At 65.1% G+C, this 43,772-nt stretch carries 32 protein-coding genes and 1 other RNA gene; 18 read left to right on the top strand and 15 right to left on the bottom strand.

Features of this window, described 5'->3' with window-relative positions; translation table 11 throughout:
• Positions 1-254: 254 nt before the first annotated feature.
• Both glyS and glyQ read right to left on the bottom strand, forming a co-directional pair.
• Entirely contained in the window at positions 255-2,321 is a 2,067-nt protein-coding gene (gene glyS / locus ACGTN6_RS03560; RefSeq protein ID WP_394589880.1) for a glycine--tRNA ligase subunit beta, read from the bottom strand.
• Between the two features lies 1 nt (position 2,322).
• Entirely contained in the window at positions 2,323-3,267 is a 945-nt protein-coding gene (gene glyQ / locus ACGTN6_RS03555) for a glycine--tRNA ligase subunit alpha (RefSeq protein ID WP_394589879.1), read from the bottom strand.
• A 355-nt stretch (positions 3,268-3,622) separates the two neighbouring features.
• On the opposite strand from glyQ, the gene rfaD reads away from it, so the two are divergent.
• Positions 3,623-4,579 (top strand): ADP-glyceromanno-heptose 6-epimerase, encoded by a 957-nt coding sequence (gene rfaD, locus ACGTN6_RS03550; RefSeq protein ID WP_394589878.1) that lies wholly within the window; start codon positions 3,623-3,625, stop codon positions 4,577-4,579.
• Positions 4,572-5,585: a lipopolysaccharide heptosyltransferase II gene (gene waaF, locus ACGTN6_RS03545; protein WP_394589877.1), complete on the top strand. Its 1,014-nt coding sequence runs from the start codon at positions 4,572-4,574 to the stop codon at positions 5,583-5,585. Before rfaD ends, waaF begins: the two co-directional genes overlap by 8 nt.
• Here waaF and ACGTN6_RS03540 read toward each other — a convergent pair.
• From ACGTN6_RS03540 to ACGTN6_RS03530, 3 genes are read right to left on the bottom strand one after another with little or no spacing between them, the layout of a single operon-like run.
• Positions 5,575-7,221: a sulfatase-like hydrolase/transferase gene (locus ACGTN6_RS03540; RefSeq protein WP_394589876.1), complete on the bottom strand. Its 1,647-nt coding sequence runs from the start codon at positions 7,219-7,221 to the stop codon at positions 5,575-5,577. The two genes, waaF and ACGTN6_RS03540, sit on opposite strands and share 11 nt — an antisense overlap.
• The gene (locus ACGTN6_RS03535; RefSeq protein ID WP_394589875.1) at positions 7,211-7,981 is read right to left on the bottom strand and encodes a glycosyltransferase family 2 protein; all 771 of its coding nucleotides are present in this window, start codon (positions 7,979-7,981) and stop codon (positions 7,211-7,213) included. Before ACGTN6_RS03535 ends, ACGTN6_RS03540 begins: the two co-directional genes overlap by 11 nt.
• Positions 7,978-9,066, bottom strand: a complete 1,089-nt coding sequence (locus tag ACGTN6_RS03530; protein ID WP_394589874.1) for a glycosyltransferase family 9 protein — start codon at positions 9,064-9,066, stop codon at positions 7,978-7,980. The genes ACGTN6_RS03535 and ACGTN6_RS03530 overlap by 4 nt, the downstream gene beginning before the upstream one ends.
• Before the next feature lie 36 nt (positions 9,067-9,102).
• On the opposite strand from ACGTN6_RS03530, the gene ACGTN6_RS03525 reads away from it, so the two are divergent.
• Positions 9,103-10,260, top strand: a complete 1,158-nt coding sequence (locus ACGTN6_RS03525) for a glycosyltransferase family 4 protein (protein ID WP_394589873.1) — start codon at positions 9,103-9,105, stop codon at positions 10,258-10,260.
• Here the strand turns inward: ACGTN6_RS03525 and ACGTN6_RS03520 are convergent.
• Positions 10,233-10,946 carry a 3-deoxy-D-manno-octulosonic acid kinase gene (locus tag ACGTN6_RS03520; RefSeq protein WP_394589872.1) on the bottom strand — a complete coding sequence of 238 codons (714 nt, stop codon included), beginning with the start codon at positions 10,944-10,946 and terminating at the stop codon, positions 10,233-10,235. The genes ACGTN6_RS03525 and ACGTN6_RS03520 overlap by 28 nt on opposite strands.
• On the opposite strand from ACGTN6_RS03520, the gene ACGTN6_RS03515 reads away from it, so the two are divergent.
• Genes ACGTN6_RS03515 through waaA form a run of 3 tightly spaced genes read left to right on the top strand, consistent with a single transcriptional unit; the run spans position 10,945 to position 14,760 of the window.
• Positions 10,945-12,042: a glycosyltransferase family 9 protein gene (locus ACGTN6_RS03515; RefSeq protein ID WP_394589870.1), complete on the top strand. Its 1,098-nt coding sequence runs from the start codon at positions 10,945-10,947 to the stop codon at positions 12,040-12,042. The genes ACGTN6_RS03520 and ACGTN6_RS03515 overlap by 2 nt on opposite strands.
• Positions 12,032-13,462, top strand: coding sequence for a bifunctional D-glycero-beta-D-manno-heptose-7-phosphate kinase/D-glycero-beta-D-manno-heptose 1-phosphate adenylyltransferase HldE (hldE, locus tag ACGTN6_RS03510; RefSeq protein WP_394589869.1), 1,431 nt, complete (start codon positions 12,032-12,034; stop codon positions 13,460-13,462). The genes ACGTN6_RS03515 and hldE overlap by 11 nt, the downstream gene beginning before the upstream one ends.
• Positions 13,462-14,760, top strand: a complete 1,299-nt coding sequence (gene waaA, locus ACGTN6_RS03505) for a lipid IV(A) 3-deoxy-D-manno-octulosonic acid transferase (protein WP_394589868.1) — start codon at positions 13,462-13,464, stop codon at positions 14,758-14,760. Before hldE ends, waaA begins: the two co-directional genes overlap by 1 nt.
• Before the next feature lie 13 nt (positions 14,761-14,773).
• On the opposite strand, the gene rpiA is transcribed toward waaA, so the two are convergent.
• Positions 14,774-15,451 (bottom strand): ribose-5-phosphate isomerase RpiA, encoded by a 678-nt coding sequence (gene rpiA / locus ACGTN6_RS03500; RefSeq protein ID WP_394589867.1) that lies wholly within the window; start codon positions 15,449-15,451, stop codon positions 14,774-14,776.
• A gap of 49 nt (positions 15,452-15,500) precedes the next feature.
• On the opposite strand from rpiA, the gene ilvA reads away from it, so the two are divergent.
• The gene (gene ilvA, locus ACGTN6_RS03495) at positions 15,501-17,120 is read left to right on the top strand and encodes a threonine ammonia-lyase, biosynthetic (protein WP_394589865.1); all 1,620 of its coding nucleotides are present in this window, start codon (positions 15,501-15,503) and stop codon (positions 17,118-17,120) included.
• Between the two features lie 370 nt (positions 17,121-17,490).
• Here ilvA and ACGTN6_RS03490 read toward each other — a convergent pair whose 3' ends face one another.
• The 3 genes from ACGTN6_RS03490 to ACGTN6_RS03480 all read right to left on the bottom strand — a co-directional run bounded on the left by ACGTN6_RS03490 (position 17,491) and on the right by ACGTN6_RS03480 (position 18,662).
• Positions 17,491-18,123: a 5-formyltetrahydrofolate cyclo-ligase gene (locus tag ACGTN6_RS03490; RefSeq protein ID WP_394589863.1), complete on the bottom strand. Its 633-nt coding sequence runs from the start codon at positions 18,121-18,123 to the stop codon at positions 17,491-17,493.
• A gap of 8 nt (positions 18,124-18,131) precedes the next feature.
• Positions 18,132-18,317, bottom strand: a non-coding RNA gene (ssrS, locus tag ACGTN6_RS03485) — 6S RNA.
• Between the two features lie 45 nt (positions 18,318-18,362).
• Complete coding sequence (locus ACGTN6_RS03480) at positions 18,363-18,662, bottom strand: cell division protein ZapA (protein ID WP_183389398.1); 300 nt, start codon at positions 18,660-18,662, stop codon at positions 18,363-18,365.
• A gap of 153 nt (positions 18,663-18,815) precedes the next feature.
• On the opposite strand from ACGTN6_RS03480, the gene ACGTN6_RS03475 reads away from it, so the two are divergent.
• The 4 genes from ACGTN6_RS03475 to ACGTN6_RS03460 all read left to right on the top strand — a co-directional run bounded on the left by ACGTN6_RS03475 (position 18,816) and on the right by ACGTN6_RS03460 (position 23,419).
• The gene (locus ACGTN6_RS03475) at positions 18,816-19,403 is read left to right on the top strand and encodes a UPF0149 family protein (RefSeq protein ID WP_394589861.1); all 588 of its coding nucleotides are present in this window, start codon (positions 18,816-18,818) and stop codon (positions 19,401-19,403) included.
• A gap of 87 nt (positions 19,404-19,490) precedes the next feature.
• A complete protein-coding gene (locus ACGTN6_RS03470; protein ID WP_394589860.1) occupies positions 19,491-20,828 on the top strand; it encodes an aminopeptidase P N-terminal domain-containing protein in 1,338 nt (445 codons plus the stop codon).
• A 63-nt stretch (positions 20,829-20,891) separates the two neighbouring features.
• The gene (ubiH, locus tag ACGTN6_RS03465) at positions 20,892-22,115 is read left to right on the top strand and encodes a 2-octaprenyl-6-methoxyphenyl hydroxylase (protein WP_394589859.1); all 1,224 of its coding nucleotides are present in this window, start codon (positions 20,892-20,894) and stop codon (positions 22,113-22,115) included.
• Between the two features lie 65 nt (positions 22,116-22,180).
• Positions 22,181-23,419, top strand: a complete 1,239-nt coding sequence (locus ACGTN6_RS03460) for a UbiH/UbiF/VisC/COQ6 family ubiquinone biosynthesis hydroxylase (protein ID WP_394589858.1) — start codon at positions 22,181-22,183, stop codon at positions 23,417-23,419.
• 104 nt (positions 23,420-23,523) lie between these two features.
• On the opposite strand, the gene ACGTN6_RS03455 is transcribed toward ACGTN6_RS03460, so the two are convergent.
• The 3 genes from ACGTN6_RS03455 to gpmI all read right to left on the bottom strand — a co-directional run bounded on the left by ACGTN6_RS03455 (position 23,524) and on the right by gpmI (position 27,657).
• Entirely contained in the window at positions 23,524-24,858 is a 1,335-nt protein-coding gene (locus ACGTN6_RS03455) for a S41 family peptidase (protein ID WP_394589857.1), read from the bottom strand.
• Positions 24,859-24,928: 70 nt separating this feature from the next.
• A complete protein-coding gene (locus tag ACGTN6_RS03450) occupies positions 24,929-26,053 on the bottom strand; it encodes a murein hydrolase activator EnvC family protein (protein ID WP_394589856.1) in 1,125 nt (374 codons plus the stop codon).
• Positions 26,054-26,085: 32 nt separating this feature from the next.
• Positions 26,086-27,657, bottom strand: a complete 1,572-nt coding sequence (gene gpmI / locus ACGTN6_RS03445; RefSeq protein WP_394589855.1) for a 2,3-bisphosphoglycerate-independent phosphoglycerate mutase — start codon at positions 27,655-27,657, stop codon at positions 26,086-26,088.
• 213 nt (positions 27,658-27,870) lie between these two features.
• Between gpmI and ACGTN6_RS03440 the strand changes: the two genes are divergently transcribed.
• From ACGTN6_RS03440 to ACGTN6_RS03415, 6 genes are all read left to right on the top strand, one after another.
• Positions 27,871-28,293, top strand: coding sequence for a rhodanese-like domain-containing protein (locus tag ACGTN6_RS03440; protein WP_394589853.1), 423 nt, complete (start codon positions 27,871-27,873; stop codon positions 28,291-28,293).
• Between the two features lie 40 nt (positions 28,294-28,333).
• Positions 28,334-28,849, top strand: a complete 516-nt coding sequence (gene secB, locus ACGTN6_RS03435; RefSeq protein ID WP_394589852.1) for a protein-export chaperone SecB — start codon at positions 28,334-28,336, stop codon at positions 28,847-28,849.
• 10 nt (positions 28,850-28,859) lie between these two features.
• Positions 28,860-29,585, top strand: a complete 726-nt coding sequence (locus tag ACGTN6_RS03430; protein WP_394589851.1) for a 16S rRNA (uracil(1498)-N(3))-methyltransferase — start codon at positions 28,860-28,862, stop codon at positions 29,583-29,585.
• A 455-nt stretch (positions 29,586-30,040) separates the two neighbouring features.
• Positions 30,041-30,805, top strand: a complete 765-nt coding sequence (locus ACGTN6_RS03425; RefSeq protein WP_394589849.1) for an outer membrane protein assembly factor BamE — start codon at positions 30,041-30,043, stop codon at positions 30,803-30,805.
• A 287-nt stretch (positions 30,806-31,092) separates the two neighbouring features.
• A complete protein-coding gene (locus tag ACGTN6_RS03420) occupies positions 31,093-31,497 on the top strand; it encodes a hypothetical protein (protein ID WP_394589848.1) in 405 nt (134 codons plus the stop codon).
• 94 nt (positions 31,498-31,591) lie between these two features.
• A complete protein-coding gene (locus ACGTN6_RS03415) occupies positions 31,592-32,497 on the top strand; it encodes an SH3 domain-containing protein (protein ID WP_394589847.1) in 906 nt (301 codons plus the stop codon).
• A gap of 169 nt (positions 32,498-32,666) precedes the next feature.
• Here the strand turns inward: ACGTN6_RS03415 and ACGTN6_RS03410 are convergent, their stop codons facing one another.
• A complete protein-coding gene (locus ACGTN6_RS03410; protein ID WP_394589846.1) occupies positions 32,667-34,958 on the bottom strand; it encodes a CHASE2 domain-containing protein in 2,292 nt (763 codons plus the stop codon).
• Entirely contained in the window at positions 34,945-36,126 is a 1,182-nt protein-coding gene (locus ACGTN6_RS03405; protein ID WP_394589845.1) for a FecR family protein, read from the bottom strand. Before ACGTN6_RS03405 ends, ACGTN6_RS03410 begins: the two co-directional genes overlap by 14 nt.
• A gap of 728 nt (positions 36,127-36,854) precedes the next feature.
• On the opposite strand from ACGTN6_RS03405, the gene ACGTN6_RS03400 reads away from it, so the two are divergent.
• Positions 36,855-43,772 (top strand): ESPR-type extended signal peptide-containing protein (locus tag ACGTN6_RS03400; RefSeq protein ID WP_394589844.1); only part of this gene is annotated, 6,918 nt, incomplete at its 3' end.

Genomic DNA, 43,772 nt, shown 5'->3' with positions numbered 1-43,772 from the left:
GCAGCCCGCAGCCCGCAGCCCGCAGCCCGCAGCCCGCAGCCCGAAGCCCGCAGCCCGCAGCCCGCAGCCCGCAGCCCGAAGCCCGAAGCCCGAAGCCCGAAGCCCGAAGCCCGAAGCCCGAAGCCCGAAGCCCGAAGCCCGAAGCCCGAAGCCCGAAGCCCGAAGCCCGAAGCGGTATGTTCCACGTGAAACATCGGCCAAAAAAAGGGCCGGCGAGTCGCCTCGCCGGCCCTTTGTCGTCGGTTCCGCTTCGCTTAGTGCTGAAGCTCGGCGATGTCCGCCACCTCGAGGAACAACGCCTGCAGGCTGGCCAAAAGGGCGAGTCTGTTGCGCTTCACGTCCTCGTCCTCGGCCATGACCATCACGTCATCGAAGAAGCGGTCGACCGGCTCGCGCAGGGTCGCCAGCACGTCGAGGGCATCGCTGTAGCGCGCCTCGGCGAACAGCGGAGCGACTTTCTCGTGGCAGCCGCTCAGGGCTTCGGCCAGGGCTTTCTCGGCGTCTTCCTTGAGCAGGGTAGTGTCGACCGTGGCGGATACGTCGCCGTCCTGCTTGGTGAGGATGTTGGAGACCCGCTTGTTGGCCGCGGCCAGGGCGGCGGCCTCTTCACGGCGCGCGAAGGCATTCACCGCCTGCAGGCGACGGGCGAAGTCCAGCGGCTTGGTGACCGGGCGGGAACGCACGGCCAGGTAGACCTCGGCGCCGATGCCTTCGTCCTGAGCCCAGGCGCGGAAGCGGTCGAGCATATAGGCCAGCACCTCGTCGACCAGGCCATCGGCGTAGGGCAGTTCCTGATGCTGGGCGGCGGCCAGTTCCAGCAGTTCGCGCAGATCCAGATCCAGCTTGCCCTGAATCAGGATGTTGAGCACGCCGATGGCGGCACGACGCAGGGCGAAAGGGTCCTTGGTGCCGGTGGGCCGCTGGCCGATGCCGAAGATGCCGGTCAGGGTGTCGAGGCGATCGGCCAGGGCCAGGGCCTGGCCGGTGCGGGTCTGCGGGATGGCATCGCCGGCGAAACGCGGTAGGTACTGCTCCTCGAGCGCCCTGGCGACTTCCGCATCCTCGCCGTCATGAGTGGCGTAGTAGCGGCCCATGACCCCCTGCAGCTCCGGGAACTCCAGTACCATTTCGGTCACCAGGTCGCACTTGGCCAGTTCGGCGGCGCGGCGGGCGTGGGCGACTTCGCCGTCAATGCGGCCGGCGATGAAAGCGGATACCGCAGCGTTGCGATGGGCCTTGTCGGCCAGCGTGCCGAGCTTCTGCTGGAAGACCACACTGGAGAGATCGGCGATGCGCTTGGCCAGCGGATGCTGACGGTCGGTCTCGTAGAAGAAGGCCGCGTCGGCCAGGCGAGGGCGGATAACCTTCTCGTTGCCTTGGATCACCAGCTCCGGTGAGGGGCTGTCGATGTTCGAGACGGTAATGAAGCGCGGCTTGAGGTTGCCCTCGGAGTCCAACAGGTGGAAATACTTCTGGTTGGCCTTCATCGAGGAGATCAGGCACTCGGCCGGGACCTCGAGGAAGCGCTCGTCGAAGCCGCCTGCCAGGGCGACTGGCCATTCCACCAGGCCGCTGACCTCGATCAGAAGGTCCTCGTCGATCACCGCCTGTGCTTCCTGTACCTCGGCTTCGGCTAGCACCTGCTCGCGGATGCGCTCGCGGCGCTTGTCGCGATCGGCCAGCACCCAGGCCTGCTCCAGCGTCTCGAGGTAGTCATCGGCGTGGGCGAGCTCGATCGGCTCGGGAGCATGGAAGCGATGGCCGCGGGTGGTGCGGCCGGAGGTCAGACCCAGGGCGCTGGCTTCGACGACGTCGCTGCCATAGAGCATTACCAGCCAGTGAGCCGGGCGGGAAAACTCGATCCGAGAGGCTCCCCAGCGCATGTTCTTGGGCACCGGTAGGCCGGCGATCGCCTTTTCAACGATGGCGGGCAGCAGTGCGGTGGTAGCTTCGCCCAGCTGCTGCTCGCGGTAGCCGAGCCAGGTGCCCTTGTCGGTTTCCAGGTGGATCAACTGATCCACCTCGACGCCGCAGGAGCGGGCGAAGCCCTGAGCGGCCTTGGTCGGCTCGCCGTCCTTGAAGGCGGCGGCCAGGGCCGGACCGCGGCGCTCGACCTCGCGGTCCGGCTGCTTGTCGGCCAGCCCGGGGACCCGCACGGCCAGTCGGCGTGGAGAGCCGTAGGCCTTCACCTCGTCGTGGGCGATATCAGCGTCGGCCAGGCCCCGGGTGATGCCGTTGGCGAGGGCGTCGGAAAGTTTGTCGATCGCGCCCGGCGGCAGTTCTTCGACGCCCAGTTCGACCAGAAAGCTATCGGCTGCCATCTCAAGCGTCTCCTTCGGCAAGTAGTTCGCGGCGCAGGGCTTCGGGGGCCAGCGGGAAGCCGGCGGCCTTGCGCGATTCGTAGTAGGCGTGGGCCACGTCTCGGGCCATGGTACGGACGCGCAGGATGTAGCGCTGGCGTTCGGTCACCGAGATGGCATGGCGAGCGTCGAGCAGGTTGAAGGTGTGCGAGGCCTTGAGCACTTGCTCGTAAGCAGGCAGTGGGAGGCCGGCCTCGATCAGCTTGGCGCACTCGCCTTCCTGGTGGTCGAAGGCGGCGAAAAGCGCTGGCACGTCGGCGTGCTCGAAGTTGTAGGTCGACTGCTCGCGCTCGTTCTGCAGGAAGACGTCGCCGTAGGTGACCTTGCTGCCGTCGGGGGCAACGGTCCACACCAGGTCGTAGACGCTGTCGACGTCCTGGACGTACATGGCGATGCGCTCGATGCCGTAGGTCAGCTCGCCGGTGACCGGGAAGCACTCCAGGCCGCCGGCCTGCTGGAAGTAGGTGAACTGCGTCACCTCCATGCCGTTGAGCCAGACCTCCCAGCCCAGGCCCCAGGCGCCGAGGGTGGGGGATTCCCAGTTGTCCTCGACGAAGCGGATGTCATGAACCAGCGGGTCGATGCCGAGACGCTTGAGCGAACCCAGGTAGAGCTCCTGAAGGTCGGCTGGGGACGGCTTCATCACTACCTGGAACTGGTAGTAATGCTGCAGGCGGTTGGGGTTTTCCCCGTAGCGGCCGTCGGTAGGGCGACGGGAAGGCTGCACGTAGGCGGCATTCCAGGTCTCGGGACCGATGGAACGCAGGAAGGTGGCCGGGTGAAAGGTCCCGGCGCCGACCTCCATATCCAGAGGCTGGAGGACCACGCAGCCCTGTTCGGCCCAGTACTGCTGCAGGGCCAGGATCAGGCCCTGGAAGGTTGTCACGTCTGGCGTCGACTGTGTCATTGGCGGGTCACCGTTGGCCATGAATTCACGAGCCGTCAAGTATACAATCACGGGCAGATCGGTTATAGGCGCAGCCCGGAATACCTGGGTTATAGGGCTGCGGGAAATCGCGAGGGGCGCCGGGGACAGCTCGTTGAGGAGGTCCTACGCTAGGGGTGAGGAGGATTCCTCCGAACGGGCTGGCCATGGATGGCCAGCACCGGCCCTGCAAGTGGCGCAGGATGCAAGAGCGCCGCAGGGCGTCGGTAGCGCCCAAGGAAGGGTTCACACCGCCTCCTTGGAGAGCTGTCGCCGAATCAGCCCCGTTCGGAGGCACCCGGTTTGCCCGCCAGTGCCCGCATAGAGAGGAATCCCCATGATCGTAGTGACAGGCGGAGCCGGCTTCATCGGCTCGAATCTGGTCAAGGCACTCAACGAGCGCGGCCGCGACGACGTGCTGGTGGTCGACGACCTCCGCGACGGCACCAAGTTCGCCAACCTCGCCGACTGCACCCTCGGCGACTATCTGGACAAGGACGACTTCCTGGCCCGGGTCAAGGCCGCCCTCAACGGCGAGAACCCGCACCTGCCGCCCATTGAGGCGATCTTCCATGAGGGTGCCTGCTCCGACACCACGGAGTGGGACGGTCGCTTCATGCTCGAGAACAACTTCGAGTACTCCAAGGAACTGCTGCACTTCTGCCAGCTCAAGGGCATCCCCTTCATCTACGCCTCCTCGGCGGCGACCTACGGCGGCAGCGAGGTGTTCCGCGAGGAGCCCGAGCACGAGAAGCCGCTCAACGTCTACGGCTATTCCAAGCTGCTGTTCGACCAGTATGTGCGGGCCCGCCACGACGAGTTCGAGAGCCAGGTGGTGGGCTTCCGCTACTTCAACGTCTATGGCCCCCGCGAGCAGCACAAGGGCAAGATGGCCAGCGTCGCCTACCACCACCATACCCAGATCAGCGGCGGCCAGGACCTCAAGCTGTTCGGTGCCTGGGACGGCTATGAGGCCGGCATGCAGAGCCGCGACTTCATCTACGTGGGCGACGTGGTGGACGTGAACCTGTGGTTCCTCGACCACCCCGAGGCCTCCGGCATCTTCAACCTGGGCACCGGCCGCGCCGAGCCGTTCAAGGCGATCGGCGAGGCGGTCACCGACTACTACGGCAAGGGCAGGATCGAGTACATCGACTTCCCCGACGAGCTCAAGGGCCGCTACCAGAGCTACACCCGCGCCGATATCCAGCGGCTGCGCGAGGCCGGCTACGACCGCGAGTTCCACACCGTCGCCGAGGGCGTGAAGGCCTATCTGGAGTGGCTGAATGCCTGAGCCGGGCGAGCGCATCCTGGTCGTCGGCCCGTCCTGGGTCGGCGACATGGTCATGGCCCAGAGCCTGTTCAAGACGCTCAAGGTCCGGGACCCCGCGGCGCGCATCGGCGTGGTGGCGCCGGCCTGGTCGCGGCCCATCCTCGAGCGGATGGAAGAGGTCGACGAAGTCGCCGCCCTGGAAGTGGCCCACGGCGAGTTCGGCTGGGCTGCGCGGCGCAAGCTGGCGGCATCGCTTCGCGGGCGCTTCGAGCGCGCCATCGTGCTGCCGCGCTCCTGGAAGTCGGCGCTGGTGCCCTTCCTGGCGCGCATTCCACGGCGTGTCGGCTTCCACGGCGAGCAGCGCTTTGGGCTGCTCAACGAGCGCCGCCGTCTGGAAAAGGCGGTGCTCGACCAGACCGTGAAGCGCTTCGTGTCGCTGGGACTGCCGGCGGAGGAGGCGGCGAGCGGCGACTTCCCGATCCCGCGCCCGGCACTGCGGCGCGACGACGCCAACCTGGCGTCGTTGCACGCATCGCTCGGTATCGGGAGTCGCCCTGCCATCGCCATGATGCCTGGCGCCGAGTACGGCCCTGCCAAGCAATGGCCGCTCGCGTATTTCCGCAGCCTGGCCGAGGCGCTGATCGCCGAGGGCTTCGAGGTGCGGGTGATGGGCGGGCCCAAGGACCAACCCGCCGGCGAGACCATCGCCGGCGGGCTCGATCATGCCCATAACCTGTGTGGCAAGACGCGGTTGGCCGACGCCGTGGACCTGCTTGCCGACTGCCGCCAGGCGGTGACCAATGATTCGGGGCTGATGCACGTGGCCGCCGCCGCGGGCACCCGCATCCAGGCGATCTACGGCTCCTCCTCGCCGGCCTATACGCCGCCGCTCACCGAGAACGCCGAGATCCACTATCTGGCGCTGGACTGCTCGCCCTGCTTCGAGCGGACCTGCCCACTGGGACACACCAACTGCCTCAAGCAGCAGTCGCCCGAGCGGCTGTTGCGCGCCATCCTCAGCGACTAGCTGCGCCGCTATCGGGCTGGTCCGGCGTCGCCGAGGCCGGCTCCGGGCGAGGCAGGTCCAGCCCCTCCCAGAGCCGACGCTGCAGTGCGGTTTCCTCCTTGAGCCGGGCGTTGAGCGGCTCGAGCCCATAGCGCTCGACCAGGGTCGGCTCGTTGGCAAGCAGCGAGACCCCAAGCCCCGCCCGGTGATGGTCGAGGCGGAAGCCCATCGCCTCGAGCACCGTGGGCAGCACGTCCATGGTCGTGGCTTCGCGGCGCAGGCGGCGAGGTACCAGATCGTTGTGGAGCAGCATCAGGGTATTGGCCCGAGGCCCTGCGATCAGATCCTCCCAGGCCGAGACGCGCATGGTCAGGTGGTCGCTGGCGATCACCACCAGGGTGTTGGCCAGCAACCCTTCGGCCTCGAGCCGCTCGACCAGTTGCTTGACCAGCCAGGCCGAGCACTCCACCGAATAAAGGATATCCACGCCGTCGTGCTCGCCCTGGTGGCGGCGGCAGGCCTGGGCCGGATAGCCGGCGGGAGGGTGGGTGCCGAGGCTCAGGGCGAGCACGCCCCAGGGGCCGCCTTCGGCCTCGCGGCGGCGGATCTCTTCCAGGGTGAAGTCGTAGAGGCTGTCGTCGTACAAGCCCCAGCTGTTGAGATAGTCGGGGTCCTCGAGGCGCGGGGCCAGGGTCTCTCGACCGCGAACCCGGTCGAAGCCGTGGCCGGTGTAGAAGCGTCCCTTGCCGGCGAAGCGAGTGCTGGCGCCGCCCAGATACGTGAGGTGATAGCCTTGGGCGGCGAGCAGGTCGCCCAGGCAGTTCACTCCGGGGACCACCCGCTCCAGGGGCTCGAACTGGCTGTCGTGGAGCAGCCCGGCCGGCATCAGCGGCGTACCACACTGACTGGCGATCATTCCGGCCATGGTCCAGCCGGTATTGTCGAGCTGACGTACGCCCTCGAAGACCACCCCGCGCTGGCCCAGCTCGGCGAGCGGCGCGTAGGCGTCGCCAAAGCGCTCGCGATCCGCGTAGGTGCGTTCCAGGCTCTCCAGGTACAGCACTAGCAGGTTAGGGGGCTTGGCCGGTGTTTCCCGTATCACCGGTGGCACGTAGCGGCGATCCAGCCAGGCACCATCCTCGGTGACCAGTGCTGCGCCGCGCTGGCCGAGGCCGAGCAGCAGGGGGTTGCCGATCAGCAGCAGCACGGCCAGCAGTCGCTCCCGACGGGCCCAGCGGGCATCGGTGCGTACCAGCCAGGTGAAAGCCGCCAGAATCGGCAGCATGGCCAGCGTATAGAGCACGGCGGCGGCCAGGCGCTCGCCACCGCCGTGCTCGCCGATCCCCGCCTGGAGATGGAAGAACACCGCCCCCAGATCGACCTTGCCGAAGCTGTCGGCCAGGTAGACGTAGATGCCCCACAGGGTCAGCGGCAACAGCGACCAGGGCCAGCGAAGGCCTGGCAGCGAGTCGCCCGAAGCGGTTCCCCAGCGGCGCGCATGGGCCAGCCACAGCCAGCCGGCGGCGATCGGCCACATCGCCAGGGTCGGTAGCCGGGTCGTGATGACGGCAGTGAACCCCAAGGCCAGGCCCAGGGTCAGCAGGGCCCACCAGCGGGGCCGCCGGAGGCGGGGGAGCAGGATACGGTCAGGCATCATCGGCGTCGGCGGCGCGCTCGTTCTCGTACAGCTCGTTCAGCTTGGCATACTTCATGTAAGCGTGAAATGCCGTGGTCATGGCCACGGTGAAACCGTCAACCCCCTGGAAGAGGCCGCCCTTGAGGATCAGCTTGCGAAAGGTCGCGGTGGCCGCATGCAGCGCCGGATTGATGGCGGAGGGGGGCTTGCCGCGCTCCTTCATGGCCCAGGCATCGCGGCTCGAGAGGGCATCGATGCGGCTGATCCAGTGCGAGAGGTCGCGATAGGTAAAGTGGCGGATGTGGGCGCTCAGGTCCACCACCGAGGGCGCCTGCACCGAAGAGTGTGCCTTCTTGGGCAGGTAGCCCGAGGTGGTGCGGTTGTAGAGTCGGGTGACCGGATCGGGGTAGAAGCCGGCGGCACGGATCCAGTGGCGTCCGGCGAAGTTGCGGCGCCGAAACCGGAAGGCCTGCTGCGGGTCGTCCAGTGTCAGGCCGTGGATCGCCTCGACGGCGTCGTCGTCGAGGCGCTCGTCGGCGTCCAGCGCCAGGATCCAGTCGTGGCGCGCTTGGGGCACGGCGAAAGCCTTCTGGGGGCCATCGCCGAGATAGGGCTGGTGGATCACCCGAGCGCCGGCGGCCTCGGCGAGGGCCACCGTGTCGTCCTGGCTGCCGGAGTCGACGACGATCACCTCGTCGCAGACCCGCTGCAAGGAGGCGATGCAGTCGGTGACGTTGTCGGCCTCGTTGAGCGTGATGATGATGCCGGAGATGGGCGTCATGGGCGGGGCTCGCTGATCGGGGAGGTTGGCAGTCGTTCGGCGATGGCCGCGGCGGCGGACGCGAGGTCGATGGCCGCCATGTCCGCCTCGTGGGCGCCGTCGGGCGGGCAGAAGGCCAGGCGCCGGTCCTCGGCGTTGCAGGTCTGCCAGCGTAGCGGGGTCGCCGAACGACGGGAAGGGTAGAAACCCGCAGTGGGCCGGTTCAGGCTGGCGGCAATGTGCAGCGGCCCGGTGGAGCCGGCAATGAACAGGTCGGCCGCCGCCAGGCTGCGGGCGAAGGCCTCGAGTCCGGGGCTCGGCGGCAGGCGTCTGGCCTCGAGTCCGGCGTTGACGAGCGTGTCGCACAGCGCATCGGCGTTGTCGGTCTCGCCGGGCCCGGCGGTGATCACCCAGGCGGGGGAGGTGCCCCTGGCGCGCAGTCGGCCGTCGACGTCGACGGCCAGCCGGGCGTAGGCCTCGGGCGCGAGGTTGACCGCAGAACCGCCGCTGCCAGGGTGCAGGAACAGCCAGGGTCGGCCGTCGGCGAGCCCAGTGGCCTCGGCCACGGCTTCGCGCTGGCGGGTGCGCTCGTCGGCGCCCTGCGGCCAGTAGGGCGGCACCGGCCGCGGCGGTATCGTGATTCCCAACGCTTCGAGCAGCGCCTCGGCGAGCTCCAGGTTGTAGACGTACTCGGGCTTCTCCGAACGCGACCTGCGCTGGGTGATGCGACGGTTGTAGAATAGCTGTGCCCACTTGGTGGCCGGCGCCAGGCGCAGTGGGATGCCGGCCCGCCAGCCCAGCCAGCCGATGCGCGGCGTGGAGAACAGCGTCAGCAGGGCATCGAAGCGATCGGCCTTCAGGCGAGCCACCAGCTCGCGTTGGCCCTCGCGGCCGGCGTCCTCGCCGGGGTCGATGATCACCTCATCCACCCAGGGGCAGGCATGGGCCATGGGGGCGGTATAGTCCGGGACCAGCACGCTGACATGGGGGCGCGGCGTGGCGGCCTTGAGAGCCGCCAGGGCCGGCCAGGCCAGCATGAAGTCGCCGAGCTTGTCGTTGCGGACCGCCAGCAGGCGCGGCGGCCGTTGGTCGGAGAAACTCGTCATGGGGCTCCCGAGCCCCGCCATCGAATGGAGGATGCCTTGCGACCCAAGGTCATGCAGCTCTGCCTCTCGAACGGCTGGGGCGGACTGGAAATGTATCCTGCCCGGATTATACCCGAGCTGGCTCGCCAGGGGTGGGAGGCCCACGGCCTGGCGCTTGCCGGCTCCCGGGTGGCAGCGAGCCTCGAGGACGCTGGCGTTGCGCCGTTGACGGTGGCGTCCCGCGGCCAGGCGCTGTGGCGAATCGGCAGCATCCTCGCTTACCTCAAGGCCCAGCGGATCGACGTCGTGCACTGTCACAAGTCCAGCGATCTTCGCCTGGGCGCGCTGCTGGCCACGCTGCGCCCGGGACTCAAGCTGTTCTTCACCGATCACATGGGCGTCACACGACCCAAGCGCGATCTCTACCACCGCTGGGCCTATGGCCGCGTGCGTCGGCTGTTCTCGATCAGCGAGGCGACCCGCAAGCGCAACCTGGCGGCCTTCCCGCTGCCCGCCGAGCGCATTCGACGGCTCTACCTCGGCATCGATCCGACTCCCTACGTCGATGGCCTCCGCGACGGGGAGTGGGCATCGCTGCGCGCCGAGTTGGGCGTGCCCGAAGGCGCGGTGGCCATCGGCCTTCCCGGGCGGATCACGCCGGGCAAGGGGCAGCGAGTCTGGGTCGAGGCGCTGTCGAGGCTCGCCGAGCGGGCCGAGACAGGCAGGCTCGCGTCAACCTGGCATGGCGTGGTGATCGGCGGGCTCGACGCGGGGGAGGGCAGCAACGTGGCCTTCGTCGAGGAACTACGCGAGCGCATCGAGGCGCTAGGGCTCGGCTCGCGGATCACCTTCTCAGGCTTTCGCGCCGACCTGCCGCGCTGCCTGCAGGCGCTGGATATCGTCTGCACGCCCTCGCGCAACGAGGCCTTCGGCTTGACGGTGATCGAGGCCATGGCTGCCGGCCGGCCTGTAGTGGGGGCGTCGAGCGGGGCGATTCCCGAACTGGTGAGCCCGGAGACCGGGCGCCTCGCCGCACCCGAATCGCCCGAGCAGTGGGCCGCGGCGCTGGCCGAGCTGGTCGATGATGCCGCGCTGCGCGAACGGCTCGGCGCCGCCGGCAGGATACGGGCGCTTGAGGATTTCACCTTGGCTCACCACGTGGCGGCGCTGGTGGCGGAATACGCCGGTCAGGCGGCGCTCCGGGAAGAGGCATAGCCGCGGCGGATGGCTGCCATGGCCGGGGCGGCGTCGAACTTGGCCAGCGAGCGGGCCAGTCGCTCGAGGTTGGCCTCTTGCCAGGCGCCGGGTGAGCGCAGCCGGCAGCGGTCGAGGTCGATCAGCCATGGCCGCTCGGCGGCATCGACCAGCAGGTTGCGGGCGTTGAGGTCCACGTGGTCCAGGCCGGCGTCGTGGAAACGACGCACCGTGGCGCCGATCCGCTCCAGCAGCTCGTCGTCGGCGTCGCTGAGCCGTTCGGCGAGGGTGCGGGCCCCAGAGAGGCGCACGGTGATCAGGCCGGCCTCGTAGGTGGGGCCATGGCGGGTCGCGGCGGCGGCCACCGGGCGCGGTACCGGCAGGCCGAGGGAAAAAAGCCGGGCGGTCAGTCGCAGTTCGCGGAAGGAACGGGTGCTCTCGGCCCCGGTCCATAAGTAGCGCGACTCGCTGAGCCGAGCGACCAGGCCGCCGCGGCGGTAGGGGCGCAGCACCCACTCTTCGTCGCCTGCGTCGAGGAACAGGCTGGCGCCGCGGCCGGGTGCCTCGCCGGTCACGCGTGCCTGACGGCGCCAGTGGTCGGGATCGAAGGTCGACGGGCCGATTTGTGGCGCCCCATCGGCGTCACATAAACTGTCCGCATCATATAAAATGAAAACCTTTCCCGTTCGAAACGTTGCCAATCGCATGAAGCATCCTCTGCCCGCCAGCCCCGCCCATATCGGCGTGCTGCGCCTTTCCGCCCTGGGCGATGTCTGTAACCTGGTGCCGACGGTTCGTGCCCTGCAGCGCCAATGGCCCCAGGCGCGCATCACCTGGATCATCGGCAAGGGCGAGCACAGTCTACTGGCCGGCCTGTCGGGGGTCGAGTTCGTCGTCTACGACAAAGCTTCGGGCCTGTCGGGAATGCGCGAGCTGTGGCGCCAGCTGGCGGATACCCGCTTCGACGTGCTGTTGCACATGCAGCAGGCGTTGCGTGCCAGCGTCCTTTCACTGGGCCTGAAGGCGGACCTGCGCGTGGGCTATGACAAGGCCCGCGCCAAGGATGCCCAGCACTGGTTCACCCATCGCCAGCTGGCGCCGCATCCGCGGGCCCATGTGCTCGAGTCCTTTCTCGATTTTGCCCGGCTGCTGGGCGTCGAGGACCTCTCACTGGTCTGGGACCTGCCGATTCCCGAGGCCGCCCGCGATGAGGCCGCGGCGTTGACCGGCGGGGCGCCCTATGTGCTGATGAGCCCCTGTGCCAACCCGCGGCTGCGCAACTTTCGCAACTGGTCGGCGGAGGGCTATGCCAGCGTGGTCGAGCACGCTTGGGTCCAGCATGGGCTGAAGACGGTGCTCACCGGCGGCGGCAGCACCCAGGAGCGCGAGATGGGCAGCCGCATCCAGGCCCTGTCCCAACCTGGGGCGGTGATCGACGCCATTGGCGGCTCCTCGCTAAAAGGTCTGTTGGCGCTGATCGACGGCGCCCAGGCGGTGGTGGCGCCGGACTCTGGGCCGGTGCACATGGCCAACGCCCTGGATACGCCGGTGGTTGGCCTCTATGCCACCACCAACCCGGACCGGGCCGCGCCCTATTGCTGGCGCGAGCAGGTGGTGAACCGCTATCCGGACGCGGTGCGTCACTTCCTGCACAAGGAGCCCGAGGCCCTGTCCTGGGGACAGCGGGTCCGTCATCCCGACGCCATGTCGCTGATCCATGCCGACGACGTCATTCGTAACCTCGAGGCGGTGCTGTCCATCGCCGCATCCCGTCAGGAAAGGGAGCCTTCCGATGAAGCTTGATCTGACCGCCCTGGAGCATTCTCGCCTGCTGGTAGTGGGCGATGTCATGCTCGACCGCTACTTCCATGGCGGCACCTCGCGCATCTCCCCCGAGGCCCCGGTGCCCGTGGTGAGGGTTGACGAGTCGGAGGACCGGCCCGGTGGCGCCGCCAACGTGGCGCTTAACATTGCCTCCTTGGGGGCCCGGGCGGCGTTGGCCGGCCTGGTAGGCGAAGACGACAATGCCGACCTGCTGACGCGCCGCCTCGAGGATGCCGGTGTGAGCACTCACTTCGCTCGTAGCGCAGGGATACCAACGATCACTAAGCTCAGGGTGATGAGCCGGAACCAGCAGCTGATCCGCCTCGACTTCGAGCAGAGTCTCGGCGACGTGGACACGGGCCCGCTGGCGGAGAAGGTTGAGACGGCCCTGGGCGATGCCGACCTGGTGATCCTCTCCGACTATGGCAAGGGAACCCTGGCCGATGTGCAGGGTTTGATCGACCGTGTGCGGGCCGCCGGCAAGCGTGTGCTGGTAGACCCCAAGGGCGGTGACTTCCGCAAGTATCGGGGCGCCAGCGTGATCACGCCCAACCTGGCCGAGTTCGAGGCGGTCGCCGGTCCCTGTCCTGACGACGCTACCCTGGCCGAGCGTGGCGAGGCACTGCGCGCCGAGCTCGAGCTCGAAGCGTTGCTGATCACTCGCAGCGAGAAGGGCATGACCCTGATCCGCGAGGCCCACGAGCCGCTGCACCTGCCGACTCGCGCCCGGGAAGTCTTCGACGTCACCGGTGCCGGCGATACCGTGATCGGCGTGCTCGGTCTGGCCCTGGCCGCCGGCCATGGCTTCCCGGAGGCCATGACCCTGGCCAACCTGGCCGCCGGTCTGGTCGTCGCCAAACCGGGCACCGCCACGCTTTCCATCGCCGAACTTTACACCGCCCTGCACGGCGACAAGCTGGCCGAGTTCGGCGTCATCGCCGAGCCCGCGCTGGTCGAGGCGGTGCGCGCCGCCCAGGCTCGCGGTGAGCGAGTGGTAATGACCAACGGCTGCTTCGACATCCTGCACGCCGGCCACGTGGCCTATCTGGAACATGCCCGCCAGCTCGGCGACCGGCTGATCGTGGCGGTCAACGACGATGCTTCCATCGCCCGGCTCAAGGGCCCCAAGCGCCCGATCAACCCACTGGCCCGTCGCATGCAGGTGCTGGCTGGGCTGGGTGCGGTGGACTGGGTAGTGCCCTTCGGCGAGGATACGCCGCAGCGGCTGATCGAGGCGGTGCTGCCCGACGTGCTGGTCAAGGGCGGCGACTACCGGCCCGAACAGATCGCTGGCGGCGAGGCCGTGCGGGCCGCCGGCGGCGAGGTCCGTGTGCTGGGCTTCGAGGATGGCGTCTCGACCACGGCGATGATTTCCACCATCCTCGACCGCGAGGCCTGATGGCTGGCCATCCCTGGGTGCGGCATGGCTATTCGGCCGCGCTGCTGGCGCTCTCGCCACTGATCTGGCGACGGGTGTGGCGCGAGAATCTGCCGGGCCGCTCCCGCGCCGAACGCTGGGGATGCATTGCCACCCCGCCGACGGCGGTGCGGACCCTGTGGCTGCACTGTGCCTCGGTGGGTGAGGTCCAGGCCGCTCGGCCGCTGATCGAGGCCCTGGCGCGCCGTTATCCCGACCGTCGCCTGGTGCTTACCACCATGACCGCCACCGGCGCAAAACGTGCCCATGCCATCGCCGAGCGGTTGCAGGGTGAGGGCGGTGTCGCCGAAGTGAGTCATCACTTCGTTCCCCTGGACTTTCCCGGTGCCGCGCGGCGTTTCCTCGGGCGCCTGCGCCCTGAACTGGCGATCTTCTTCGAAACCGAGCTGTGGCCCAACCTGCTGGCCGCTTGCGAGCGGCGTGGTGTGCCGGTGGCGGTGGTCAACGGCCGGGTCTCGCCGCGGGCTTTCCGCGGCTATCGTCGCCTCGGGCGGCTGATGGCCGAGGCGCTGTCCCATGTGGACTGGCTGGGCGCCAAGTCCGAGGTCGACGCCGAGCGTTTTCGGGCGCTGGGCATGGTCGCCTCACGTATTGTGGTGACCGGTTCACTCAAGTTCGATATGGCAAGTGATGACGAGGCTTTCGGAGAGAGTGAGCGCTTACACGCGGTGTTTGGCCCACGCCCGGTATGGGTGGCGGGCTCGACCCACGAGGGCGAAAACCAAGCGGTGCTTGAGGCTCATGCCCGGCTGAGGGAAACATACCCCGAGGCGCTGTTGGTGCTGGTGCCGCGTCATCCGCAACGGTTCGAAGCGGTCGCCGAGCTCTGCCGTTCGCAGGGCATGGCGGCGGCGAGGCGTTCGATGGGCGAAACGGTCACCGCCGATACGTCGGTCTACCTGGGTGACACCATGGGCGATCTGCTGGCCCTCTACGGGGCGGCGGACCTGGCCTTCGTGGGCGGTAGCCTGGTGCCGGTCGGCGGCCACAACCTGCTGGAGCCGGCCGCCATGGGCGTCCCGGTGCTGACCGGCCCCGAGCTCGCCAACTTTACCGATGTGGCCGAGGCACTGCGCGAATGCGAGGCGCTGGTGGAAGTCATCGACGCCGTGACCCTGGCCACTGAACTGGAGCGGCTGTTCGGCGATGCGGTGGAACGCGAGCGGCTCGCCGCGGCCGGCCGGGCGGTGGTCGAGGCCAATCGCGGCGCACTGGCGCATACGCTGGAAGGCCTCGAACGGCTTCTACAGGCGAAGTGAATACTTGCTTACTTCACGCTTCCGGCGTCAGGCGCTGCACGCCCTGGTCGGTGCCGAGCAGCAGCACGTCGGCGCCGCGGGCGGCGAACAGGCCGTTGGTCACCACCCCGACGATGGCATTGAGCTTCGCTTCCATGGCGACCGGGTCGTCGATCATGAACTCATAGCAGTCGAGGATCTGGTTGCCGTTATCGGTGATCACGCCCTGGCGATAGACCGGGTCGGCGCCGAGCTTGACCAGCTCACGGGCCACGTAGGAACGCGCCATGGGGATCACCTCCACCGGCAGCGGGAAGTCACCCAGCCGCTCGACCTTCTTGGAGGCGTCGGCGATGCACACGAAACGCTGGGCGCAGGCGGCGACGATCTTCTCGCGGGTGAGGGCCGCGCCACCGCCCTTGATCATCTGAAAGTGAGCGTTCACTTCGTCGGCGCCGTCGACGTAGACCGGTACGGTGCCGACTTCGTTGAGTTCGAAGACGTCGATGCCATGGCCGCGCAGGCGCTCGGCGCTGGCCTCGGAGCTGGCCACGGCACCACGGAAATCGCCGCGCAGCTCGGCCAGCTTGTCGATAAAGCGGTTGGCGGTGGAGCCAGTGCCGACGCCGATCACGATGTCGTTGCCGAGAAGGGGGCGGATCTCGTCGAGGGCGGCGGCCGCCACGGCGTCCTTGAGTTCGTCCTGGGTCATGTCCTGCTCGCTTGGCTGGAGGGTGTCGAATGTCGCGCCATTATAAGCCATGGCGACTCGCCGTGCTGGACGTCATGGTGGCCGGAATGCTACCAATAAGGGTTCCCCTCGTGCCGCATCGTGCGGCTCCTCGCGCCACCCACGGAAGATCAGGATGCTCGAAGACACCGTCAAGAAGATACTGCAGGCCCGGGTCTATGAGGCCGCCCGGGAAACCCCTATCTCGCCGGCCCCCTTTCTCTCCCGTCGGTTCGACAACCAGATCCTGATCAAGCGCGAGGACCTTCAGCCGGTCCACTCCTTCAAGATTCGCGGCGCCTACAACAAGATGGCCCAGCTCACCGACGAGCAGAAGGCCAAGGGCGTGATCGCCGCCTCGGCGGGTAATCACGCTCAGGGGCTGGCACTGGCGGCGCGGCAGATGGGCGTCAAGGCGATCATCGTGATGCCGCGCATCACCCCCGAGATCAAGGTCGCCGCGGTGCGCGCGCGAGGCGCCAAGGTGGTGCTCAAGGGCGATGCCTTCGCCGAGGCCGCCGCCCATGCTCAGGAGCTGATCGCCGAGCACGGCTATACCTATATCCCGCCGTTCGACGACATCGATGTCATCGCCGGCCAGGGCACCGTTGCCGTGGAGATCCTGCGCCAGAATCCCGGGCGCCTGGACGCCATCTTCGTGCCGGTGGGGGGAGGCGGGCTGATCGCCGGGGTGGCGGCCTACGTCAAATATCTGCGCCCGGAGATCAAGGTGATCGGCGTGGAATCCGAGGACAGTGCCTGCCTCAAGGCGGCCCTCGACAACGGTGAACGCGTGATCCTGGATCAGGTAGGCGTGTTCGCCGAGGGAGTGGCCGTGGCCCAGATCGGCGAGGCGCCCTTCTCGGTGCTGCGTGGCCTGGTGGACGATGTCATCACCGTCAACACTGACGAGATGTGCGCCGCGGTCAAGGACATCTTCGAGGACACCCGGGCGGTGTCCGAGACCTCCGGCGCCCTGTCGCTGGCCGGCCTCAAGAAGTACATCCAGCAGACCGGCGCCAGCGGCGAGACCCTGGTATGCATCAACTCCGGGGCCAACACCAACTTCGACCGCCTGCAGCACATTGCCGAGCGTACCGAACTCGGCGAACAGCGCGAGGCGATCCTGGCGGTGACCATCCCCGAGAAGCCGGGCAGCTTCAAGAAGTTCTGCCGCACCATCGGCAAGCGTATGGTCACCGAGTTCAACTACCGCTACGCCGACCCCGAACAGGCCCATATCTTCGTCGGCGTTCAGGTCAAGCCCGGCGGCGAGGATCGCCAGGCGGTGATCGACAAGCTGCGCGGCGCCGGCTATCCGGTGGAGGATCTGACCGACAACGAGCTGGCCAAGCTGCACATTCGACACCTGGGCGGCGGCCGGCCCAAGGAGCAGTTCGACGAAGAGGTCTACCGCTTCGAGTTCCCGGAGCGTCCCGGAGCGCTGATGAACTTCCTCACCCACCTGCCGCATGACTGGAACATCTCGCTGTTCCACTACCGCAACCACGGTGCCGCCTATGGGCGGGTGCTGGTGGGCATGCAGCTGCCGGGCGGCGACCGTAGTCACGTCGAGGAGCATTTCGACGAGATCGGCTATCGCTACTGGAAGGAGTCGGACAATCCTGCCTATCGTCTGTTCATGGCCTGAAAACGCACTTGGTCGGTGAGTGAGTGGTCGCTTTCGCGGAATGTTCGGCCACATGGCGCCTTCACTCGAGCATGACAGTTGTCATGCTCGGGGCCTTCCGCTAGTCTGTGGCGGCAATCGGCGACAACGGCGTCGCCGCCAAGACACACGAAGGGAGTCGATGATGAAGCGCAAGCCCGACCTGGTCATGATCCTGGTACTGATCTTCGGTATCGGTGTCGTGGCGACCGGCTACGCCCAGGCGCTGGTCGGGCACTGAACGCCGTCGGCCAGGACGATTCCCGAAAAAAGCGGTCGATGCTCAGGCATCGGCCGCTTTTTTCATTCGGGTCAGGCGGGGTCGGATCCGGTCAAGCGGCCGCAAGGAGCGTCAGGGGCGCAGCACGCGGCGATCGCTGACGATGGCGTCCAGCGGCACGTCCCAGGGCGCAATCGGCAGGCGCTCGACGCGTTGGCAGTCGTGGGCCAGGCCGATCAGGCGGGGGCGTGGCCCGGCGCCGCGAGTGAAGGCCAGAGTGCGGTCATAGAAGCCGCCGCCCATGCCGATGCGCTGGCCTTCGTCGTCGAAGCCGACCAGCGGCAGCAGGATCAGGTCCAGCGCCCAGGCCGACATGCGGCGAGCGCGATGGGCGCCGTGTCGCGTGCAGGGCTCGGGAATCCCGAAGCGATTGGTCACCATCGGGGTGCCGGCGTGATAGTGGACGAACCACAACGCATTGTGGGAAAGCGGGCGCAGCACGGGCAGGTAGACGCGGGCGCCACGGCCATTCAGCCAGGGCATCAGGCGGGTCGGGTCTATCTCGCCGTCGTTGGGCAGATAAAGGGCTACGCGTCTGGCGCGGTGAACTTCTGGCAGGTGGCGTAGGTGACGGCACAGCCGGCGTGAGGCTTGGCGCTGCTGCTGCGCGCTCAAGTGACGTCGGCGACGTCGAAGCTCGCGACGCAGGCGTCTACGGGCGTCGTCTCGCTCGGTAGAGGCGGCGGTGTCCAGCATGTGAGTCATGTCGGATGAAGTTCCCCAGAGTGCCGCTGTCATTCTGGCCCTTGAACCCTGTGGTTCAAGGTGGGTGGCCGCAGCCGAACCGTCAGGCTTTCCGTCGCACGGACATGCACACGGGTCCGGACTAGCTGTTGGCCCCCTGGGTACTGCGCATAGGCTCGAGGGACGATAACGACTGGCGAACACCCCAGGGAACGTCTCTATCCTAGCAGAGCGAGAGCGTCGTCCAAAGCGAAGAATCCTCAGCGCGAGGGCGCGTCGGCGAGAGCCCGCTCCAGCTTCGCGCTGAGCTCACCGAGGCTCTGCTCGCCGGCGCGACGCTCCTCGAGGGCTTCGAGCAGCTCGTGAGTGATGTTCAGCGCCGCCATGATAGCGACCTTCTCCCGGTCGACCACCTTGCCCTGGGCGTGAATGCCTTGCATGGCGCGGTCCAGGTAGCGGGCGGCGCGCTCCAGCTTGTCCTGCTCGTCCGGGGGACAGGCGATGACGTACTGGCGTTCCAGCAGGGTGATTTCGGTAGTGGGCCGCGAGGCGTCGGTCATGGGGGGCTCCGGCGGGCCCGGACGAGCGCGCGGGGTGCGGCGCCATGGGGGCCCGATGCGTTAACATCGTGGGGAATACGTACGTCAAGCCACTATAAGAGAGCCGTTCGCGGCCGGTCAACGCGCTGCGCGGTCCTCGCACCGGATGGTCCCATGTCCCTTATCAATGAACGCCAGGATTTCTCCGATATCGCCGACACCTTTTTGCTGCATGGAAGCATGCAGTCGCCGGCCTTCCTCGATGGCCGGCTGTGTGCCTCGCTGGCGCTGCACGACCTTAGCGCCGAGGCTTGGTTGGAGACGGTGTGCGAAAACCTCGGGGTCGAACAGCCCCGCGACGAGCCCGCCGCCGAGCGCCTGCTGGGCTGGCGGCGCCAGACCGTCGAGGCGCTGTCGGCCAGCGAGATGAACTATGAACCGCTGCTGCCTGACGACCTGTTTGCGCTGGCAGAGCGCGCCCAGGGCCTCAAGGAGTGGACCCTGGGCTTCCTCGAAGTCATCGAGGAAGCCGGCGATGCTCCTCGCAAGAAGTGGTCCGAGGCGCTGCGCGAGGCGGTCGACGATCTGCAGGGGCTGACCGCCATCGAAACCGACCTCGACGACGACCCGGAGAACGAGAACGACCTCTTCGCGCTCACAGAGCATGCTCGGATGGCCGCCATGCTGCTCTATACCGAGCAGCATCCCGGCCAGCCGCAGGTGGAAAAGGTGGACGACCCCGAGACCCAGCCCAAGCACTGACCCGCTCGGGTCTGCCGGCCCGACGCCCCGCCCCAGGTCCCGCGCATCGGCGGGGCCCGCTCCCGCCCCTTGACCCGTGGAGGTGCCATGCCGCCCGAGACCCTTTCCCGCCCCGCCCCCATCGGCCGCGACGAGTTCCGAGAACGTCGTCGCAGCTTGATGGCCTCGCTGCCCGACGATGCCGCCGTGCTGCTGCCCGGCGCTTCGCTGGTGACCCGTTCCCGGGACAGTGAGTTCGCCTTTCGCCAGGACAGCGACTTTCACTATCTCACCGGCTTTCCCGAGCCCGATGCGCTGCTGCTGCTGTTGCCCGGTCGAGAGCAAGGCGTGAGCGTGCTGTTCTGCCAGGGTCGCGATCCGGAGATGGAAACATGGACCGGCCGTCGTCTCGGCACGGCCGGGGCGAAGCGCGAGCACGGAATCGACGAGGCCTTCGTCAATGACCAGCGTGAGGCACGATTGTTGGAGCTTCTGGACGGCCGAGTCACGCTGTATTTGCCGCTGGACGACGGTGAAACCCTAAGCCTGGCCGAATCGATCCGCGCCAACCTCCAGGACGGGGCACGTCGAGGAGCACGGCCGCCGCTCGCATTCGCCGACATCGCCGAAAGGATTCACGAGCAGCGCCTGATCAAGAGCGTTCAGGAGCTGGCGCTGATGCGTCATGCCGGTGCGGTCAGTGCGCGCGCCCAGTGCCGCGCCATGCGTGCGGTGCATCCTGGGCTCGCCGAGTATCAGCTGCAAGCCGAGCTCGAGCACGAGTTTCGCTGGCAGGGCGGCAGTGGCCCCGCTTACGCCAGCATCGTCGCTGGCGGAGCCAATGCCCGTGTGCTGCACTACATCGAGAACGCGGACACGCTGCGTGACGGCGATCTGGTGCTGATCGACGCGGGAGCCGAATTCGATCTCTATGCCGGCGATATCACCCGTACCTTTCCGGTCTCGGGCCGATTCACCGAGGCGCAGCGGGCTCTCTACGAGGTGGTGCTCGGTGCCCAGCAGCGGGCCATCGAGGCGGTGCGGCCGGGCACCACCCTGGCGGCCATTCACCAGGGGGTGGTGCGCGACCTCACTGCCGGGCTGATAGAGCTCGGGCTGCTGTCCGGGGAGCTCGACGCCTGCCTGGAGGCCGGTGCCTATCGACGCTTCTATCCCCACGCGACCTCCCACTGGCTGGGGCTCGACGTTCATGACGTCGGCCATTACCGCCGCGGCGGAGAGTCCCGCCCGCTGGTGCCGGGGATGGTGTTGACCATCGAGCCGGGACTCTACGTTCCCGAGGATGAGGACCTTCCCTCCGCCTATCGAGGGCTTGGTATCCGTATCGAGGATGATGTGGCGGTGACCGAGCAGGGACACGAGGTCTTGAGCATCGGTGTGCCCAAACAGGTGACAGAAATCGAAGCCTTGATGGTCAAGAAATGATCGCTTCCTGATTTTCTGAGAAGGGTATTACGTAATGTACATTACGAAATTTGAGGCATCGCCATGAGCGATACGGTCGAGGGCAAGGCCCCGCGCCGCGTGGATATCGCCATCGTCGGCGGCGGCCTGGTGGGCGCCAGCCTGGGCTGTGCGCTGGCGCCACTAATCGAGCGCCATGGAGTGACGGTGGCGGTGATTGAGGCTGCGCCTCTGCCGATGGATCTCGACGCGCCCTGGCAGCCGAGCTTCGACGCCCGTGCCAGTGCTATCGCCGAAGGCTCGGTGCGCCATTTTCGAACCTTGGGGCTATGGGGCGACCTGGCCGAGCAGGCCTCGCCGATTCGGCATATTCATGTCAGCGAACAGGGCCGGTTGGGCGCCACTCGGTTGAATGCCGAGGAGCTGGGCAGCGAGGCCCTGGGGCAGGTGATTCCCAACGCCTGGCTGGGCCGGGTGCTGCATCGGCGGCTCGCCGAGCTGCCGCTGGCCTGGCATTGCCCGGCCAGCGTGGAGCAGATCCAGCCGTGGAACGAGGGCCATCGCCTGACCCTTTCCGACGGCGCCAGCCTGGAAGCCGGGCTGACGGTGCTCGCTGAGGGCGGCCGCTCCGGGCTCAAGGAGCGGCTGGGCATCGAGAGCCGCGAGCGCCCCTATGGTCAGGTGGCATTGATCGCCGGCGTCGAAGTCGACCGCCCCCACGATGGGCGGGCCTATGAGCGTTTTACCTCTGACGGCCCCATCGCTCTGTTGCCACTTCAGGGCCAGGCCATGGAACTGGTCTGGACCCATGAGGCTGGTCAGGAGGGCGCGCGGCTGGCGATGGCGGACGGCGACTTCCTCGCCCAGCTGCAGCGCGCCTTCGGCGACCGCGCCGGACGTTTTCGGCGGGTCGGGCGCCGCCATGCCTACCCGCTGTCGCTGGTGACGGCGCGTGAGACGACGCGCCCGGGGTTGGCCGTGATGGGCAACGCCGCCCATGCCCTGCATCCGGTGGCCGGCCAGGGGTTCAACCTGGCGTTGCGTGGGGTCATGGATCTGGTGGCCGCCATCGAGAACGGCGTCGGGAAAGGCGAGGCGCCGGGCAGCGCCGCGACTCTGGCCGATTTCGAGGCTCGCCGCGGCGGCGATCGCCACGATGTCATCCGCTTCAGCGATGGACTGATACGGTTGTTCGGCCTCGACAGCACCCTGCTCTCCCATGCCCGGGCCGCGGGACTGGTGGGGCTCAATTTGGTGGGGCCGCTGCGCCGCACCTTGGCGCGTAGAGCCATGGGGGTGGAGCGATGAAGATCGAGCGACCGCCGCGCGATAGTGATGACAATGACGGCAACGATAGCGAAGAGACGAGTGGCATGAGCCAGGAAGCGGTGAGGGCCGGCGAGGCGATCATCGTCGGCGGGGGCATGGTGGGCGCGACCCTGGCCTGCCTGCTGGGCGAAGCGGGGATGGACGTGACGCTGCTGGATGCGCGGCCGACGCCGCTGGATGCCGAGGGTGCAGGGCGAGGCCTCCCGGGGCGCCGGGTCAGCGCCTTGACGCCGGTGTCTCAGCGCCTGCTCGAGGGGCTGGGTGCCTGGGCGTGGATGCGCGAGCGCCGTGTCACCCCCTATTACGGCATGCGGGTGTGGGACGCCGAGGGCACCGGCGAGGTGGGCTTCTCCGCCGAAGAGGCGGGGCTGCCGGTGCTGGGCCATATCGTCGAGAACGACGTGGTGGTCGCCGCTCTGGAGGCGCGTCTGGCGGGGCTGCCGACGGTGACGCATCGCCTCGGGGCGCGAGTGACGGGGCTGGCGTCGGGGCCGGCGGGGCGTGAACTGGAGCTGGCCGATGGTGGGCGGCTGACGGCTCCGCTGATCGTGGCCGCCGACGGGGCTCGTTCGCCGTTGCGCGAGCTGGCCGGCATCGAGGTGAAAGCCCATGACACCGGGCAGGCGGCGGTGGTGTCCACGGTTCGCACCGCCGAGCCCCACGGCGGAGTGGCCCGCCAGGCCTTCCTGGCCGATGGTCCGCTGGCCTTCCTGCCGCTGACGGTGGAGCAGGATGACCGCTATTGCTCGATCGTCTGGTCGACCACGCCGCAAGCGGCCGAGCGTCTCTGTGACCTCACCGCCGAGGCGCTGGGAGCGGCGCTGACAACGGCCTTCGCGGGACGGCTGGGAGAGGTGACGGTGGTCGATGGCGCCCAGGCCGTACCGTTGACCCAGCGCCATGCCGACCGTTATGTACAGCCGGGGTTGGCGCTGGTGGGGGATGCCGCCCACAGCATTCATCCGCTGGCCGGCCAGGGCGTCAATCTGGGGCTGATGGATGCCGCGGTGCTCGCCGAGGAGCTGCTGACGGCCCGACGGCGCGGGATCGAGGGTGGCAGCGAGGCCTGGCTCGAGCGCTACGCGCGGAGGCGTCGTGGCGACAATGCCGCCATGCTCAAGCTGATGGACGGTTTCCGGCTGCTGTTCGGGGCCCGTCATCCGGCACTGACCTTGGCTCGCAACCTGGGGCTCTCCGGCGTTGATCGCCTGTCGCCGCTCAAGCGCCTGCTGATGCAGCAGGCGGCGGGCCGTCGGGGGCGACTGCCCGTCTCTTGTCGATGAGGGCTCTCGCCCTCCGCTGAGGGCTCTTGTCGATGAGGGTTCGCGCCCTTCGCTGAAGGCTCTTGTCGATGAGGGCGTGACGGCACCTCGGCGGTGCCGTCACGCTACTCGGAAGAGGCTGGCGGCTCGGTCACCGGGGTGCCTCGTTCGCTCAGCACGTTCAGTGCCTTGAGCAGGTTGAGGGCTTCTCCGAGCTGGTAGTCGTCGCGCAGCCGGGCGCTAAGCTCACCGCGTTCGTCGCTTTCACCGTTGCCGGCCAGGTGGCCTTCGAGGTCGGCCTCGCGCACCCGCAGCCCGGTATTCTCGGCCACCTCGAGGCGGCCTCGTACCACCTCCACGTCGGGGGAGATGCCCAGCGCCTGGATGGAACGCCCGCTGGGCGTGAAGTAGCGTGCGGTGGTCAGCTTCAGGGCCTCGTTCTCACCCAGCGGCATGATCTGTTGCACCGAGCCCTTGCCGAAGCTCTCGGTACCCATCACCACGCCGCGGCGCTGGTCCTGCAGTGCACCGGCGACGATCTCCGCCGCCGAGGCGCTGCCGCCGTTGATCAGCACGACCAGCGGCACCTCGGGAGCGGCGGTATCCCGTTGAGCCGAGAAGCGCATGGCGCTGTCCGGCAGGCGCCCTTCGGTGTAGACGATCAGGCCGTGGTCGAGGAAGGCATCCGCCACGTCCACCGCTGCCTGCAACACGCCGCCGGGATTGTTGCGCAGGTCGAGCACCAGGCCCTGCAGCGGGCCTTCCTCGCGCAGCGTTTCCAAGGCCTCGACGACCTGTTGTCCGGTCCGGGTCTGGAACTGGCTGATACGCAGGTAGCCATAGCCCGGCCCGAGCAGCTCCTGTTTGACGCTTTCGGTGCGGATGATTTCGCGCTCGATGTTCACCACGCGCGGGGCGCTCTCGCCCTGGCGCATGATGGTGAGGCGAATCTCGGTGCCCGGATCGCCGCGCATCAGGTCGACGGCTTGCTGCAGTGACAGCCCCTCCGTGGGGGTGTCGTCGATGCGCAGGATCACATCCTGGGCCTCGAGCCCGGCCCGAGAGGCGGGGGTGTCGTCGATGGGAGTGATTACGGTGAGCTGCCCGTCGCGCTTGCCGACCTCGATGCCCACGCCACCAAACTCGCCCTGAGTGGATTCCTGCAGACTCTGGTAGTCCTCGGCGTCCAGGTAAGTGGAGTGCGGGTCCAGTTCGCTGAGCATGCCGCGCATGGCGTTGCGCAGCAGGGTGGCGTCGTCGACTTCCTCGACGTAGGCCCGCTTGATGCGCTCGAACACCTCGGCGAAGGCCTGGATCTCGGCCACCGGCAATTCATCGTCTGCAGGTGTGACATCGGGGGCGGCCAGTGCCGGCAGCGGCAGGGTCAGCAGGGCGACCGGCAACAGCGCCGATGTCAGGCGCCGCAGCGGGGCGTTCAGGCCGGCGGGACTCAGGGGCATGCGCTCTCTCACGGTTCCACGGAGGTGAGCGCCCAGCATAGCGTGGCCGCGGTCGCTAATGGAATAGCGACTAGCGACGCGCGATCCAGCGGTTGGGATCGATGGGCTCGCCGTGGCGGCGTACCTCGAAGTAGAGTCCGGGGGACGTCTGGCCGCCCGTGGCGCCTACGGCAGCGAGTGTCTCGCCCTCGCTAACCGCCTGGCCGACGTCGACCGCGAAGCGCTGCAGGTGGGCGTGCAGGGTCATCACACCGTCGCCGTGATCGATGATCAACAGGTTGCCGAAGCCGCGCATCCAGTCGGCGAAAACCACTCGGCCGGCGTGGACGGCCTCCACGGGAGTTCCCTCGGCGGCACGAATCACCAGGCCGTTGCGGTGTACGCCGCTGCCGCGGCCGAAGCGTGATACGACGTTGCCCTGCACGGGCCAGGGCAGGTTGCCCTGGGTGGCGGCGATGTCGGTGGAGGGCGGTGGCCGTTGCAATCTGGCCAGGCGCTCCTGCACCTGGCGCAGCACCCGCTCGGCGTGGGCGCGATCCTGGTCGAGCTCGGTCAAGCGTGCCTGCTCGCTGGCATAGCGCTGGTCGAGCTTGGTTACCAGCTGTTCGCGCTCGTCCATCTGTCGGGCCAGCTCGACGCCGCGAGTCTCCAGTTCGTCGGCCAGTTGCGTCAGACGGTCGTCGCGCTCGTCCAGGGCTTGGCGGTTGTCGGCCAGCGCCGCATCCAGTCGCGCGAGCTGTTCGAGGCGCCGCTGACGTGCTTCCGACAGATGATTGAGGTAGCGCTGCAAGCGATCCAGTCGAGAGGGATCGTCCTGGTTGAGCAGCAGTTTGAGTTGCGGCGTCAGGCCCAGGCGATAGAGCGCATCGAGCTGCTTGCCGAGGGCCGCCAGCTGCTGCTGTCGTTGGTCTTCCAGGACCCGACGCCGGGTCTCGAGTGACTCGACCTCGTCGCGCAGGGCACGCTTCTCGGCTTGAAGGTCGTCCAGGCGGCGATGGGTTTCGGCCAGCGCGGTCTCGACCTCACGCAGCGCCTCGTTGGCTTCGTTACGAGCGTCGCGGGTGACGCCGAGGTCCTGGGTCACCGCCTGGATGCGCTCGCCAATAGCGTCCAGGCGCTGCTGCGCCTGACGCTCGTCCATTCGGGTGGCCTGGGCGTCGCTCATGGCGGCACCCAAGGCGAGGCTTAGCAGCATCGCCGCCCACCGCAGTTGACGAGGTCGTCGGCTCACGCCTCGATCAGCACGCGGCCGGTCATCTCCTCGGGCACCGGCTGATCCATCAGCGTCAGCAGGGTCGGGGCGAGGTCGCACAGCCGGCCGTTCTGAGCCAGGGTCAGCGGGCGCGGGCCGACATAAATCAGCGGCACGTCGAAAGTCGTGTGGGCGGTCTGGGCGGCGCCGGTCTCGGGGTGGACCATCTGCTCGGCGTTGCCGTGGTCGGCAGTGATCAGGCTGGCGCCGCCAACCTTCTCGAGCGCCTCGACCACGCGGCCGACGCAGGCGTCGATGGTCTCGATGGCCTTGACGGCGGCGTCGAAGTCGCCGGTGTGGCCGACCATATCGCCGTTGGCGTAGTTGCAGACGATCAGGTCGTGGGCGCCGGACTCGATGGCCTCGACCAGGCGGTCTGTGACCTCGACGGCGCTCATCTCGGGCTTCTCGTCGTAGGTCTTCACGTCCTGCGGCGAGGGCACCAGCACGCGAGTCTCGCCCTGGTACTCGGCCTCGCGGCCGCCGGAGAAGAAGAAGGTGACGTGGGCGTACTTCTCGGTTTCGGCGATGCGCAGCTGTGTCAGGCCGCGCTTCTCCATCACCTCGCCCAGGGTGTTGTGCAGTTCCTCGGGCGGGAAGGCGGCCGGGGCCGGGATGTCGGCAGCATATTGGGTCATGGTCACCAGACTGCCGCCGGCCAGTTGGGGGCGGGCCTGGCGCGCGAAACCGGCGAAGTCGTCCTCGACGAAGGCGCGGGTCAGCTCGCGGGCGCGGTCGGCGCGGAAGTTCATGAAGAAGGCGGCGTCGCCGTCCTCCATTCGCACCGGGGCGTCACCGGAGATGATGGCGGTGGCAGTGACGAATTCATCGGTCTCGCCCCGGTCGTAGGCCGCGTCCAGGCCGGCCTCGGCGCTCTGGGCGACATGCTCGGCGGCGCCCTCGGTGGCCAGGCGGTAGGCCTGCTCGACGCGATCCCAGCGGTTGTCGCGGTCCATGGCGTAGTAACGACCAATCAGCGAGGCCACGTAGCCGTTCTCGGCGCCGACCAGCTCGGCGAGCTTGGCGTTGGTGCGCTCGATGGAGGCTCGGGCGCTCTTGGGCGCGGTGTCGCGGCCGTCGAGAAAGGCGTGGACGTAGATACGCTTGGCGCCGCGCTGGGCAGCCAGCTCGGCCATGGCCAGGATGTGATCCTCGTGGCTGTGCACGCCGCCCGGCGACAGCAGGCCCAGCAGGTGCACGGCGCGGCCGGCTTCGGCGGCGGCTTTCAGCGGGCCGGTGAGGATGGCATTGTCGGCCAGCTCGCCGTCGTCGACGGCCTTGGTGATGCGGGTGAAGTCCTGGTAGACGATACGCCCGGCGCCGAGGTTCATGTGGCCGACCTCCGAGTTGCCCATCTGGCCGTCCGGTAACCCCACGTAGCGGCCGTCGGTATGCACCAGGGCGTGCGGCCGAGTCTCCCAGAGCCGGTCCATCACCGGAGTCCGCGCGGCCAGGATGGCGTTGTCGGTGGGATCCGGGTTGTGGCCATAGCCATCGAGGATGATCAGGGCTACCGGTCGGGGAGTCGGGGTCGAAGAATCGGTCATGGGTCGAAGCCTCGTGGTTGGGGGGCGATGCCACCATGGCGTGAGCCCTTTGGCGGGGTCGCGACTTGCCGCTGCTTGCGGCATCATATCGCACGGCCCCGCCGGGCGTCATATCGTGCCGCCCTCGGCGGCCTTCCGGCATCATGTATACTGGGCGCCGCCGGCTCGCGTCGGCCTCGTTCACCGCGTACCCGAAAAGAGTCTTTCCGAACCATGATCGATCAGCTGTTCGAATTCGTGCAGAACCATCCGCTACTGGTCGGCGCCTTCCTGCTGGTGCTGGTCGCCTGGATCGCCTACGAGATCCGCAGCGGCGGCGCCAATGGCGTGACCACCAGCGAGGCCACCCAGCTGGTCAATCGCGAGGACGCCGTGGTGCTCGACATCCGTGACAAGAACGACTTCAAGGCGGGCCATATCGCCGGCGCCCGCAACATTCCCCAGAGCAGCCTCGACAGCCGTCTGACTGAACTCGACAAGTTCAAGGACAAGCCGATCATCGTGGCCTGCAAGCATGGCCAGAGTTCCGGTACCGTTCAGGCCAAGCTGGCCAAGGCCGGCTTCGAGCGCGTGCTCAAGCTCAAGGGCGGCATGACGCAGTGGCAGGCGGACGGCCTGCCGCTGGTCAAGAAGTGACGACGCCATTTCTCATCTCACGACCAAAGGATTCCTTTCCATGGCGGAAGACAACAACCCGAACAGTGGCGCCAACGGCCAGGCGAGCGGCCAGCAGGACAAGCCCCAGGTGCAGTTCGCCCTGCAGCGCATCTACGTCAAGGACCTCTCTTTCGAGGCCCCGAACTCTCCGGCGGTGTTCCAGCAGCCGTTCAAGCCGAAGGTCGGCCTCGATCTGAACACGACCCATCAGCAGGTCGGTGAAGAGCTCTATGAGGTGGTGATCAAGGTCACCGCCCAGGTGACCCACAGCGAGGAAGGCACCACCTCCTTCCTGGCCGAGATCGAGCAGGCCGGCCTGTTCCGCATCGGCGGCATCGAGGGTACCCAGCTCGATCATACCCTTGGCGCCTTCTGCCCCAACGTGCTGTTCCCCTACGCTCGGGAATGCATCGACAACCTGGTCAACCGTGGCGGCTTCCCGCCGCTGATGCTGTCGCCGGTGAACTTCGAGGCGATCTACGCCCAGAAGAAACAGCGCGAAGCTCAGCAGCAGGGCGAGCAGGCCACTCAGTAAGCCGCTGATCATGAAGGCTCCTCGTATTCACGTCGCCGCCGCGCTGACCGCCGGCGGCGACGTCGTCCTGCCGGACAGCCCCGCCCGCCATGTGGCTCGGGTGCTGCGCCTGGGTGAGGGAGCGCCGCTGGTGCTGTTCGACGGTCACGGCCTCGAGGCCGAGGCGATGCTGGTCGAGACCGGTCGCAAGCGGGTGGTGGCGCGTGTCGAGGCGGTTCACGAGGGCCGCGGCGAGTCGCCGCTGGCGGTGCATCTAGGGCAGGCCATCTCCAAGGGTGACCGGATGGACTACGCCATCCAGAAGGCCGTGGAGCTGGGTGTCGCCGCGATCACCCCACTCTATACCGAGCACGGCGACGTGCGCCTGAAGGGGGAGCGTGAGGCCAGGAAGCTTTCCCACTGGCAGGCCGTGGCCGCCAGCGCCTGCGAACAGTGCGGCCGTGCTACCGTCCCGCCGATTCACCCTCCCACGGGGCTTGCCGACTGGCTAGCCCATCGCGACGAGGCACTGCGCCTGGTGCTGCATCCCGGCACGCCTGGGGCGCTCGATCGTGCAGACTCGGTCACTTCGGCGGCACTGCTGATCGGCCCCGAAGGCGGACTCTCGACTGGCGAAGTCGAGATGGCCACTGCTGCCGATTTCGCCGCCCTTACCCTCGGCCCGCGCATCCTGCGCACCGAGACGGCTCCGGTGGTCGCCTTGAGCCTCTTGCAGGATCGCTTCGGCGACCTGTGAGGCTCTTCCCTCTTCCCTGAGGCGTCGCTTTTGCCTCGACGCCTCAAGCTTTCCTGCCTCTCGAGCGCAGGTTCGGCATAGGCGACGCGGGATTGATCAGGCTCTGTACGAAAACTGTCTGCGCTCGCCCATACGGCGTTAGAAATCAGCTCGCGCGCGAGCCCGGTCCGTCATTTCACGATTTTCGCCTTTGCGCCTCACTCGGATCTGGGAAGTGCGTTGGCCCGTCGGGAACGGGCCTAGCCCTGGCCATCGCTCGCCGACTTTTCGTACAAAACCCAAGATGCCGTCATACCAGGGTTGGGTATACACTCATTCATTTAGCTGAGATTGCTGCACGACAGGACGGACTTGGCGATGATGCTGACTCGATTGGCACCGGCCGGCGATCCTTGGCCCTGCTGTGCTCCAGTCCGTTGGCACTCGATACCGGTATGCAGAGGCGAGTTGACACGATGGCCATGAAAATCCTTGGCGCGGCGAAGCATGGTGCCGCCGTTGCGATAGCATTGATCCTGGGCGGCTGTGCAGTCATGGGGGGGCACGAAGATTTTCCCGACCCGGATGAGGCTTTTGCTCGCGGAGGGATGCTCGAATCGTCCCGAGCCATTCGGACGATTCAAACTGGCATGACCAAGGATCAGGTCAGAGATCTGCTGGGGAACCCCCACTTCTCCGAAGGGCTGTTCAACGTTCGGACATGGAACTACCTGTTCGATCTCGACGCCGAAGATGGCCAGACGCGCCAGATATGCCAATTCCAGCTCGTCTTCGATGGCGAGATGCGCGTCGAGGATACCCGCTGGCGAACGGCCAAGTGCGCCGTTCGTTTTTCGGCCATCCAGGCCTCACCCATCGAGAGCGAGACCGTGCTGCAGCGCTTCAGCCTGCCCATCGCCGACATGTTTACGGTGGATGATGGTGCCTTGACCGATGAGGCGCAGCAGGTGCTGGGCGAGTTTGCGGCGTTGTTGCAGCGTGACTTTTCTTCTCCCTCACTGGCGATTGCCAGCTATCCGGTCGCCGGACAACACCAACGCCAGCGCCTGGCGGTCCAGCAATTCCTGAAGACGCATACTGGCATTGATGACGAAGGTGTGAGAATCACCGAGGGCGCGTCTTCACCGTGCGAGGGGAGTGAGGTGGGCACATCCTGTCGGCGGACGGAACAAATAGTCATCCAGATCCTCGGGAGTTCGAGTACAGGCGACGATGCCTAGCAGGAAACTTGCCGGAGGTCGTGTCGACGAGTACGCGATGGGGAGGTGACAAAAGTTTATCTTTTCCTGCCGAGAATCCCCTTGGCGGCTGGAAATCCCGGGCTGTAGACTCCGTCTGGGATAAATCCCTGTATTGTAATGATAATCGTGATCTACGCGGCGAATTGGCTCGACGCTGTCCAAAGGGCTTGCTTTCAGGCGAAATTAGCTTGATCGTATGTAAGTGATTTGATGCGGGCTGGTGTTCGAGTTTACGGACAAACAATCTTTTTCAAGGGAATCATGGCATGAAACGTGGTCTGACATTCTCGGCTCTTATCCTCGGCGCTCCCCTCCTGCTATCCGGGTGTCTCTCCGACTATCCTCAGTTCCAGACGGTAGATCAATCGAATCTGTGTGTTGCCGCCTCCGATGAGCAGGCCATGGCGTGTCCGGAAGGGGAGCTGTTCATGGCGCGCGTCATGCAGCCCAACCCGGCGACCCGGGCATTCAATGTGCTGAATACGGCTGCCCTGTATTGCGACACCAATTACCCCATCTTCGAGAATCCGGCGGGTGTCATGTGTGTCTTGACGCATCAGCGCGTCGATATGCTCACCGGGGCCGAGCCCAGCGCTCAGGGTATGGGAACGGCGCAGGAAGAGGCGTCTCAGGATGCTGCTCAGGAAGACTCGACTGCTGAAAGCCAGTAACAGCGGCAGGTAAAGGGGAGGGCCTGGGCCGAAAGGGGGCGACGATACTCGCGTCGCTTGTGACATGCGCTTCCCCCATCAGGAAAGGCTCGTTATGAAATGGAAACTGGCCATCATTGGCTTTGTCGGGTTCCATGCTTCCCTGGCGGTAGCGGATCTCGAACAGGGGATAGACGAGTATCGGCGGGGCAACTTCGCTTCCGCGCTCTATGAGTGGCGTCGGTCTGCGGAACAGGGCGACGCCGAGTCCCAGTTCAGACTGGCGGGTATGTACGAACGGGGTGAGGGGACGAGTCAGGATCTAGAGAAGGCCCGCAAGTGGTACCGGCTGGCAATGGACTCCGGGTATCCAGAGGCCCGCGAGAAGCTCGACGAACTCAACCGGAATGCCGGCGGCGAAGTGGAAGCGGCTCCGCCCGACGATCTTCGCGCAGCGGAGCGTGGCGAGCCCCAGGCCCAGCTGCGTCTCGCGCTTGCCTATCTGGAGGGGCGGGGCGTCGAACGTGACGATGCCTTGGCGGCTCGATGGTTCGAGGCCGCCGCCAGTCAGGGCGTGATTCCGGCACAGAACAATCTGGGCTCGTTGTATGAGAGTGGTCGAGGCGTGGAGCAGGATTACGCCCAGGCCATTCACTGGTATCGAGAGGCGGCTCAAGCCGGTGATCCCTTTGGGCAAAATAACCTGGGCGCGATGTATGCACAGGGCAAGGGGGTGGAGCGCAATCATGCCTGGGCGGTGTTCTGGTTTGCGATGGCCGCACAGCAGGGTAACGAGTTGGCCGCCGAGAATCTGGCATCCAGCTTGCAGCATCTACAGACAAAGCGGGTGCGGGTCGATGCGGCGAACATTCGCGCGGGCAACTCCACCGACCACGAGGCCATCGGTCGCGTGCAGCAAGGCGAACGTCTGCCCGTTCTCGGCAGTGCGGATGGCTGGAGTCAGGTCTATCTTCCCCGTCAGGAACGTCTCGGCTGGATAGCGTCGAGCTTGCTGGAGTAACTAGCTCACAGCATTGGTCTTTCAAGACATCAAAAGGGGCATGGCGGCCGGCCATGCCCCTTTTTGATGTTCTTTCTTGATGCCCCTGCCAATGCTAGGCGCTCGACGGTGATTTCCCCGCTTGGATCATCTGCCCTGCTGGTACGGTTTGTTTCGTCCTGGCGTCTGCCTAGTCGATGTCATCCTGGGCTCGGGGGAACGTAAGCAGGAAATGGGTGCCGACATGCTCGCTGCTTTCACAGGTGATGCTACCGGCGTGTTGCTCCACCACTAACTTCACCATGGAAAGGCCCAGCCCATGGCCCGCCGCCAGGCTGGCGCCGGAGCTGCGCCGATAGCTGTCGAAGATATGTGGCAGGTCCCGCTCGGGAATGCCGACCCCCTGATCGCGAATGCTCAAGGAGATGCCAGATGGCGTATCCCGGGCCTCGATCGTCACGCGTGTGTCCGCAGGGCTATATTTGATGGCGTTGTCCAGCAGGTTGACGATCGCTCTCAGCAAATAGGTTCGGTCGCCCTCCATGGGGCACTCGTCCTGGGGATCGTAATCAAGGTGGATGGAGCGGTGTCGCGCCGTCGGCCATGCCTGATCGATGGCTTCCAGGGTCACGTCAGAAAGCAGTAGAAACTCCTGGCTCTGGGTGCCGAACTCAATCTGCGTCAATTGCATGAAGCTCTCCGTGAGACTGAGCGTCTTGTTTGCCTGTTGGGCGACTTGGGAAAGCAGTGCTTCCTCGGGCAGGCGGGAGGGCGTGTTTTGTAGTTGGGTCAGGGCCAGGATGTTGGATTGCGGCGCTTTCAGGTCGTGCGAAAGGAATCTCATCAGCTTCGCGCGTTGCGCTTCCGCCTGGCGTTCGCTGGTGACATCCACGAAGCCAATCAGCCAGGCGACCTTGAAGGCATCGACCGCGGTGACCAGCGGTGAGACCTTGAGGTGGTAGTAATGCTCGCTGGGATCCTTGTAGAGGGCGCCGTCGAAGGCGCTGAGCTCCTGCTGCTGCTGCTGGGAAGGGGCGCTGCCCAGGTTTTCCCGCACCATGTTGTTCAGCAGCTCGTGGAGGGTGCCTTTCTCGTCGACCCGGCAGCGCTGCAGCAGCGGCTTGGCCATGGCACTGGAAAGAATGATATGGCCATTCACGTCGACCACCATGGTGGCGATGGGTAGGCAATCCAGGGCGTCTGTGATGAAGCGGCGAGAATTGCGGATACGCGTGATACCGCTATCCAGCGCGCGAAGATGCTTGTGCAGGACTAGCCCCCATTCTGGTGCCTGCTCCCGAGTGGGTGTTGGAATCATGCTGGGCTCTGACTCGAGGCGTTCGATTTCCTGTTGGAACCAGCGCAAGGCGGAGGCTTGGCAGCGCCAACTGATGAGCACGTAGGCCCCGATCACCGTCAGCAGGCCAACCGCTGGTGGCCACCACCAGCCCAGGGCCAGCAGTCCCCAGGCGCCGAGCAGTACCAAGCTCGTGACGGCAAACGCCAGTTTGGCCATGTATCGGAATTGGAACAGGCGAACGAGGGCCATGAAGACCAGCAGCGGCAGGAGAGACAGTGCCGAGGAGACCCCCGCGGGAAGGTCGCGGATGATGTCGCCCTGCAACAAGCCGTCCAGCATGTTGGCGAGTATCTCGATGCCGGGCATGCCGCCGTCCGCAGCGCCGAACGGCGTCAGATGATGATCGCCCAGCCCCTTGGCGGTGGTGCCGATCATGACGGTACGCCCCTCGAGCAGCGAGCCCGGCAGGCGGCCCCGAAGAACGTCGACATACGAGACGCGGGGATAGTGATAGGTCGATCCGTGGTATGGGATGCGCACCTCGAGATCACGACGGTCATCGGCCAGCAGGCGTCGTGTAGCGTCGGAGGGCGTGGTGATCCCCTGCGTCACCAGGTCTTGATACAGCTGCAGCGTCAACTGGGGGACACCGTCTTCGCGTAGTCGAATGCTGCGTACGGCGCCGTCGACATCCGCTCGGACGTCGATGTGGCCGATACCGTTCGCTGCGTCGCTGAGCGGTTCGACCGGCAGCAGCCTGTTGGCATTATCGGTGCGCTCGCTGCGTCTGACATGCATCGCGGGCAGGAAGACATGACCATGTTCCTTGATGGCTCGAGCCAGGCGCTGGTCCTGTTCCGGCTGGCGCGCCGGCTCGGCAAACACGACGTCGAATAGCACCGCAGAGGCACCTGCGCTGGCCAGCTGGTCTACCAGATCGGCGTGCACAGAGCGAGGCCAGGGCCACCGCCCCAAGGCCTCCATGCTGCGCTCGTCGATGTTCACGATCAGGATGTCGTCGCTGGCAGGTGTCGTCATGGAGGTCAGGAAGCGGTCATATAGCGTGTTGTCGAAGAGCCAGGCACGCTGTTCTGCCCACAAGGCGAGGGTCACCAGCAGAAGGCCGACCAGCCACCAGGTTCTGGTCAGGCCGCGAAACAGGCTTTGGCTAACGTGTGCCACCCTGCCTCCCGGAAGCCACGATGACAGAGCTCTCCGGATCCTGTTCCACGCTCGATACTTTCAGTCGCCAGAAGAAATCCTCCGTGGGGAGATTGCGCAGGGTAACGCCCTGGTTACTGGAGAAGGAACGGTCCATGAACAGTTCGTCGAACGCCTCGTCCTCGGAGAGCTGCAGGCGGTATTCCACGTCCGGGATCTCGGTCCAGTGGAACGCATAGCCATCGTCGTCGGCCACCAGCGAGGCCTCGACAGGCTGATGCAGCACCAGCTGGTGACCATAGAGACCTTCGAGGCCCAACGCGTCGATGGCCGAGCTGCGCGCGTAGTAGAAACCGCCCGGAACCGCGTCGAAGCGGAAGCTCAAAGCGTCGCCGCGTTGGTCACGGAAGATGGTCTGGAAGCGGGGGTCCCGGGCCAGCTGCACGTGATAGGCTTCGGCCCCTTCCACCGCCGACAGATCAAGCCGCAGGGGCTGGCGGAAAGCATGGTCGGCGACTTCCAATTGAGGAGCGGGTAGCAGGTCCGTGACCCGAGTGGGTTGCGCCCTGCTCATGAGTGCCCCCCGGCCGGCAGCAACATCGGCGACATCGGCGGCACGGCTGGCATGGTTCAGCGCCACCAGCCCTTCCAAGGTGCTGACGCGAGTCTCCTCGTCCGCGTGGGCCACCCGGAAATGCGTACCACGCACCCCGACGATGCCCGTCGGGGTATCGATATTCAGCACTTCGTGGCGATCCCGCTGCTTGGGCACCCGCGCTTCCACTTCTCCGAGTTCCAGATACAGCTGCGACCGGCGTCGATCCTGTCGCTTCACGACTACCCGAGAGTTGGAAGGCAATACCACGTCTTCGCCATGGGGGAGCCGTAGCGACACGAAGGTGCGGGCCGTGGTTTCCACGATATCGCCCGGGGAGATGCTCATGCCTTCGTGCAGCGGTATGCGCTCGCCGGACGCCTTGACCAGCCACGCATCACCACCCTCCCGATGGCGCACCTCCGCCGTCAGGCTCGGCAGGGGCGGTATCTCGAGCACGTCGCCTGGCTGAATGTGGCGGGGTTCATTCACGCCATTCGCGTCTCGCACGACAGGCCACTCCTTGGCTTCACCGCGATGGCGCTCGGTGATTTCCCAGAGGGTATCGCCCGGTTGCACGCGATAGCGTTCCATCGACGTATCTCCGTCAGCCAGGGCTGTCGTAGTCAGCAATATGGCGATGGAACTCAGGCCCGCCAGGGCATGTCGACACCATCTTTTCATCTTCTTACTCCTGCGCTCGGCCTCTCGTGGAGGATACAGCCCCTTGCATGAAATTGGGATACGCCAGAGATCGGCAGACATGGTTAGCTTTTGACATTTGTTCATAATAAGGCTGGTTGCATCATGCCGGTTCATATTTTATGCCTCCCTCACTTCGTGGACTGCCGCGTCTTTGTATCTTCACGCTGAGCGAGGATGAGCGTTGTGCTTGTAACTTGAGATCGCCGAGCCTTGGTCGAGACGAGGAATATCATCGGGAAATAATAGGTTACCCTTTTTATTTCTGAAAGTTGTACGAAAAGTGATGAGCTGGCAGCACTTCTCATAGTTCATCTTTTCTTACATTCTCGATGCTTGGAGAATGAAATGTGAACTCAAGTCTCTCGTTAATCATGTTCGGCCAGCCACTGTTCTCTCTAGCAGCATGAACTTTTGTTAAGCCAGAGTTTTGCATAAGCGTGTTCATGATAGCTTCCATTGAAAACGTCTACGTCGAAGTCGAGACGAAATCCTGGGCCTGACGACATTGCCGCCCCTCGGTATGGCGACGCGTGTTAAGTGATAAGGCCTGCCTACGCAATCTTTGATCATACTGCCAGCCGCCGAAGCATGGCGTTGAGCAGTGCAGGGGAGCTGTCATGAATGCCATTTATCGCATCGTCTGGAACCGGACCCTTGGTCGGCTGGTCGTCGCCTCGGAAGCAGCGCGTAGTCGTAATAAAGCGGCCACGCAGCAGGGGATAGTTGGCCAATTACCTGCGCCGGAAATGGCTAGAGGCACAGGTGTTTCTACATTGCTGCGACCAGTGGCTTTGTCTGTTGCGCTGGCGGTTGGCTCTTTGGTGCTGATAACACCTGAAAATGCGCATGCTTTTGAAATAGGTGGAGGCGATGATTGCACTGGCGATGCCGGACGCACCGCGATCGGCTTAGGTGCTTCGGCGTGTGATACGTTTGCCCTTGCACTCGGCGCTAACGCCGTCAGTTCAGAAGAAAGTGCGACCGCTATCGGCCGCAATAGCACTTCCTCAGGCCACGGCGCTGTTGCGATTGGTCTTGAATCCAAGGCGGCGGGAGCGGGCTCTTTTGCTGGAGCAGAGTACGCACAGGCCTTGAGGGATTACTCGGTTGCGCTTGGTGGTGGCAATGCGCCAGGGAGTGGAGCCATTGCCGATGGGCCGGGGGCCATTGCGATTGGCACCCGCTCGGTAGCCAGCGCCCTTCGTACACTTGCCCTAGGCGCAGGGGCGGAGGCTTCGAATACATCTGCTACTGCCATTGGCGATGCCGCCAGCGCTGCCGGCCAGTCCGCTCTGGCCATTGGTAATACGGCCACGGCAGGTACAACGCGGGACATTGCCATTGGTAACTTGGCCGAGACGGGGGTAATTGCTGGCGCAACCGGGAGTCAAGCTGACAACGTGGCCATCGGTAGAGGAGCAAAGGCGTTTGGTGGCACCGCCATTGCCATTGGCGAAGGGGCCGAGGCGACGGGCACCTCTACAACAACCGTCAACTCGGTCATCGCCATTGGCCGTCAAGCAACAGCCAGCGATGTCGCTGCCCTTGCCTTAGGCTCCGGTGCAAGCACAGGGGCGGGGTCAGCCTATGCGGCGGCGATCGGCCCGAGGGCGAAGGTCGGTGATAAGGCATTCAACTCGATTGCCATTGGCAACGAAGCAGAAGTGACGGAGAGTGCCAACTCTTCCACGGCAATTGGTCGCTTGGCCAAAGTTGAGGCGCATACCTCAGTGGCCGTTGGGGCAGGTGCGAAAGTGCTGGGTGGTCTTAGTGATGATGTCTTCTCTTCCTCGGCAGTTGGCCGTAACGCCACGGTTGAATCGGATCGCTCAGTGGCCATCGGGTTTGAAGCGAACGTAGCGAAGGACGCCGGTCATGCAGCGGCCATTGGTAGTGGTGCCAAGGTGCTTGAAGGCGCCGAATCGGGCATGGCCATCGGTCATGGTGCGCAAGTCGTGGCAAAAAGAGATATCGCCATGGGGAGCGCTGCTTACGTAGATGGCGGTCGTTCTGTTGGCTTAGGCGCGGATGCCAAGATTTATGGCGCTTCCGACGCTACAGCGATCGGCTCGGAGGCAACCATAGGGACGGGCGGGATAGGTGTCGAGGACTCCAATGGTGCCACGGCGATTGGCAGTGAGGCTATTGTGGGCGATGATTCGAGCAATGCCACGGCCATTGGCAGGCTTTCCAGCGTTGGTGACACCTCGTATGATAGCGTGGCGCTGGGATCTAGAGCTAAAGTAGAAAATTCAGCTCCTGCAGCCGTGTCCATCGGCAACTCGGCGACGAATGAGTCTGGGGCTTTTGACTCGATTGCCTTGGGTACTACCGCCACCAACGCATTTAACAATTCAATCGCCATTGGCTCTAGGGTTTCAACCACTGGGAGTAATGCGGTGGCAATGGGCTCTGACGCGAAAGCAGCCGCAAGCGCCATCGCCCTGGGGCATGACGCGACAGCCACGGGCAGCGAATCGATCGCCATGGGGAATGGCGCTAAAGCCACGGGCAGCCAATCGATCAGCATTGGTACTGGCAATGTGGTGAGCGGCGATAATTCAGGCGCGATTGGTGATCCGTCGATCATCGATGCCGCGAACAGCTATAGCGTCGGTAACAACAATACGCTGGAGACGGGCGCGGACAACAGTTTTGTGCTGGGTAATGACGTCACTATCGGCGAGAATATCAGCGAGGCCGTCGCGCTGGGTAACGCATCCAGCGTGACCGAGGTAGGCGGTGTCGCCCTGGGCGCTGGCTCAGCGGCCACGGTCGCTTCAGGCGTTAGTGGCTATATTCCTTCCATGGCAGATGCTGCTCAAGAGCAGGCGATCCTTGGTACCAAAGCAATACGTGCCGCTGTAGATGTCGGCAGCCGCCAAATCACCCACGTGGCCGCAGGCTCGCAGCTTACCGATGCGGTCAACGTCGCTCAGCTCCGGGCCAGCGAGACCCACTACTACAGCGTCAACTCCTCGGACACCAACGCTGGATCAAACTATGACAATAAAGGCGCTACGGGTACGGATGCCCTGGCCGCAGGTGTGAATGCACTGGCCGAAGCTAGGGATTCGACGGCAGTCGGCTACGGCAATCAGGTGCTCGGGGGTAGCAGTCAGAGTACTGCAGTCGGCAGCAGCAACACCATCATCGATAGCGGCCACACCAATGTCTTTGGTGTGGGTAACAACGCCTCCAATTCCAATTGGGTTAACATAGTCGGTCACGATAATGTTGCCGAAACGGCTTTCGAGACATCGATTGTTGGTTCAGAGAACAGCTTGACTGATACCAGTTACAGCGTTGTGCTTGGTCATTCCCAAAGCGTTACCAGTAGTACCGACTCGGTGGCGATCGGCGCTTATAGTGATGTGGAAACATCCGGTGGTATTACATCGATCGGCCGAAGCAACTCGATGACTAATGCGTTTCGAACGCACGTGCTCGGTTCTGACAGCAGTATGAACGATGTAGATTATATCAACGCCATCGGTGTCGACAATGACATTTCCGACACGTATTTCACCAATGCCATGGGGCAGTTCAACACTATCAGTGGTGGTATGGGAAACAGCGTGATTGGTTCGTCCAACAGGCTTACGAACGGCAATCTGAATTTTGTTGCAGGCTACCAAAACTTCTTGGGCGACGGGCTTTCCAGCAACCAGATTCTGGCTAGTGGCGGCACCGTCGCGGCGGGCACATCGGGTGGCGTGCTGATCGGCATAGATGGCTCCGTGGAGGCGTCCAATGGCGTTGCCATCGGCACTAACGCACATGCGACCGTTGCCGACGGTGTGGCATTGGGCAGCGGCTCGGTTGCCGATACCGACCCCGGTATTGCAGGTTATGACCCGGTAACGGGCCTGGCCTCCACCGACGCGACGCCGACCTGGCAGAGCACCGCTAGCGCGGTGAGCGTCGGCGATACGGCGAATGGCGTAACCCGCCAGATCACCAACGTGGCCGCGGGCACGGCGGATAGCGATGCAGTTAACGTCGCTCAGCTGAAGGCCAGCGAGACCCACTACTACAGTGTTAATTCCACGGACACCAGTGCTGGGTCAAACTATGACAATCAAGGCGCTACAGGAGCGAGTGCGCTGGCCGCGGGTGTCAATACCACCGCATCAGGTAATAACGCCACGGCGGTGGGGTCCCAAAACTCAGCTTCAGGCGTTAATGCTACTGTGTTCGGTACCCAAAATACTGCCGAAGGAAACAACTCAATAGCATTAGGTGTTAATAACAATACAAATAGTAAATACCAGATAGCCATAGGTGGTAACAATGTCATGGGAGGTGGTGCTCCTGAAGACACCTTTACCGCTATTGCCATTGGTCGTGCTAATAAGTTGGAAGAGCAGAACACAATCGCGCTAGGTCAGCTAAACGAAATCGTAGGTGAGTTCTCTTATGCCTTTGGTTTCAATAATAAGATTAACAATGAAAACGCAATGGTCTTTGGCCAGGAAAACGTGGTTGATGGACGATTCGGCCAAGCGTTTGGTTCGCTCAATGAAGTGTCGGGTGACGGCTCTAGGGCAATTGGCCTACTGAACACTATATCTGGTGAGGGCTCAAGCATACTGGGGTTCGAGAGCGAGGTGAGTGGAGACTTCTCAACGGCGATTGGTTCGTACAATACTGTCAGTGGTAATAGGGGCGGTGTGTTGGGGAATGACAGCAACATTAGCGTCGATGATGCGTTCGTGGTGGGTAACGACGCAGATGTCACGGTTGTTGGAGGTGTCGCCCTGGGCTCCGGCTCGGTCGCCGATGGTAACACGCTGGGCACGGCGGCTTACCAGCCGCTCGACTCAGCAGGCAATCCGATTGGTGTAGCAGGTACAGCCACTAGTGTTGTCTCTGTGGGCAGTGACGGTAATGAGCGCCGCATCACCAATGTGGCAGCAGGTGGAGCGGATACCGATGCGGTCAACGTTAGCCAGTTGAAGGCCAGCCAAACGCATTACTACAGCGTCAATGATAACGGCGTACAGCAAGCCAACTACAACAACGAGGGCGCATCTGGCAACAATGCCCTGGCAGCGGGCGTGAATGCCTTGGCCGCGAGTGATGATTCATTAGCCATTGGCAATGATGCACAGATCGTGAATGTCAATAGCCCCATGGCCATGGCCATTGGTACCAATGCGAGTGCGACTGGGCGCGGAGCCATGGCTGTTGGCGGAAATGCGGAGGCCGCAGCCTATGATGGTATCGCGATAGGTCGAGATTCGTCAGTTGCCTCGTCTGCAGGAGCCAGTGTTGCCATAGGTGCGACAGCAGAGGCGAATGCTAACCAAATGGTTGTGGTGGGTAGCAATGCAGGACGAGACGCAGAGGGTAACAGCCATGTCTTGTTGGGCTACACAGCTGGCAGCGCGATGGACGCCGGGGTAAGGGACAACGTGGCCATTGGCCGCAATAGCATGACGGCAGCATCGTCCCTAGGTTTTGCGGGATGGGGTGAAACGACAGCGGTTGGTGTCAACTCTGGCACTGCGAGCACAGGTGATCGCAATACCTTCATTGGTGGTTATACCGGTCGAGACTCGACCGGAGAGCATAATGCTTACCTTGGTCATAGTGCGGGCCGTGATGCGACCGGTAGCCGCAATGTGGCGCTGGGGTATGAAGCGAATAAAGATGCCACCTCGGAAGATATCGTGGCAGCTGGTTACCAGGCTATGGCAGCAGCCGATGGAGCGGTAGCCATTGGCGCAATCTCTCAGGCGCTGGGTGAGCGTAGTATCGCGCTTGGTTACGATGCCATCGCCACCGGCTCGATTGCTATGGGCGCATCCTCGCGCGCGGGCAATGGCGGCGCGGCCTTCGGTGACGGTGCGGTTGCCACCTATAACGGCGGCGTGAACGACCCGGCGATCGAGGCGGGTGCAGCGCTGGGCGAAAATGCGCAGGCGGATGTGAGCGGCGCCACCGCACTGGGTACGAACAGCGGCGTGACGGTTGCGAATGGCGTGGCACTGGGCAGCAGCTCGGTTGCCGATACCAATGCCGGTGTTGCAGGTTATGACCCGGTAACGGGCCTGGCCTCCACCGATACCACGTCGACCTGGCAGAGTACCGCAAGCGCGGTGAGCGTCGGTGATGCAACGAATGGCGTAACGCGCCAGATCACCAATGTGGCAGCAGGCTCGGCGGATACCGATGCAGTTAACGTGGCGCAGCTTCAGGCCGCGCAGGCTGAGGCGACGACGCACTACTACAGCGTTAATTCTTCCGATACCGGCCCGGGAAGCAACTACGCCAACGACGGTGCGACGGGGAACAAGGCTTTGGCGGCTGGCGTCAATGCCTCCGCAGCCGGTAGCGGTGCCACGGCGGTTGGTAACGCTGCGTCAGCAGCCGGAAATGGTGGCAGCGTTGCAATTGGATCAGGAGCCTCGGCGCCGGCCATTTCAGTCGTCGCAATCGGTACTGGCGCAGGTACAGGTCTGGATCCTGCGAGTCGCAACATTGTCGCCATTGGTCCATCGGCGGCGCAGAATGCCAACGCACCTTATAGCGTGGCTCTTGGCAGTGCGTCCGGCCTGAACATGCAGGGTCAGGATAATGTGGTGATCGGGCGTCAATCGGCCACCAATCTTGATGGCATCCAAAACGTTGCGATTGGCTCGTTCACCTTCCGTGAGAGCCAGGGCAATAGCAACACCGCGGTGGGCTATGCCTCTGGGTTCGAAACCATCGGCCATGCCAACTCCGCTTACGGTATTGCGGCAGGTCGCACCGTTACTGGAAGTGGCAACACCGCCATCGGCTATGGGGCAGGTCGCAACGTTGAAGGTGATGCTAACGTGTCGCTGGGCTTCGCGGCTGGCAACAGTGTGACAGCCGACCGGACCGTTTCGGTGGGCTATCAGTCCACGGCCAGTGCGTCTGACGCTATTGCTTTGGGCACTGATGCCACTGTTACGGTGAACGGTAGTGTCGCCCTGGGCTCTGGTTCGGTGGCCGATGGCAGTACGCTGAGCGATGACGCCTACTCCCCCACCGGTGACCAAAATGATGTGGTCGGTCTCAACCCGGTAAGCGAAGTTTCCGTGGGTAGCGCCGGTAGTGAGCGCCGCATCACCAATGTGGCTGCCGGCTCGGCGGATACCGATGCGGTTAACGTCAGCCAATTGAAGGCGCAGGGAACCAGCTTGGTTGACAAGGGCTTCAACATCACCGCTGATAACAGCAGCCTGGCGGCCGCCGATGACAACGTTAAGCTGGGCGAGACCGTGGCCTACACCAGTGAGGATGGCAGCATCGTCACCACGGTGAAGGACAACGAGATCGACCTCGCACTGGGTAGCGACCTGAGTGTCGGTGGCCCGGGTGAGCCTGGCGAGCCAGGTGAAGACGGCTACATCGGCGTCGACGGCGCCGACGGCGTGGCCGGCGTGGGCATCGATGGTTCGGACGGCTCCATCGGCCTGACCGGCCCGGCGGGTGCCGACGGCGTCAGCCCCGAGCTGACCATGCGCCCGACCATCGAGCCTGGCGACGTGGTGGCCGATACC

It is taken from the genome of Halomonas sp. B23F22_20 (genome assembly GCF_043496985.1).
Lineage (GTDB): Bacteria > Pseudomonadota > Gammaproteobacteria > Pseudomonadales > Halomonadaceae > Halomonas.
The sequence above is the reverse complement of the archived record's forward strand: the minus strand, read 5'-3'. Positions and strand labels throughout refer to the sequence as shown.

What these genes read in the sequence shown, in the direction of transcription:
- glyS (WP_394589880.1), bottom strand. Translation starts at nt 2,321, where the DNA reads ATGGCAGCCGATAGCTTTCTGGTCGAACTGGGCGTCGAAGAACTGCCG.
- glyQ (WP_394589879.1), bottom strand. Translation starts at nt 3,267, where the DNA reads ATGACACAGTCGACGCCAGACGTGACAACCTTCCAGGGCCTGATCCTG.
- rfaD (WP_394589878.1), top strand. Translation starts at nt 3,623, where the DNA reads ATGATCGTAGTGACAGGCGGAGCCGGCTTCATCGGCTCGAATCTGGTC.
- waaF (WP_394589877.1), top strand. Translation starts at nt 4,572, where the DNA reads ATGCCTGAGCCGGGCGAGCGCATCCTGGTCGTCGGCCCGTCCTGGGTC.
- ACGTN6_RS03540 (WP_394589876.1), bottom strand. Translation starts at nt 7,221, where the DNA reads ATGATGCCTGACCGTATCCTGCTCCCCCGCCTCCGGCGGCCCCGCTGG.
- ACGTN6_RS03535 (WP_394589875.1), bottom strand. Translation starts at nt 7,981, where the DNA reads ATGACGCCCATCTCCGGCATCATCATCACGCTCAACGAGGCCGACAAC.
- ACGTN6_RS03530 (WP_394589874.1), bottom strand. Translation starts at nt 9,066, where the DNA reads ATGACGAGTTTCTCCGACCAACGGCCGCCGCGCCTGCTGGCGGTCCGC.
- ACGTN6_RS03515 (WP_394589870.1), top strand. Translation starts at nt 10,945, where the DNA reads ATGAAGCATCCTCTGCCCGCCAGCCCCGCCCATATCGGCGTGCTGCGC.
- ACGTN6_RS03520 (WP_394589872.1), bottom strand. Translation starts at nt 10,946, where the DNA reads ATGCGATTGGCAACGTTTCGAACGGGAAAGGTTTTCATTTTATATGAT.
- hldE (WP_394589869.1), top strand. Translation starts at nt 12,032, where the DNA reads ATGAAGCTTGATCTGACCGCCCTGGAGCATTCTCGCCTGCTGGTAGTG.
- waaA (WP_394589868.1), top strand. Translation starts at nt 13,462, where the DNA reads ATGGCTGGCCATCCCTGGGTGCGGCATGGCTATTCGGCCGCGCTGCTG.
- rpiA (WP_394589867.1), bottom strand. Translation starts at nt 15,451, where the DNA reads ATGACCCAGGACGAACTCAAGGACGCCGTGGCGGCCGCCGCCCTCGAC.
- ilvA (WP_394589865.1), top strand. Translation starts at nt 15,501, where the DNA reads ATGGCGACTCGCCGTGCTGGACGTCATGGTGGCCGGAATGCTACCAAT.
- ACGTN6_RS03490 (WP_394589863.1), bottom strand. Translation starts at nt 18,123, where the DNA reads ATGACTCACATGCTGGACACCGCCGCCTCTACCGAGCGAGACGACGCC.
- ACGTN6_RS03480 (WP_183389398.1), bottom strand. Translation starts at nt 18,662, where the DNA reads ATGACCGACGCCTCGCGGCCCACTACCGAAATCACCCTGCTGGAACGC.
- ACGTN6_RS03475 (WP_394589861.1), top strand. Translation starts at nt 18,816, where the DNA reads ATGTCCCTTATCAATGAACGCCAGGATTTCTCCGATATCGCCGACACC.
- ACGTN6_RS03470 (WP_394589860.1), top strand. Translation starts at nt 19,491, where the DNA reads ATGCCGCCCGAGACCCTTTCCCGCCCCGCCCCCATCGGCCGCGACGAG.
- ubiH (WP_394589859.1), top strand. Translation starts at nt 20,892, where the DNA reads ATGAGCGATACGGTCGAGGGCAAGGCCCCGCGCCGCGTGGATATCGCC.
- ACGTN6_RS03460 (WP_394589858.1), top strand. Translation starts at nt 22,181, where the DNA reads ATGAGCCAGGAAGCGGTGAGGGCCGGCGAGGCGATCATCGTCGGCGGG.
- ACGTN6_RS03455 (WP_394589857.1), bottom strand. Translation starts at nt 24,858, where the DNA reads ATGCCCCTGAGTCCCGCCGGCCTGAACGCCCCGCTGCGGCGCCTGACA.
- ACGTN6_RS03450 (WP_394589856.1), bottom strand. Translation starts at nt 26,053, where the DNA reads ATGCTGCTAAGCCTCGCCTTGGGTGCCGCCATGAGCGACGCCCAGGCC.
- gpmI (WP_394589855.1), bottom strand. Translation starts at nt 27,657, where the DNA reads ATGACCGATTCTTCGACCCCGACTCCCCGACCGGTAGCCCTGATCATC.
- ACGTN6_RS03440 (WP_394589853.1), top strand. Translation starts at nt 27,871, where the DNA reads ATGATCGATCAGCTGTTCGAATTCGTGCAGAACCATCCGCTACTGGTC.
- secB (WP_394589852.1), top strand. Translation starts at nt 28,334, where the DNA reads ATGGCGGAAGACAACAACCCGAACAGTGGCGCCAACGGCCAGGCGAGC.
- ACGTN6_RS03430 (WP_394589851.1), top strand. Translation starts at nt 28,860, where the DNA reads ATGAAGGCTCCTCGTATTCACGTCGCCGCCGCGCTGACCGCCGGCGGC.
- ACGTN6_RS03425 (WP_394589849.1), top strand. Translation starts at nt 30,041, where the DNA reads ATGGCCATGAAAATCCTTGGCGCGGCGAAGCATGGTGCCGCCGTTGCG.
- ACGTN6_RS03420 (WP_394589848.1), top strand. Translation starts at nt 31,093, where the DNA reads ATGAAACGTGGTCTGACATTCTCGGCTCTTATCCTCGGCGCTCCCCTC.
- ACGTN6_RS03415 (WP_394589847.1), top strand. Translation starts at nt 31,592, where the DNA reads ATGAAATGGAAACTGGCCATCATTGGCTTTGTCGGGTTCCATGCTTCC.
- ACGTN6_RS03405 (WP_394589845.1), bottom strand. Translation starts at nt 36,126, where the DNA reads ATGGAACGCTATCGCGTGCAACCGGGCGATACCCTCTGGGAAATCACC.